Below are 57,671 nucleotides of genomic sequence, written 5' to 3'. Positions count from 1 at the left end.
TCCCGCGCCGCCGGACCCGTGGAAGGGCCTGCGCGGGGTGATGGCGGGCACGCTGGTCCTCGAGGCCATCGTCGTGCTGCTCGCCCTGCCCGTGGTCGCCGACGTCGGCGGTGGCGTCAGCTGGCTGTCGGGCACCTATCTGGTGACCCTGGCCGTGGTGATGATCCTCGGCGCCGGCCTGCAACGCCGCCCCTGGGCCGTCCCGTTCAACCTCGCCCTCCAGGTCTTGGTGATCGCCGGCGCCTTCATCCACATCTCCATCGGCGTCATCGGCATCCTGTTCGCCATCGTCTGGGCCTTCATCCTCATCCTCCGCAACGACGTCAAACGCCGCATGGACCTCGGCGTCCTGCCCAGCCAGCGCATCCAGCGCACCGACTGACCCGCGCGCGAAATACTGTGGCCGGGCACGGCGCCCATTGCTAAGGTGGGCGCCGTACCGTCCCCCTGGCGGATTCCGATGCATCCCATCGAGCGTCCTGGAGATTCGCCATGCCCACGTACGTCATCCGCCCCTTCCGCCGCGACGATCGCGACCAGCTGACCCGGCTGGCCAACACCCACATCGCCGCGGTCGTGCCCGGGGTATCGATCTCGGTCAACACCATGCTGAGCACCCTCGAACGGCGTCCCGAAGAGGTCATCCTCGATCCCTGGGTAACCGAACGGGTCACCCTCGTCGCCGAACAGGATCGCGAACTCGTCGCCGCCGCGCACCTGTTGCGGTACGACAGCGCCGCACACGTCACCGACAGCTTCCGCAACGCCGGGACGGTCGAATGGTTCCTCGCCTGGAATCGCTCGACCCTCGGTGACGACGGCAGCCCGCGCCCGATCGACGCCGCCGCCGACGCGTTGATGACCGGCTGCCTGGCTCAGCTCGCGCGCTGGGGCGTCGAGTCCCGATACTTCAGCGGCAGCCTGCCCACCTTCGCCGCCTACGGCCTGTCCGAGCAATGGCCGCACATCCGGGCGATCCTCGAACGCAACGGTTGGGCGCAGACCGACGAGTCGAGCGTCGAATTGCTCCTGCTCGCCGAGACCGACAGGATCCCTCGCCCGCAGCGCACCGACCTCTCGGTGCGCCGCGTCATGGGTGAGCTCGGCACCCGATTCATCGCCCACCGCGGCGGCCGCGATCTCGGTCATCTCGAGGTCGACACCAACCTGACGCAACCCGAACGGATATCGCGGCTGGGCGGCTGGGCCGACGTCTGCCGCGAGGACGGGGAACCCGAGGTGCGGCGCTGGCTGTACGGACAGGTCGCCGACTGGTTGCGGCTCGGCGGGGTGGACCGGCTGCTCACCTACCGCGAGCCGGGAGATCCGGACCTGGAGCTGCTGTCTCGGTGCGGGTTCGTGGAACTGACCCGGACCGACCGGTCATGGGCGCATGCGGGATGACCGCGGGTTGGGAGACAGGGATAGCCGACCGTTACGCTGTCGCCCGTGACTGAGCAGACATTGATCCTCATCAAGCCGGACGGTGTGGCCCGTGGCCTCGTCGGTGAGGTGCTGAACCGGATCGAGCGCAAGGGGCTCAAGATTGCCGCGCTCGAGCTGAAGCAGGTGTCCGATGAGCTGGCGGGCGAGCATTACGCCGAACATGCGGGCAAGCCGTTCTACGGCTCGCTGATCGAATTCATCACTTCCGGGCCGGTCGTCGCGGCCGTGCTCGAGGGTCCGCGGGCGATCGCGGCGTTCCGGCAGATCGCCGGCGGCACCGACCCCGTGGAAAAGGCGGCCACCGGCAGCATCCGGGGCGATTTCGCCCTGGAAACCCAGGAGAACCTGGTGCACGGATCCGACTCGCCCGAGTCGGCCAAGCGGGAAATCGCCCTCTGGTTTCCCGAGTTCCCGGCCTGAATTTATCTCCATTCCGTCGCATCCGACGTCACGCTGTTGCGCCGATGGCGAACCCTCGGCGCACGGTGTGGGATACTGGCAACTGGTTGCCACCGATAACGGCGGTAACCGGATGACACCCCGAGGTTCGATGCCGATCATCGCTGCCGCGGCGCGGTAACTCGTTCGCGTCGGCACGCTGGATGAACGCTCACACCACGGAGTTCAGCCATACAGCCAGGCGCCGCGTGACCAGTTAGCCCGAACGACGATCGATATGGAGATAACCGGGCACGCGGGGCGAGACCATTGACCTCGTGCCAACCGCGCGAGGCGTACGGAAACAGCGCCCCCGCGTCGGCCGCGTCACTCCCTTCGGGGAGGAACGCGCCCGGGGGCCCGAGGAGACTTCGTGGCCGATCAAGAGCCGCTGGACACAACATCACAGGATGCCGATCAATTGCCGGAGCGAATCCGAGTTCATGCGCTGGCCAAACGTCTGGGAGTAACGAGCAAGCGCATCCTGGCCAAGCTGGGTGAGCTCGGCTCCGACGCGCGCAGCCCCCAATCGAACGTCGAGCGCGCGGTCGCGGAGTCGGTGCGCGACGCGCTCGCCACCCCGGAGACCGAGCAGGCCGCTGCCGAACCCCCGGCGGCGGACAGCCGGCAAACCGCCGAAGCGCCGGCCGAGCAGGCGGTCAGCGCCGCTGCCGAGCCGGACCAGCCCGTCACGGCCGAAACCCAGGCGACTCCGGCCGCCGACCTGTTCTCCACGGCGCCCGCGTTCAGCCCGCCCGGCGGCCTGTTCGCCAGCCCGGTCCAGGAAGAACCGCCGGTCGTGGAGCCGGTCGTGTTCGAATCCGCGGTCGTCGCCGCGCCGCTGTTCCTGTCCCCGGATGCCGCCGCCGCCGAAGAGCTACGCAAGAAGCGGCGCCGCGTCGAACCCGAGGCCCCGCGCGCCGACGAGGCGCCCGCCCAGGCCGAGGACGTCGAGGACGAGACCACCGACGAGCAGGACGGCACCGAGCAGTCCGAGTCCGACGATCAGCCCCGCCGCCGCCGTCGTGGCCGCCGCGGCCGTGGTCGTGGCCGCGGCGAACAGCACGCCGACTCCGATGACGAGCCCGACACCGACGAACGCGCCGCCCGTGACAAGGACGGCGCCCGCGACAAGGATGAGGCGCCCGCCCAGGACGCGAGCCCCGCGGACGAGTCCGAGTCCGAGGACACCAAACAGGCCGGGTCCGACGCAGCCGAATCCGCCGACGACGGCGAGGACGGCGCGGAGGGCTCGACCCGCCGCAGGCGCAGGCGCAGGCGCCGCAAGGTCGCGGGCGAGGGCGGCGGCGAGAACGAACCCGCCGACGACGACCCGCCCAACACCGTCGTGCACGAGCGCGAGCCGCGGAACAAGAGCCGTGCCCGCGCCGTCGTCGACGAGGTGCAGGGCATCACCGGGTCCACCCGGCTCGAGGCCAAGCGTCAGCGTCGCCGCGACGGGCGCGAGGCAGGCCGGCGCCGTCCGCCGATCCTGACCGAGTCGGAGTTCCTGGCCCGCCGCGAATCCGTCGACCGGGTCATGGTGGTGCGGGAAAAGGAGATCCCCGGCCACCCCACCGCCACCCAGGTCGCGGTGCTCGAGGACAACATCCTGGTCGAGCACTTCGTCACCAGCACCGGCCAGGCGTCCATGGTCGGCAACGTCTACCTCGGCAAGGTGCAGAACGTGCTGCCGAGCATGGAGGCGGCGTTCGTCGACATCGGGCGCGGCCGCAACGGCGTGCTCTACGCCGGTGAGGTGAACTGGGAGGCCGCCGGGCTCGGCGGCAAGGAACGCAAGATCGAGCAGGCGCTCAAGCCGGGCGATCAGGTGCTGGTGCAGGTCAGCAAGGATCCGGTCGGACACAAGGGTGCCCGCCTGACCACGCAGATCAGCCTGGCCGGACGCTTCCTGGTGTACGTGCCCGGCGGCACCTCCACCGGGATCAGCCGCAAGTTGCCCGACACCGAGCGCAAGCGGCTCAAGGAGATCCTGCGCGAGATCGTGCCCGCCGACGCCGGCGTGATCATCCGCACCGCCTCCGAGGGCGTCAGCGAAGCCGAACTGGCGCGCGATGTGGAGCGGTTGCAGGCCACCTGGCGCACCATCGAGAAGGCCGCCGAACAGGATTCCGGCGCACCGAAAACGCTCTACGAAGAGCCGGACCTGCTGGTCAAGGTGATCCGCGACCTGTTCAACGAGGACTTCTCCAAGCTCGTCATCGAGGGCGAACGGTCCTGGAGCACGGTGGAGACCTACATCCGCACCGTCGCGCCGGACCTGCTGGCCCGGGTGTCGCGGCACGAGAACAACGGCGTCGACGTCTTCGAGGCCTACCGGATCGACGAACAGCTGGCCAAGGCGCTCGACCGCAAGGTGTGGCTGCCCTCGGGCGGCACGCTGGTCATCGACCGCACCGAGGCGATGACCGTCATCGACGTCAACACCGGCAAGTTCACCGGCTCGGGCAACAGCAACCTGGAAGAGACGGTCACCCGTAACAACCTGGAAGCCGCCGAGGAGATCGTGCGGCAGATGCGGTTGCGCGATATCGGCGGCATGATCGTCGTCGACTTCATCGACATGGTCCTCGAATCCAACCGTGACCTGGTGTTGCGCCGGCTCACCGAGGCGCTGGGCCGCGACCGCACCCGCCATCAGGTCTCCGAGGTGACCTCGCTCGGCCTGGTCCAGATGACCCGCAAGAAGCTGGGCACCGGCCTGGTCGAGGCGTTCTCCACCACCTGCGAGCACTGCCACGGCCGCGGCATCCTGGTGCACAGCTACCCGGTGGAGCCGAGTGCGGCCGAGGACGGGGCCGGACGCGGACGCGAAGCCGGTTCTCGCCGTCGTCGCGGCCGCGACAAGGCCGCCGCGCCGGCCGCCCCGCAGGCGCAGCCCGCGGTGGCGGAGTTGAGCGAGGAGGAGGCCGCGGTCAAGCGCGCGCATCCGGTCGCGCTTGCCATGGCCGCCCATCAGGCCGAGGACTCCGGTGCCACGGAGGCGCAGCCCGAGGCCGAGCAGCCGGAGACGGGCGTCGAACCCGCGGCCGCCGAGCAGGCGCAGGAAGCGACCAGCGAACCGGCCGCTCAGCGCGTCGTCGCCGGGCAGAACGGGACCACTCGTACCCGGTCGACGCGGCGTCGGCGGGTGGCCCGCTCGGCCGCGGCGCCGGATGCCGACGCGGTCGTCGCCGTCAGCGAGGTCGTCACCGAGGTGGGCGCGCCGGCCGAACAGGTCGAGCAGGCTGCCGTTGCCGACCAGGGTGAACCCGAGCAGGCGGCAGTCGCTGAACCGGTGTCGGCCCAGCACGTGGAACCGGTCGCATCCGTCGAAACGGTCCCGACCACTGAACAGGCGCCGACCGCCGATGTGACGGCAGTGGCCAAGCAGGTCTCTGTCGTGGAGCCGGGTCCTGCCGAATCGGCTCCGGCCGCGGTGACCACCGCCGAACCGGACACGACCGAGCCCGCGGAAGCGGTCGCGGCGCCCGCGGCCGAACCGGCGGAGCCCAAGGCCGCCGAGCCCACCGCGACCGCGGAGAACGGCACCGCGGCACGCTCGACCCGACGCCGCCGGGTGGCCCGATCCGCGGCCGCCCCGGCCTCGGACAGCACCGGCGCGGTATTCGTCCTCAGCAGCTCGGAGGAGCCCGCGACCCCGGTCGTCGACCTCACCGAGCCGGTACCGGTCCCGGTGCCCGAACGCAGGCCGCGCAGGCGCAGCGCGGGCAGGCCCGCCGGGCCGCCGCCCGCCGAATCGGCCGACGAATGACCTGGTGGTCCCCGCCCTTGTGGCGGGGGCCACTGTCGTTCGGCGGCCGGTTTGGTCGCGCACCTATGCGTCCTGTAATCTTGGACAGTCGCTGCCCGGCGACAGCGTTTTATCACGCTGTGCCCGCGAAGCTGTAGAGCAATCGCCAGTGCTGAGGCGGCGGTGACTACCAGACCAGATGTGTAGTGGATGCCCGGTGGAATTCTCCGGCCGGGTGCCACTCCAGCCGCGCTAGCAAGCGCCGCACACCTAAGAGGAAGAAGGGCAGCCGACCGATGGCAACGTACGCGATCGTCAAGACCGGCGGAAAGCAGTACAAGGTCGCGGTCGGTGACCTGGTGAAGGTCGAGAAGATCGAGGGTGCGCCGGGCACCGCTGTGGATCTGTCGCCGGTGCTCGTGGTCAACGGCGCCGAGCTGACCGCCGACGCGGACAAGCTGGCCAAGGTGTCGGTGTCCGCCGAGGTCGTCGAGCAGACCAAGGGCCCGAAGATCCGCATCCACAAGTTCAAGAACAAGACCGGCTACCACAAGCGCCAGGGTCACCGTCAGCCGCTGACGGTCCTGAAGGTCACCGGCATCAAGTAATCGGCCCGGGGGCTCACCGAGCCCTCACCTGGAGGAGTTACAGCAATGGCACATAAGAAGGGTGCATCCAGCTCCCGGAACGGTCGCGATTCCAACAGCAAGCGCCTCGGCGTGAAGCGGTTCGGTGGTCAGTCCGTCAAGGCCGGCGAGATCCTGGTGCGTCAGCGCGGCACGCACTTCCACCCCGGCGTGAACGTCGGCCGTGGCGGTGACGACACCCTGTTCGCCCTCGAGGCGGGCGCGGTCGAGTTCGGCACCAAGCGTGGACGCAAGACCGTCAACATCGTGGTTCCGGAGCCGGTCGAGGCCTGACCGGCTGACGACTCCAACACAGACGAGCGGGTCAGGGTGACATACCCCTGGCCCGCTTTTCGTTGTTTCTATCAGCAGTGACCTGCGGCGACGTTCGCCGTCCCGACCAGACCGAAGGAGGATGATTCGGCGTATGTCCAAATTCATCGACCGTGTCGTACTTCATGTGCGTGCTGGCAAGGGCGGCCACGGCTGCGCGTCGGTGCACCGGGAGAAGTTCAAGCCGCTCGGCGGCCCCGACGGCGGCAACGGCGGCAACGGCGGCGATGTGATCCTCGAGGTCGATCCCAATGTGCACACGCTGCTGGACTTCCATTTCCACCCGCACGCCAAGGCGAGCAACGGCAAGCCCGGCGAAGGCGGCAACCGTGACGGCAAGCAGGGCACCGACCTGCTGCTGAAGGTGCCCGATGGCACCGTCGTGCTCGGCTCCGACGGTGAAGTGCTGATGGATCTCGTCGGTGCCGGCAACCGGTTCATCGCCGCACGCGGCGGACGCGGCGGGCTCGGCAATGCCGCGCTGGCCTCCAAGGCGCGCAAGGCGCCCGGTTTCGCGCTGCTCGGTGAGGAGGGCGAAGAGCGCGATATCGTGCTCGAGCTCAAGTCGGTGGCCGATGTGGGGCTGGTCGGGTTCCCGTCGGCCGGTAAGTCCTCGCTGGTGTCGGTGCTGTCGGCGGCCAAACCCAAGATCGCCGACTATCCGTTCACCACGCTGGTGCCCAATCTCGGTGTGGTCGCCAGCGGCGACACCACCTTCACCGTCGCCGATGTGCCCGGACTGATCCCGGGTGCGAGCCAGGGCCGTGGGCTCGGGCTCGACTTCCTGCGTCATCTGGAGCGCTGCGCCGTGCTCGCCCACGTGGTGGACTGCGCGACGCTGGAGCCGGGCCGCGATCCCGTCTCCGATGTCGACGCCCTCGAGGCGGAATTGGCGGCCTACAAGCCCGCGCTGAGCGCCGACTCAGGCCTCGGTGATCTGGCCGACCGCCCGCGCGTGGTGATCCTGAACAAGACCGATGTGCCCGACGCCGCGGAGCTGGCCGAGATGGTCACCGACGAGTTCACCGCGCGGGGCTGGCCGGTCTTCCAGATCTCGGCGGTGAGCCGGGCGGGCCTGCGGCCGTTGACGTTCGCGCTGGCCGACATGGTGCGTCAGTATCGCGAGGAACACCCGAAGGCGGCGCCGAAGCGTCCGGTGATCCGGCCGATCGCGGTCGACGAGACCGGGTTCAGTGTCATCGCCGATCCGGAGGAGCCCGGCGGCTTCATTGTGCGCGGCACCCGCCCCGAGCGCTGGGTGCGGCAGACCCAGTTCGACAACGACGAGGCCGTCGGCTATCTGGCCGACCGGCTCGCCCGGTTGGGCGTCGAAGACGAACTGGTGCGTCTCGGGGCGGAGCCGGGCGCGCCCGTCACCATCGGTGACGTCACCTTCGAATGGGAGCCGCAGATCTCGGCGGGCGTCGACATGGTGCCCACCGGCCGCGGCACCGATATCAGGCTCGAGCAGACCGACCGGGTCAGCGCGGCCGAACGCAAACATGCCTCGCGGGTGCGTCGCGGTCTGGTGCGCGACGACGAGGACGAAGCGTAGGCACGACCTCCGTCGTGCCGCGCGTGAGAACAGTGGTGGAGATCAGCCGTGACGGAAACGCAGGTGCACTTCGGCGCCGAACTCAGTGAGGCGCGAAAGGCCATCGCCGGTGCGCGCAGTGTGGTGGTGAAGATCGGGTCCTCGGCCCTCACCAGCATGAAGGCGGGTCTGGACACCGCGCGGCTGGATCGGCTCGCCGACGCCGTCGAGGCGCGGATGCGGGCCGGGTCGGATGTGGTGGTGGTGTCCTCGGGCGCGATCGGCGCCGGTATGGCCCCGCTGGGCCTGAGTACTCGGCCACGCGATCTGGCCACCAAACAGGCCGCGGCCAGCGTCGGCCAGCTCGCGCTCGCACACGCGTGGGGCACCTCGTTCGCCCGCTACGGCCGCACCGTCGGCCAGGTGCTGCTCAGCGCCGACGACTTCTCCCGCCGCGAACATCACCGCAACGCGCAGCGCACCCTCGACCGGTTGCGCTCGCTCGGCGCGGTGGCGGTGGTGAACGAAAACGACACCGTCGCAACGGAAGAGATCCGCTTCGGTGACAACGACCGGCTCGCGGCGTTGGTCGCGCATCTGGTGGGTGCCGACGCGCTGGTGCTGCTGTCGGATGTCGAGGGCCTCTACGACGGCGATCCGCGCAAGGGTGGCGCCACCTTCATTCCCGAGGTGCGTTCCAGCGCCGATCTGGACGGGGTGATCGCGGGCACCGGCGGTGCGCTCGGCACCGGCGGCATGGCCTCGAAGCTGTCCGCGGCCCGGCTCGCCGCCGACGCGGGCGTACCCGTGTTGCTGGCCGCGGCCTCGGAAGCGGCCACCGCGTTGAGCAGCGGCACCGTCGGCACCGCGTTCGCGGCTCGGCCGGTGCGGCTGTCCGCCCGCAAATTCTGGGTGCGGCACGCCGCCGACAGCCGCGGCGCCATCCACATCGACGAGGGCGCCGTCGCCGCCGTCGCACACCGCCGCCACTCCTTGCTGGCGGCGGGCATCACCGGCGTGCGCGGTCGCTTCCACGGCGGCGACGTCGTCGACCTCATCGCCCCCGACAACCGCCTGGTGGCCCGCGGCGTCGTCGAATACGACGCCGCCGAACTGGCGACGATGCTGGGCCGCTCCACCACCGAACTCCCCGACACCATGCAGCGTCCCGTCATCCACGCCGACGACCTGGTGAAGGTGTAGGACGCACGTTGAACCTGATGCTCCTGGTCGACATCACCGAGCGTGCGGTGCCCTCATGCCTTCGCTCGTGTGGACGATCCGTGCCGGTGCAGGGGATGGATCAGTACTCGAGCTCCGACCACGGGATGCTGATCGGGAACGGGAAGTCGATATGGATTCCGTCGGCATCGGCCGGGACCCATTCGCCCGCGACCAGGTAGTTGGCCTGACGTAGCGGCCGCACGCCCTGCGGCAGCCGACCGTACTCGGTCTGCAGCGCGTACGCTCTGACGACCGCGATGGCGCTTTCCGTGCGAGCCAGGATCACTTCCCAGTACCAAGGGATCCCGGCACTCGCATACCGTGCTTTCTTGGTCTCGACATCAGGCTGGGCGTTCGATGTCAGCACCTCGCCTACCAGGAGCGCATCTGCTGCGCGAATATCTTGGTAAGGCGACTCCAGACAGCGGTGGACCAGGAAATCCGGGGTCGAGAAGTCTGATCGTCCGCTATTGCCGAGAAAGACATCGGTCCCTGTGGTCACCCGCCAGCACTGATCCGGATTCCCGCGACCGACTGTCCGAGCGCAGCGTTCGAGGGACATCCACAACCGATTCGCGAATGTCTGGTGCTCTGCCGGACCCCGACGCACCCAGACGACGCGTCCGGTCCACAGTTCGATCTGATTCGCGATCTCTTCGGGTAGCCGTTCCAGCTCTTCCCAGGACATATGTTCAGGCAGCTCTGGGCGCTCGACGCGCGGCACAGTCATGCCGGAATGGTATGACTTTCGGTCACCGTGATCGAGCTGGTTCCGGCGGGACATCGGGAGACAGTCGGCCCCGCCGACGGCATCATCCAGCGCGGACGCAAGGTGGCGATCCTCGGCTCCTTATCGGAACGAGTCGATATCTACCCCTGCGGCGGGATGACGCCGGGCTGGTCTGTAGCCGGGGGCTGGCCTTCGGGGATCGGTCCCGTGATGCCGGGTTGCCCGCCCGGGTCCGGGAGGGGGACAGGTGGGGTCTCCGGGGCCGGGATCGGGGGTGGGGGCGGTGCTTGCGGCAGCGGGGGAGGTTCGACCGGCGGTTGAGCCGGTGGCGGCACGGGAGCCGGCGGCGGTGCGGGTGCCGCCGGTGGTGGTGGGGCGGGAGGTGCTGCCGGTGGGGGAACGGGGACGGAGGGCTCGGCCGGTGGCTGCACCGGTGTGGTCTCGGTGGCGGGCGGAGTTGGTACCGGCGGCTCGGGCGAGGCCGTCGGCGCGGGGGCGTCGGCCGGGGGTGGTGCGGGGGTCGGCACGGGAACGTCCGCTGACGGTGGCGCCGGCGTGGGCGCCTGCGTGGGAGGCGGAACCGGCACGGGCGGTTCGGCAGGGGGCGGGACGGGCAGCGGGGGAGCCTGCTGAGTGGGTGGCGACGGCGGTGTGCGGTCCTGTGGATGCTCGGTGGGCGGCGGGGTGCCTTCGGAGCCAGGCTGCGGAGGCACCTCAGCACGCGGTTGCGGTGCGGGAGTCCCGGCGTCCGGCGGTGTGGCCGGGCCCGGTGACGGCGAGCCCGGATCATCTTGGGTCCGTGGGGGATTCGCCCCGTTAGGTGGCGCGGCCTGTTGGTCGTCGCGCAATTGATTCTGCGGGGGCGGTGCCAGCGGTGCCGGGGTGCCCGGAGCCGCGGGCGGGTCGGGCAGCGCCGGAACGCCGGTGCCTGCCAGCTTGTACGCCGGTTTGTAGATCATGTTCATCGCCAGCACCGCTTCTTGACGCAAGGCCTCTTGCGCCATCTGTGCGTCGATGACGTTGGCGGCCTCGAGCAGCCGGGCGATGGCGCCGATGGGCCCCGATCCGCCGGGCGGCACGACGGCGAGTTTCACCGCCTCCGCGGCGGCGGCGACCGCGCCGATGCGGGCGCCGACCTGGCCCAGGACCGCGGCCAGTTCGTCGACCGAGGCGGCGAAGCTGCGTGCGCTCGCGTGTGCGGCATCGGCGGCCGCGCCTTCCCATTCCATCGCGTCCATCACCCGGTCGACGCTGTCGCGGGTGAGTGGGAACGAGGTGGACAGGCCGGCGGCCGCCTCCAGCCATGCGGCGGAGGTCTGCACGATCGCGGCGGCGTCGATTTCCTGGGTTTTCGCGTAGATCTCTTCGTGCCGCATGGACTCGAAGTGCTCCATCGCGCTGATGTAATCGGGGTCCGTGCCGCTCATCGGGGCAGCCTCGCGGCGACGGCCCGCACGGCGGCGGCATTGGCGGCGTCGGCTTCCTCGTAGAGCCCGCCGCTGATCAGGAACGCCTCTTTCATCCGGTAGGCGGCCTCGATGTAGTGGTCGAGCAGGGCGGCGGCGTCGCGGGCCTTGTGCCCGAATCCGGCCTGCAACTGCTGGGCCGAGACGAATCCGCCGAAACCGTGCGGTTCGGCCACCGATTCCAGCCGCTGTTGCAGGTGTAGGAGGCGATCGACCTGGTGGTCGTAGATTTCGGCGCAGCGCCGGGCCGCGGCCGGATCGAACTTGACAGTGCCCGCGTGTGCCGCTTGCCGAAACCGGGCGATTTCGGCTCGGCTGCTCTCGATCGTCATCGCTGTCCCCTCCTCGGTCCGATTCAGCGTAGCCGCAAACGAGGCCGCCGGTCAGTGGGTGAACAGATCAGGCGGGCACCCGCTTTTGCAGTTGCGCGGCCAGTTGTTCGCTGCTCGCGGGCACGATGTGCACGGTGTCACCGGCTTTGATGAGATAGCGGCCGTCGCCCTCGACATCGATCCAGGTGTAGTGCACCGGGGCGGGTGGCGTCGGCCGATCCAGACGGGCCTCGATGCGGATATGGCCTTCGGCGGTGTGCGGTCGTAGCAGCAGGCGCCGGATCGGCAGCGCCGCACGCTCGGTGGCGATAACCGTTTCCTCGTCGCGGATCGCCTCCACCGCGGCGGCACGGGCCGGTTCGCGTCCCGCGGGCGTCTTGGGGAGCAGTGCGGCGATGCGGGCGCCGAGTTTGGCGCTGTGGCCGATGGATATGCGGATCTGGCCACCGAAGTCCGGTGTCCGCCCGGGTTCCTGGACCGCGAGCACTCCGCGATCGAAGACGGCCGCGGCCAGCAGCCGGATCTCGCTGCCCGCGGTGTGCCCGCCGCCGACGGCGACGATCCTGGTGTGCGGGGCGGCGAGTATGCGCAGGCAGGCCGACAGATCGGGGTCGGCGCCCAGCGGCAGCCGGGTGGCGAGTTCGGCGCGCAGCGCGTCGGCTTCGCGTTCGGTGCGCGGGGTTTCCAGGATGCGCAAGGGGTATGGATGACGGTCCTGGTCGGTTTCGCGCCAGATATGGGCGAACTCGTCCGGGGTGAACGTCCAACTCACGACCCGATCACATCCTCACCGCACCCACCGACGCTGCCCGACAGCTTAGTGGCCGCCACCGGTGTGATGGCCGCCCATGCCGTACGAAACGGTGTGGCACTGCCGGGGGACCCGAGGATTGTGAGCTAACACCATGGTCAATTCTCGGATATACAGACAATGCTCGGATTTACTCGGTCGCGGGCCCACCGTGCGCGCGGTGGGCCCGAGAATATGAGCTGCCCGGTATCGACCGGGAGCGATGGGAGGAAGCGTGCAGCTGCTCGGACCGTGGACCGACTCGGGGGCCATCTCGGCCTCGGCAGGCGGTAAGGCCCGCGGATTGCACATCCTGCACAACAGTGGCTTCGCGGTACCGGAGTGGGCGGTGCTCGGCACCGACGTCTTCGACGCGTTCGCCGCCGGTGCGGGTCTGGACGAGCAGATCGCGGAGTTCGCCGCCGCCGGCACGCCCGAGGCGGCCTCGGCTGCCGGCGTGGCGTTGCGGTCGGCGATCGAGTCCGCCGAGCTGCCCGCGGACGTCGCCGAGCTGATCGGTGACGGATACCGCCGGCTCGGTGGTGGCGCCGTCGCGGTGCGTTCCTCGGTCGCCGCCGAGGACGGTCCGGCGCATTCCTATGCCGGTCAGTTCGATTCGTTTCTCAATGTCGACGGCGAGGACGCGGTGCGGCGCCAGGTGCGCGCCTGCTGGGCGTCGGCGTTCTCGCAGCGTTCGATCGAGTATGCGTTCGCCCATGATCAGCCAAGGGTCGCGGCCGTCGCGGTGGTGTTGCAGCGGTTGGTGCCTGCGCGGGTCAGCGGGGTGATGTTCACCGCCAATCCGGCGAGCGGTTCGCCCGATGAGCTGGTGATCAGCGCAGTGTACGGCCTTGGGGAGGGGCTGGTGTCCGGCGCGGTCGACGCCGATTCGGTGGTCGTGGACCGCACCGGCGCGGTTGTGGAGACGGTCATCGGTGACAAGGACAGCGCGTTCGTGCCCGATGCCGTCGGTGGCTCGACGACCAGCGAGGTCGACGCCGAGCGCCGTGCCCGCCTGGCGCTGTCCGAGACCGAGATCGCCGCCCTCGCCGAGCTGGGCCGCAAACTCGAGGCCGAGCTCGGCGCACCACAGGACATCGAATGGGCCATCGACGACGACGGCATCTGGTTCTTGCAGGCCCGCCCCATCACCACCACCCTGACACCGGCAGCGGATCGGGCGGTGGCCGAGACCGCGCTGATCCGCGGCGCCGGTGAGGCCGTGCCCGACGGCGAGACCCGGATCTGGGACAACTCCAACATCATCGAAAGCTTCAGCGGCCTCACCTCGCCGCTGACCTACACCACCGCCGCGGATATCTACGGCCGCGTCTACCGCGGTTACGCCGAATCGCTGAAGGTGCCCGCCGAGCAGTTGCGTCAGACCGACGATTGGACGCCGGTGCTGCTGGGCTACTTCCACGGGCGGGTCTACTACAACCTGCTGCACTGGTATCGCATGGTCGGTATCGCGCCCGGCTATCCGCTCAACCGCAAGGTGCTGGAGGCGGCGCTCGGGGTGGACGAACCGCTGCCCGACGAGATCGCGAAAACTTTGCGGCCCTACACCTTCGGCTCGGCAGCCGAAAAGATCCGGTCGCGCACGGTCACCACCGTCACCTACTTGCGCCGGCTGTTCGGCATCGACGCGATGGTCGAGCAGTTCCTCACCGAGTTCTACCGCGTCTACGACGAATACGAGGCCCTCGACTACACCACGCTCACCGGTGAGCAGGCCTACGCCGCCTACCGCAGGGTCGACGCCGACCTGGTGCGGCGCTGGGGTCCGCTGATGGTGCTCGACGCCATCCTGCTCACCTGCACCGGCGCGATGTACCTGCTCACCAAGCTGTTCCTGCCCAAGGCGCCGGAGTGGTTCTTGTACGCGGTCGTCGGGCCGGGTGCGGATGTGGAGTCGGCGGAACCGGCGCGTGCGCTGACGGCGATGGCCGAGACGGTGCACGCCGACCCGGAACTGACCGCGCTCATCAATTCGACCGAACCGCAACAGGTCTACCGTCAGCTGCACGCGAGCGAGAACTATGCCGCGTTTCGCGCCGAGGTCGACGCCTATATCGACCGCTACGGCTACCGCAGCCTGGACGAGCTGAAATTGGAGACCCCGGATCTGCGTGAGGATCCGGCGAGCCTGTTCGTCATGCTGCGCAGCGCGCTGGGCCGGGTGGGGCAGGCGGGGCAGCAGCCCGATCGCGCCGCCGAAGCCGACGCCTACCTCGACGCGCATCTGACCGGTGTGCGCCGGCGGATCTATGAACGCCTGCGCGCCAAGGTATCTCGCTGCGCGGCGCACCGTGAGCGGTTGCGGTTCTGCCGGACCAGGGCTTTCGGCATGGTGAAGCGGATGATCCGGGTGATGGGCCGCGATCTGGCCGCGCGCGGGGTTATCGACGAGTTCTCCGATGTCTTCTACCTCACCGTGCAGGAGCTGCGCGGTAGCTATGAGGACGCCGATACGAGCACCTACCGTGATCTGGTGGCGGCGCGAAAGGTGCAGCGCGCCAAGGACGCCGAGCTCGTGGCGCCCGCGCGGTTCAGCACGGTCGGGTCCGGATTCGGCAGGCAGGAGTTGGCTTCCCAGGGCTGGGTTCCCGTCACCGATACTCCGCCCGCGACCCCGGGTACCGTCCTGGCAGGCACGCCGTCATCATCCGGTGTGGTCGAGGGCGGCGCGGTTGTGGTAGATGAGCCCCGTGACGTCGCCGGAGGCATCCTGATCGCCTACCGCACCGACCCCGGATGGGTGGCGGCGCTGCCGTCCGCGTCGGCGTTGGTGATCGAGCGGGGCAGCCCCCTCACCCACGTCGCGATCGTGGCGCGCGAGCTCGGCGTGCCGACGGTCGTGCAGGTCAAGGACATCACCAAGCGGATACGGACGGGAATGCGGATACGGGTGGACGGAACCACGGGGACTGTGACGGTGCTGTCCGGAGCGGAGTCCGGCGATGCGTGAGACCGATCATGTGGCGACGGTGCGGCAGTGGCTGGTCGAGCCGGACGCCGCCACCGGCATCCATTTCGCCGACGAGGCCGACGGCTGGGATTACCGCAGTTATGCCGAGCTGGCCGACCTCACCTGGGCGATCGCGCAGGTGATGCGTGAGCACGGCATGGGCAGCGGCGACGGCGCCTGCGTCGTCATGCCGACCGGATTTCCCTGTACGGCAGCGTTTTACGCGGTGTGGGCGTGTGGCGGGGTGTTCACGCCGGTGGCCCCGCCGATGTTCGGCGATCTCGACCAGTACATCAGCCATGTGGCCGCGATCCTGGCGCAGGCGCAGCCGCGGGTGGTGGTGACCTCGGTCGAGTTCGAGCAGCTGGCCCGGCGCGCCATGGTCGAGGCGGGCCGCACCGATGAGCCGGTCGTCATCGATCCGGCGACCTTGCCGCCTGCCCCGGCCGAGCGGGTTTTCGGCGCGCCGGATCCGTGCGCGCTGCTCCAGTTCACCTCCGGGTCCACCGGCACGCCGCGCGGAGTGCGGGTGAGCTGGCACAACCTGGCCAACAACATCGACATGATCTCGCGGCTGATCGACTGGCGCCCGGGTGAGGCGATGGTGTCGTGGCTGCCGCTGTATCACGATATGGGGCTGGTCGGCGCGTTCCTGACCACCGTCACCAACCAGGGTGAGCTGTATCTGATGCGGCCCGACCAGTTCGTGCGCGACCCGGTCCGCTGGCTGCGGGCGATGACCAGGGCTCAGCATTCGCCCTCGCCGTCGTTCGCGCTCGGCTATGTGGCGCACCGGGTACGGCCCGAGGACATCGCCGACCTGGACCTGTCCGGGTGGCGGACGCTGGCGGTCGGATCGGAGCCGGTCGAGGTGGCCGATCTGCAATCGTTCGCCGAACTGACCGGCCACCAGGGCTTTTCGATGAACGCCTACACCCTCGCCTATGGCCTGGCCGAGGCGACGCTGATGGTGACGTCCTCGGCGCGCGGCCGCCCGGTGACGGCGCTGCGGCTGGACAATGCCGCCCTGCGGTTCGGCGCGCCGGTCTCGGTGCTCGACGAACAACCCCTCGACGACACCCACCGGGTGGAGGGCGCGGGATGGATCACCGGCCTCGGTTACTCCACCCCCGAATCGACCGTGCGGGTGGTCGACGAGGAAGGCAACGACCTGCCCGACGGCACCCTCGGCGAAATGGTGGTGGTGGGCGATTCGGTCGCCCTCGGCTACTCCGGGCCGCCGAGCCCGGGATCGTCGACCCGCATCGAGGACGGCGTGCTCTACACCGGTGACGCCGGATTCCTGCACCGCGGTGAGGTTTTCGTGCTCGGCCGGATGGGTTCGAGCCTGAAGGTGCGCGGCCGGTCGGTGTTCATGGAGGACATCGAATCGCGGGTCGCGCAGGAAACCGGCATCACCAAGGGCAAACTGGCCGCGGTGGCGATCACCGAGGCCGGTGCGCAGGGCATCGCGCTGTTCGCCGAATCGGCGCCGGGGGAGTGGATCACCGAGGCGCGCAAGATCATTCGCGGTGAGCTCGGGCCGGCGCAGACGGTCACCGTCGTCACCGGGCCGCGGGGGCTGATCCGGCGTACCTCCAGTGGTAAGCCGCGACGCCGTCACATGTGGCAGTTGTTCGCCGACGGTGTGCTGGACGGGGCGGTGGTGCACGAGGCCGACGGCACGGCGTCCACCGGTGGCAGCGGCACGGCCTCCGTCGAGGCCGGCATGCCCACGCCGACTCTGCCCAGCGACCGCACGAAGGAACTGCTCGACGCCGCCCTCGCCGAGGTGTCCATCCCGGCGGATTCGGCGGTGCTGTTCGAGGGCTCGCTGGCCGAGGGCTTCGGCAACGAAGGCTCCGATGTGGACTTCCTGGTCGTCGCACCCGGCGACGAGGAGCTGCCGACCCTGCCGACGGTGCTGTTCATCGACGGCCGCCGCGTCGAGGTGCGGACGCGTTCGCAAGCCCAGCTGCGGCGTCAGCTGGACACCGTGGCGCAGGCCGCCGATCCCACCGTCTTGGACGAGGACCTGCTCAACCGCTGCCAGCGATTCCTGCGCGCCACCCTGGTGCGCGCGGGCGCCCCCGATATCGACGAGCTGCGCGCCACACTGCCGCACGGCGAGTTCGCGGCCGTGCTGGCCGACTGGTGGGCCGCGCGCGCACGTCAGGCGCTGCGGTACGCGGTGGCGCTGCGCACCCTCGGCGCGGACGCCGAAGCTCGTGAGTGGGCGCAGGACGGACTGCGGCAGGCGATGAAGGCCTGGGCGGCGGGGGTGAACGAGACCTATCTCGAAACCAAATGGCTGCCCCAGCAGTTGGCTCGCATCGGCGCCGATGAGCGGATCACCAGATTCCACGATCTGCTCGCCGCCGACCGTGCCACGATCGCCTGCGCCACCGGCGAGCAGGTCGGGGGAGATCGTCAGGAGGCGAATTCCGCTCGACCACAAGGAATCCTGGGCGCGGGCACCGAGCGGGCCCTCGAACAGCGGCTGTGGTGGGAGCAGTTGCTCGCCCTGGCCGCCGACCTCGGCGTCACCGGTGTCGCCGACGACGCGGACCAGATCCTGTTCGCCCGCGTCCCCCGCGTCACCACCTGGAAGATCGGCGAGCGCATCCACGTCATCCGCGGCGACCGCGACGTGTTCGTGCTCTCCGAACGCGGCGGCCGCGCCTGGCGGTCGGTGGTGTTCCGGCATTCGCTGGCCGCGGTGCTCGGCCGCGCGAGCAGCGATATTCGCGCCGAACTGGCCGAGTTCCTGCGCCTGGGCCTGGTCGGATTGGACTGGCGCGGTGACGGGCCCATCGAACCCGCGCTCGCCATGTGCAAACCGCTGCGGCCCTACACGCCCGTCCCGTCCTGGGCCGCGCCGACGCTGGGCGTCACCGGTGCGGTGAGCACCGATCCGGTCGCTACCCTCTCACCACTGCCCGCACCACGGTTCACCGAATGCGCGATGAACCTGGTGTGGTCGAACATCGTGCTGGAGAACGCCCGCGAGGACCTTGCGGGAGCGGTGAAGAACGCGCAGGGCGCGGTCGCCGATATCGCCGCCCACCGGATGATCGCGATGGCGGTGCGGGTGCTGCTGTCGGCCTTCGGGATTCATCCATTGCCTGCCGATGTGGCGTCCGTCGAAACGGTGCGCCGATTGCTGCCGCCGCACGCCGGGCGCCGTGGTGAACTGCTGGACGCACTGGAAACGGCACAGGCGGTGCGCTTCTCGACGGCCATCGCCTCGGGCTCGGACATGATGGCAGGATTCGCCGCGATCGATGATTTCGTCGTCCTGGTGCGCGCGGTCGCCGGTGGTGCCGACTTCCCGGCCTCCTTCGATTCGCGCGAACAGTGGCGGCGCACCCTCGCCATCGGCTATGACTGGCTGCGCATCGCCGGTTATCTCGACACCGACCTGCCGCTGGACGAGGCCCGCGATCTGCTGAGCACCGGCGGCCGGCAACCCCATCTACGCGAAAGCGAGTCCGCATGAGTGCCATCGACACCGCCGTCGCCGACCGGGTCCGCGCCCTCATCCGCGCCATGGCGCCGGATCAGGACGCGGCCATGGCCGACGACCAGCGGCTCATGGAGGACCTCGGGTTCGATTCGCTGCGGCTGATGGAGCTGACCGTGGTGCTCGAACGCGCCTTCGAGCTGCCGAGATACAAGCCAGAACAGCTGGCCGGGGTGCGCCGGGTCGGTGAGGTCATCACCCTGATCACCGGCAGTCTGGACGGCCGGTCATGAGCGATCGCGACACCGCCCTCGTCACCGGCGCGACCGGCCTGGTCGGCGCCGAAGTGGTGGCCAGGCTGGCCGCGGCCGGTCGCCCTGTCGCCGCGGTGCTGCACAGCAAGGGTGAGATCACCCGCAACGACGGCACCCTGCTGGAACCGGGAAGCGCGGTCACCGGTGATATCCGGGCGACGGGCTTCGGGCTGAGCGATCGCGACGCCGACGACCTCTCCGAGCGGGTCGGGGTGATCGTGCACTGCGCGGCCACCACCGCCTTCGACGCCTCCGACACCGACTACGAGCAGCTCAATATCGCCGGCACGGCCAACGCCATCGACCTCGCGCAGCGCTGGCAGGTGCCGCTGGTGCATGTGAGCACCGCGTATGTGTGCGGGATGCGCGGCGGCACCATCCGGGAGGACGAACTCGAGACCGGACACGAGTTCGGCAACGGCTACGAGGCCAGCAAGTTCCGGGCCGAACAGCTCGTGCACGCCGCGGGCGGGCGCGGTCTGCGCTGGGCGATCGTGCGGCCCGGCATCGTCACCGGCGCGAGCGATACCGGCGTCATCCGCGAGTACAAGAACCTCTACACCGTGGTGAAGCTGATGGTGGAGGGCAAACTGCGCTCGCTGCCGGGCCGCTACGACGCCACGCTGTCGCTGGCTCCCGTCGACCATGTGGCCGATGTGGTGGCCGCGGCGGTGCTCGACTTCGATTCGGCGGCGGGGCGCACCATGCACGCGCTGGGCCGGGACACGCTGTCGTTGCGCGAGGTCTCCGACGTGCTGGCCGAATACCCGTCCTTCGAGGTGGCGACCTTCGTTCCGGAGAGCAGTTTCGCCGAATCCGATCTCGCGCCCATCGAACGCGAGTACTACCGGCGCATCGGCTCGCTCTACACCAGCTACTTCCGGCGTCGACTGGTCTTCGACACCGAGCACGCCGACGCGCTGCTCGGCAGGCCGTCCCCGGCCACCGGTAAGGACTATCTGCGCGCACTGCTCGACTATTGCCTGGAATCCGGGTATCTCGGTGTGCCGCTGCCCTCGATCGAGGACGTCCTGGCGGGCAACGGCGTCGGCGGGGTGCGCCGATGAGCGATGCGCTGCGCGAACTGTTGGGCGCGCTGACCACTCAGCCGGAGAAGGTGCGCGCCTACGCGGGTGACACCTATGTGCAGGAAAGCGTCGATCAACTCGACCGCGCGGGCGTCGACGCGGCGAAATTCGCCCGAGAACATTCGCTGCTGCTGCTCAAACCCGATGCCATCGTGGGGCGCGCCGTGGAGCCGACGCTGGGATGGCTGGCGGACAACGGTTTCCGGGTGGTCGACGCCGGCCGCGTCACCGGTGACCGGCTGCTGGCCCGCGCCCTGTGGTACTACTCGTGGAACATCGCCTCCACCGAACGCCGTCGCCTGGCCGACCTGCTGGTCGGCATCTGCGATGTGCTGGTGCTCGTGGTGGCCGGAGCCGACGCCGAACTGCCTGTCCCGGTCCGGCTGACCGACGCCAAAGGGCCCACCGATCCGCGCAAGCGACGCCCGGGCGAACTGCGTCATCTGCTCGGGCAGCACAGCTACCTGCTGAATCTGGTGCATTCGCCCGACGACCCCGCCGACGTCCTGCGCGAACTGGCCATCCTGTTCGACGAGCCGCGCCGCGCCGAGCTGATCAGCCGCGCCGCCGCGGGCGCCGACCGGTCCGCCGAGGCCGGGCAGCTGGCCGCCGAGCTCTACGCGAGCACCCCGGCCCGCGATTTCGACCGGGCCGCCGCCGCCCGCCGCCTGATCGCCGAGGCCGAAGACGCGGGGATCACGCTGCCCGACGGCGTCGATCCCGAATCCGACCCCGACTGTGCGCGACTGCTGGCCACGGCCTGGGATCAGGGCGTCGAGCTCGATCCGTGGTCGGTGATCGTGCTCGGGTCCTACGTACTGCCCATGCGGGTGGGGACGCAACCGCAGACGTTGCGCCCGGTCACCGCATCCGACTGGTTGGAGGCCCGGCCGTGAGTGTCGAGACAGTGAATGCCGACAACACCGCGTCGCATACCCGCACCATCTCCCGCGAGCTGGCGCACCGCTGCGCGGTTTCCGAGGTGTTCGTCACCTCCCTCGACAGCCTCGGCGAGGACCGGTTCGTCGCCGGCGCGCAGCTACCGCGCATGCACTCCTACTACGGCGACCACGCGGGCAGCCTGGCCCTGCGCCACGATCCACTGGTGGTGATGGAGGCCGCCAGGCAGGCCGCGATCGCGTTGACCCACGAGTTCTACGCCGTCCCCACCGACCGGGCGTTCCTGGTGCGCACCTTCAACGGCACCGGCTCCGACACCGCCGCCTGGGATGTCGGGTTCGCGCCCGCGGATCTGGTGATGGCGGTGCGGGTTCCGCGCAAACATCACGACGGCACCGATATGCACGGCGTCGACATGGTGCTCGACATCTCCTGCGGCGGCGTTCCCATGATGACCGTCGACGGGTCGTTCTCCTGGACCACCGGCCGCCGCTGGGAGCGGATGCGCAGCGGCTTCCGCGACAGCCTTGGCCTCGGCCCGTTCGTCGGCGCCTCCGCATTGACCGAACGCGCCGAACCGGCGGCGGTGGGCCGGGAGAACTGGCGCAATGTGGTGGTGGGCCCGGTCTGTCGCGAAGGCGGCACCGCGATCGCGACGCTGGTGCCCGATATCGGGCACCCCTTCCTGTTCGACCACCCGCTCGACCATGTCCCCGGCAGCCTGCTGATCGAGGCGTGCAGGCAGACCGCGCTGGCCATGGTGCTCGAGCAAGCACCCAGGCTGCTCGGCGTCTCGAGCACCTTCGACCGGTTCGTCGAGCTTGACAGCCCCGCCGAATGCCGCGCCGAGATCATCGGCCGCACCGGTGACCGCACGGTGGTGCGCTGCGAGATCCAGCAGGCCGGCGCCGTCGCGGCCCGGGTGGATGCCGAGTTCACCGACGACGTCGTCGTCGATTCGGCCGGCGGGACGGGCCGGTGATGGGTGGCGCCGAACTGCTCACCACGACGCGCGCCTTCCGGCGCAGGCTGGATTTGACCCGCCCGGTCGAACGCCGCGAGCTCCTGGAATGCCTCGATATCGCGGTGCAGGCGCCGAGCGGCACCAACCGGCAGCCGTGGCGGTTCCTCGTCGTCGAGGACCCCGATACCAAACAGCAGATCGCCGAGTACTACCGCAAGGGCTTCGCCGCCTATCTCTCCGCGCGCACACCCCGTCCGGATCAGCTGGGCGACCTGGCGTCCGGGCAGTACCTGGCCGCGCATCTGCACGAGGTGCCCGCGCTGGTGGTGGTGTGCTCGCTGGGCCGTCCACCGGCCGAGGCGTCCTCGCGGCTGCTGGCCAGTTTCTACGGATCCATCTACCCGGCGGTGTGGAATCTTCAATTGGCCCTGCATGTTCGAGGTCTGGGTTCCTGCCTGACGACCGCGCATCTTGCTTACGAACGCGAGATCGCCGACCTGCTCGGCATCCCGTTCGAGGAGGTGACGCAGGTGGCGATGCTGCCGGTGGGGCATCTGCTTCCGGGAAACGCGCGACCCGCCAAGCGGGCGCCTGCGGCCGAGGTGACCATGTGGGATCGCTGGGGTGCCCAGTGAGCGAGGGCGGCGTGCATACCGGCGAACGAGCGTCCGGGCAGGCAGGCGGTGCACCGGCCGGTGCGGGTCCGGTCGCCTCGCTCGTGCGCATCGCCCGCTTCACCGCGGTGATGTACAAGCCGCACTACCTGCTCTACGGCATTCTGTGGGTGCTGGCGCTCGAAGGCACCGCCGCGCTGGTCACCGACCCGGAAGCGAGCTGGCGGCCGAGCTGGGCGACGGCCCTGCGGATCGTCGTCGTCGCGTTCGTGCTGCTGTATCTGCGAATGGTCGACGAGCAGAAGGACCTCGACTACGACCGGGTGCACAATCCGGACCGGCCACTGGTGACGGGCGCGGTCACCGCCGGGGATTTGCGGGCAGCGATGGCCGTCATCGCGGTCGGTGCCATCGCCGCGAGCCTGCTGCTGTCGATCGGTTCGGCCGTGGCCATCGCCGCGGTGCTCGCCTACGGGCTCGCGCTGTGGGGGCTGGAGCGGATTTCCGCACCGATCCGCCGCAACATCCTGCTGAATCTGCTGGTCACGTATCCGGTGCAGTTGCTGGTCACCGCGTATGTCGTGATCTCGGCCATCGACACCGGCGACGTCGAGCCCGGCTGGCAGGCAGGTGCCGCGGCGGTGATCTTCGCCGGGGCCTTTCTCCAGTTCGAATTCGCGCGCAAGACGTCACGGATATCGCGGCCGGGGCAGATGTACTACTCCAACGCGCTCGGCACGACCGGGTCGATGTTCGCGGCGCTGGGTTGCGCGGTGCTGGCCGTAGCGGCCGATATCGCGCTGGTGCGGCCGTGGGAACACGACGGCGCTCGCGCGGTCATCGGCTGGATTCCGCTGGCGCTGCTGCTGATTCCGTTCCTCGGTGGGTTGCGTTTTCAGCGCTCGGCCGACGAGGACTACCCGGTGATCCCGGCGGTGCTGTTCATTCTCACGCTGTACCTGGCGCTCATCGCGCAGGCCGTCGTCCCGGGATAGTGGTGTGCCCGGGCGGTTCTCGGACCGGGTGCGACGTGCTCAGCCCGCCGGCACCGCCTCGAGCACATTCTCCGGGGACAACGTCGGCGTCACCGAGGTGAGTGTGAAACCGCATTCGGCCAGCAGCGCACGATATTCGGCCTCGGTGCGTTCCCGGCCGCCGGTATTGACCAGCATCTCCAGATCGATGTACTTGCCCGGATGCGGGCGATCGTCGTCGGGCAGGACCAGTTCGATCAGCAACAGCCGTGCCCGCGGTGTCATGGCATTGCGCACCGTGCGCAGAATCCGGGTGGCCTGCTCGTGCGGCCAATCATGGATGACGTGTTTGAGCAGATAGGCGTCGCCGCCTTCCGGCACGGTGTCGAAGAACGATCCGGCCACCACCGCACATCGATCGGCCACGCCGAGCTCGGTCAGCCGTTCCCGCGCCTCACCCACCACCTCCGGCAGGTCGAACAGGATGCCGCGCGACTGCGGTGCCCGCTGCAAGATCTCGGTCAGCAAGGCGCCCTGCCCGCCGCCCACATCCACGAGCGTGCGATAGCGGGTGAAATCGTAGGCCGACAGCAGCGGTTCCCGGCCGAGGGTGTCGATGCTCGACATCGCGCGATCGAACATCGCGCCGAACTCGCGGTCGGTGCGCAGATAGTCGAACAGCGGAACGCCGTCGACGGTATTGCCCACCGCGTCACCGGTGCGCACCACCTGCACCAGCTGGGTCCAGTTGTCCCGGTGGATCTTCGAACCGAAGAACAGGGTCGCGTCGCGCAATGAGACGTGGGCGTCGGCGCGCAGCGCCTGCGCCATCGGCGTGAGCGCGTAGCGGCCGTCGCGGCGGCGGGTGAAGATGCCGTGACTGATCAGCAGCCGCATCAGCCTGCGCAACGCGTCCTCGTCGGCGCCGACCGCCTTGGCCAGGTCGGTGCTGTCACGCGGCCCGTCGGCCAGCGCGTCGGCGACCCCGAGTTCCGCCGCGGCGTGGATGGCCTGGGTCAACCAGCCGGCCGCGATCATCTCCAGCAACGCGACATGGCCGGGCACCATCCGCCGGTGCGCGGTCGCCATGACGTTGCGCACCCGTTCCACCACCCGCACCAGGCCCTGCGGGGGCAGCTTCGCTCGATCGGAGGTCATGACGACTCCATTCGTCGGCAAACGCTTGCCAAGCAGAGTACGGCCCGAACCGTGTCCCGGGCGTGAATCGCGCGTCGTGGCCGTCGCTAGCGGGTCGATTCGCCGTTGGCGGTGGCGCGGTTGCGTTCACGTTGGGCGGCGGTTTCCAGGTATTCACCGAGCTCGCGGCGCAGCGTGGTATCCAGCGAGCGGGCCAGCGTGCTGTGCACCGACGCGACCCCGAGTTCGCGCATCTTGTTGAGCATCGCCGTGGTCTCGGCGATCTCTTCGCTGGTTTCCGGCAGCCAGCCGGGACCGTGCTCGTCGACGATGTGGCGGCGCGCGGCGGTGATCATGATCTTGGTGATGTCGTCGATGCGCGCGGCGACCTGGGCGTGCACGCTGATCAGGGTGCGCAGGTCGAAGCCGTATTCGTCGAGTTCGGAGAAGGTGCTCAGGAGTTGGGTGTCGGTGAACACGACCGTGTCGTTCTCGACGCGGACCAGGCCGAGGTCGCGCAGCTGGCCTACCAGATCGTCGGTGTCGGAGCCGAGGATGGATTCGATCAGCTCCCGTGAGACCTCGAACGGCTCCTCCTCGGCCCAGGTCGCCGTCACGGCGTGCTGGAGGCCGAGCACCTCGGTGAGGTCCTTGCCGGTTTCCCAGCTGGTGATGAAGTCGGCGATGTGCGCGGTGGTGAAACCCCGCTGGAGCAGCGCGTCGATCAGGCGCAACCGCTCCAGATGCGAGTCGTCGTAGATGCTGGCGCGGCCGTCCTTGCCGACCGGTGGCGGCAGCAGCCCACGTTCCTGATAGGCGCGGACATTGCGGCTGGTGGTCCCGGCGGCGCGTGCGAGGTCATCGATCCGGTAGTTCGGCATCGCTGCACCTCCTCATATCCCCACCTGTGCCGGACCGGCATGCGCCCGGCCGTCGACTGTCCGAGTTTAACGCCCGCGCTGTCACCCGACCTCAGTACCCGCGGTCCGGTTCGATCGGCGCCAGCAACGACGCGCCGTCGGCGAAGCGGAGTACGTTCGCCCGCACGTGTTCGGCGAACGCCGCCATCCGCAACTGCGGCGGGTTCGAATCATGCGGGGTGACAATGGCATTGGGCAGTGACCAGAGCGGATGCCCGTCGGGTAGCGGTTCGGGATCGGTCACGTCGAGTCCGGCGCCGCCGATCGTCCCGGCGCGAAGGGCCTCGACCAGCGCGTCCGTATCGACGAGGCTGCCGCGCGCCACATTGATCACCCACGACGACGGCTTCAACTGCGCCAGCTCTTTGGCGCCGACCAGATGCCGGGTCTCGGCCGTGGCCGGCGCCGCGATCACCACATGGTCGGTGCGCGACCAGACCCCGGCCAGCTCGTCGGCGCGCACCGTTTCCACCGCGTCCGGAATACCGGGCCCGGCGACCGGCCGACCGGACCGGTTGACCGCGATGACCTGCGCACCCAGCGGCGTCAGCATGGGAATCAGCGCCCGCCCGATCCCACCCGCACCCACGATGGCGACAGTGGCTCCGCGCAGCGAGCCGACATGCGGAAAGAACTCCTGCTGCCGCCAGCTCTCGGCGCGCAGATGCTCCGGCAGATACCGCACACCCGCCAGCAACAGCATCAGCGTGTGCTCGGCCACGCTCGCTGCGTAAGCGCCTGCCGCAGAAGTGAATCGGACCCGCGCAAAGCGTTCGAACACACCGGCGTCGAACCAGTCCTCCACCCCGGCCGCATTCAACTGCACCCACTCGATACCGTCCGGAAGCCGCTCCGGAAACCGCGTCGGCGGACCATTCCAGACGAGCGCCCGCGCCTCGTCGAGCCCGGCAACCCACGCCCCCGCCTCCGTCACCGCCTGCTCGAGCACCGGCTGTTCCCCGGGGCCGACCGCAACCGCCATCCGGCTCATCCTCGGACCTCCTTCGCTCACCATCCGCCGGTGCTCGCGCGCCCGGCCGTCCTCGAACCCGAACGTACCGCCGAACGCGGGGAGGGTGGGTGCGGGGCATCGCCGGTCGATTGCCGGCACCGCCCGATCCATCCGGTGGCGTGTGCGGTCCGATCACATCGGTTCAGGCGAATGCGGCCGTGATCGATCGGGTGGTCAGTCCTCGTCGTCCAGCTCGACCTTGTCCCTATCGGCCCACTCGATCAGGCGGTCCAGTTCGAACACGGCGTCGTCGATGCCGGCGTGCAGGTCACCGAGCTTCTGGTAGCGGGCGGGGACGGTGGCCATGGTGAAGTCGCGCGGGTCGATGTCGGGGATCTCTTCCCAGCTCACGGGTGTGGACACGGTGGCCTCGGGCACGCCGCGCACCGAATACGCGGCGGCGATGGTGTGGTCGCGGGCGTTCTGGTTGTAGTCGACGAACAGCATCCGCGGGTCGCGGTCCTTGCGCCACCACGTGGTGGTGACGTCCTCCGGTGCGCGCCGCTCGATCTCGCGGGCGAAAGCCAGCGCGGCGCGACGCACATCCTTGAATCCCCACTGGGGCGCGATCCGCACATAGATGTGCAGCCCATGCCCGCCGGAGGTCTTCGGCCAGCCCACGGCGCCGATCTCGTCGAGCACCTCGCGCACCACGCCGGCCACCCGCTGCACCCGCGACCACGGGCAGTCGGGCATCGGGTCCAGGTCGATGCGCCATTCGTCGGGGCGTTCGGTATCGAAGCGGCGGGAGTTCCACGGATGGAACTCCACCGTCGACATCTGCACCGCCCAGATCACGTCCGCCAGCTCGGAGACGCACAATTCGTCGGCATGCCTGCCGTAGCGCGGGAAGAACACCCGCACCGTCGGCACCCAGTCCGGCGCGCCCGCGGGCAACCGTTTCTGATGCACCTTGTCACCGGCGAGGCCCTTCGGGAACCGGTGCAGCATGCACGGCCGATCCCGCAGCGCGTTGACGATGCCGTCCCCGACGCTCAGGTAGTACTGCACCAGATCGAGCTTGGTGGCACCGGTGTCCGGAAAATAGACCCGGTCCGGATTGGAGACACGAACCAGCCGGTCCCCGACCTCGAGCTCGATCGCCGCCCCGTTGCCACTGGCCACGTCCCGACCATAACCCGCACCGGGCAGATCGTCCGGCCGAACCACGCGGCCGACTCAGGTCGGGGTGGCCAGCGCGAACGGCAGGACCGCCGGTGCGCCGGCCGTGCGGAGCTGATGCGCGGCGGCGGTGAAGGTCCAGCCGGTATCGGTGAGGGCGTCGACCAGCAGGATCGGACCGTCCAGCGGGCCCAGGTCGGGTAGTTCCCATAGGTCGTGCAATGCGGCCACCCGGTGCGCGGAGTTCACTGCCGACACCGGCGGCCGGTCCGGGCGCACCCGCATGGTGCCGAGATCGCGGAGCTTGCCGATCTCGGCCAGCCGCGCGGCGACGCTCGCCGTCAGCACCGGATGCGTGGGAGATTCCAGGGCCAGCACGGAGGTGGGGCGGGTCTCCCAGTCCCAGTCGCGCAGCACCGCGATGCAGGCCTGGATCACCGCGTCCGGGACCGGCCCGTCCGGGCCGTCGAGCAGGGTTCGCAACCGCTGCCCCCAGCCGAGCGCGCTGAGCCTGCCGAGTACCCGGCCGGTCTCCGCCCCCTCGGAGATCTTGCCCGACAACGGGATTCCGAGCTTCGCCATGCCGGTCGGCCACATCTTGCGTGGCGCCAGGTCGATGCCGGGCCGGTCCAGCCGGGCCCGCGTGGCCGCGACCGCGTCGGCGTCGAGCGCGGTGTCCGGCCGGACGCCGGTGCAGTTGTCGCAGCGGCCGCAGTCGGCGCTGCCGGGGTCCGCCGCGTGCAGGCCGGGGTCGTCGAGCTGGCCGCGCAGGAACACCATGCGGCAGCCGGTGGTCGTCTGATAGTCGAGCATGGCCTGCTGTTCGGCCGATCTGGCCGCCTCCAGCCGCTCGTAGCGCTCGCTGTCGTACACCCAATCCTGGCCGGTGGACAGCCAGCCGCCGCGGACCCGGCGCACCGCGCCGTCGACGTCGAGCACCTTCAGCACCATCTCCAGGCGCGACCGGTTCAGCTCCACCAGCGGCTCCAACGCCGCCGTCGACTGCGGACGTTCGGTATCCAGCGCCGCGAGCACCGAACGCACGATGTGCTCGCGGGGAAAGGCGACGGAGGCGAAATAGCTCCAGATGCGCGCGTCCTCAGGGCCGGGGAGCAGCACCACCTCCGCGCGCTCGGTCCCGCGCCCGGCGCGACCGACCTGCTGGTAGTAGGAGATCGGCGAGGACGGCGCGCCCACGTGCACCACGAAACCGAGATCCGGTTTGTCGAAACCCATGCCGAGCGCGGAGGTGGCGATCAGTGCCTTGACCTCGTTGTTCAGCAGCGCGGCCTCGAGCATCTCGCGTTCGGCGGGATCGGTCTGGCCCGTGTAGGCGGCGACCGTGTGGCCATGGGAGTTCAGGACGTCGGCCAGGTCCTGTGCCGCGGCGACGGTCAGCGTGTAGATGATGCCGGAGCCGGGCAGCTCACCCAGATGGCTGCTGAGCCAGGCCGTGCGCTCGACGGCGTCGTCGAACCGCACCACCGACAGGTGCAGCGATTCGCGGTCGAGAGTGCCGCGCAGCACCAGCGTGTCGGTGCCGATCTGGGTCGCCACATCGGTGACCACGCGATCGTTGGCGGTGGCGGTGGTGGCCAGCACCGGCACATCGGATCCGAGGTCGGCGATCAGGGTGCGGATGCGCCGGTAGTCCGGCCGGAAATCGTGGCCCCAGTCGGACACGCAGTGCGCCTCGTCGATCACCACCAGGCCCGCGTCGGCGGCGAGCTTCGGCAGTACCTGGTCGCGGAAGTCCGGATTGTTCAGTCGCTCCGGGCTCACCAGCAGCACGTCGACCTCACCGGCCGCGACCTGGGCGTGGATGTCGTCCCATTCGGTGACATTGCCGGAATTGATGGTCGCGGCGATCACCCCGGCGCGTTCGGCGGCCGCCACCTGGTTACGCATCAGCGCCAGCAGCGGCGACACGATCACCGTCGGCCCGCGCCCTTCCGCCCGGAGCAGTTTCGCCGCGATGAAGTACACCGCCGATTTACCCCACCCGGTGCGCTGCACCACCAGCGCGCGACGCCGGTGCACCACCAGCGCCTCGATGGCGGTCCACTGGTCCTCGCGTAGCCGCGCCCCGCCCCCGGCCAGCTCCCGCAACAGGCCCTCGGCCCGCTCCCGCAGCCCGCCAACGTCGATACCCGCCGTTGTCGTCCCCTCAGCTGTGTCCATGGAGGCCATGGTGCCCTACACCACCGACAAGTCGTCGGTCCCGTCACGAATCCGGCCGTGACGACTGATTTCGCATCGTTGTGGGTAACTCGTCGGGTACGGGTTACCTGTTCGACCCGATACCGCCGGTTGCCGACGCTACGGTCTACCCACCTGAGTACGGCCACGAATCGCGGAGCGGCGGGGCAGAGGGGGCGCCGGGCGCCGTGACCTGGTAGGAGGATGTTGTGCCGGAAAGTTTCCAGTCGCCCGTGGGGTGGTCGCCGCCAGGAGCGCAGTTTCAGAATCGCGGCGCGCTTGGCCGCACCCTGATCGGAACCGCCGTTGCCCTGGTGGTGACGCCGATCGGAATCGGTATCGCGGCGCACGGCTCGCTGGCCACCAGCCGCTGGTGGGATTCGGTGGATCGGTGGAGCGCACCGGGTCAGTCGGTGCTCGGCGCGGTTCTGCTCCTACTGGTGGCGGTGCTGGCGGCATACTCACCGGCAGCGACCATGATCGCGGGCCTGATCTGGGGCATCCTGCCCGGAATCATCCAGATCTTCTTCCCCGAGGACACCTTCCGCCTGATCGGCGACATCCCCGGTCTCGCCGCCGAGCTGCACGTCGCCCTGCACGCATGGCTGGTCAGCGGCATGGTGCTCATCGTCGGAACGTTGCTCTTCGGCGCGGGTGTGGTCGCGACGCTGAGGCGGCGTTGAGGTTCCCGCTGGATGAGTTGTCCCGGCCGGGCCATGGCGTGGCCCGGCCGGAATCGGTCAACCCTTGACGCACAGCACCTGACGCAGCGTTGCCACCACATCGACCAGGTCCCGCTGGGCGGCGATGACCTGATCGATGTCCTTGTACGCGGCCGGAATCTCGTCCACGACACCGGCGTCCTTGCGGGACTCGACGCCTTCGGTCTGAGCGATCAGATCCGCGACGCTGTACCGCTTCTTCGCCGCGGTGCGGCTCATGCGCCGACCGGCGCCATGCGAGGCCGACTGGAACGAGTCGGGATTTCCCTTGCCCCGCACCACATACGAGCGGGTGCCCATCGAGCCGGGGATCAGCGCCAGGTCACCCTTGCCCGCACGTACCGCGCCCTTTCGGGTCACCAGCATCGGCATGCCGTCGATCATCTCCTCTGCCACATAGTTGTGGTGGCACGAGATCGGTGCATCGAAATGCACCGGACGGTCGGCGAATTCGTCGCGGACCGCACTGCAGGCCAGGGCGAGCATGACAGCGCGATTTCGCGCCGCGTACTCCTGTGCCCAGGTCAGATCGCGACGGTAGGCGTCCATTTCCGGCGTGCCGGAAAGGAATACCGCGAGGTCGCGATCCGGCAGGTCCGCGTTATGCGGAAGCGTACGAGCGACAGCCATATGGCGTTCCGCCAGTTCCTTGCCGATATTCCGGCTGCCGGAATGCAGCAGAATCCATACCGAGTCGTCCTGGTCGAGGCACAATTCTAGGAAGTGATTTCCCCCGCCTAGGGTCCCCATCTGCTTATGCGCCTTGGATTCCCGGTTGCGGACACTCTTGTCGAGGTCGTCGAACGACCCCCAGAACCGATCCCACCCCGAACGCAACGTCGCCGTGCTCGCACCGAGCCCCGACACCTCGGCCCCGAGACGCCGCACGTCCACCGGGTCGTCGTGGGCATGGAATCCCACCGGTATCGCGGCCTCGATGCGGCTGCGCAGGGAATGCAGATTGTCGGGCAGGTCGGCAGCGGTCAGGTTGGTCTTGACGCTTTCCATACCGCAGCCGATATCCACGCCGACCGCCGCCGGGGCGACCGCGTCCTTCATGGCGATGACCGAGCCGACTGTCGCGCCCTTGCCGAGGTGCACATCCGGCATGACGCGCACGCCGTGGACCCATTTCAGTTGCGCGATATTCCGCAGCTGCCGCAGCGCGGCCTGTTCGATATCGTGCTCGGAGGCCCACATCAACGTCCGCGCCCGGGTGCCGGGCAGCTCGACGGGAAACATTGTCTCGATCCTTTCGATACCGGCGAATTCGCTTCGCCTTCCACAATCAACGGTAGGCACGGCAGCGTTCCGGCGCACCTGAATTTCGGTGTGGAAAGGGCAGCGATGGGTGCCGCTGATTCGTCAGGTGAGCACCGCTTCGATCTCTTCGCGCGTCGGAATCGAGGCGCTGGCCCCGAGCCGGGTGGTCGCGAGCGCACCCGCCGCGCAGGCCCACCGCACGGCCTCGGCCGGGCCGCGATGCCACGCCACCGCGAGCGCGCCGGTGAAGGTGTCGCCCGCGCCCGTGGTGTCGACGACCTCCACCGGGAGCCCGGGCACTCGGAACTCGTCACCATCGGGCCCGCGGTAGCGCGCGCCGTCTCCGCCGAGGGTCACCACCAGGTGGGGGACCGGATCGAGGTCGGCGCCGAGCTCGGTGAACTCGCCGGAGTTGACCACAGCGACGTCGACCTCGGCCCACAGCTCGGCCGGCAGCTCCTGGGCAGGGGACGGGTTGAGGACCACGATCGTCCCGTTCGCCTTCCCGTGCCGGGCGGCGGTAAGGACGGTCCGGATCGGAATCTCCAACTGGCACAGCAGAATGTCCGCGCCGGCGATCACCTCCCGATCCTCGTCGGAGAGGTCGATCATCGCGGCATTGGCCCCACCCACCACGATGATGCTGTTCTCCCCGCTCGTGTCCACCACGATGGCGGCGATCCCGCTCGGCCCGTCGACCGTCCGCAGCCGCGCCGTCCCCACCCCGGACGCACGCAGCACCGCCCGAAGTTCATCGGCGAACACATCGTCACCGACCGCCCCGATGAACTCGACCCGCCCACCGGCCCGCCCCGCCGCAATCGCCTGATTCGCGCCCTTGCCCCCCGGCACCATCGCGAACCCGCTGCCGAGCACCGTCTCACCGGGTTGCGGCCGCCGCTCGGTCGTGGTGACCAGATCCATATTGATGCTGCCCAGCACCGCGATCTCAGGCGCGTGTTCGTCGGTCATACCGGGCACGGTAACCGCAGGCGGCCGACGTCGACCGGCTATGCGACGGGAATCGCGGAGTTGGGGTCGACACCGGCGAACGCGAGCCCGATGGTGAACCCGGCGACTTCCTCCAGCTGACGTGCCCGCGCCAGCGGACCCAGCACGGCCGGCCGCGCACCCGTCGCACGGACGAGTTCGCCGGCGACCTCCAGTGCGGCCGGATCGTCTCCGCACATCGCTACGGTCACCGGATCATCAGCCGGCGACCGCCACTGCTGCGCGGGAAACAGATGGAAGGCCTTGACCACTTGGGCGTCCGGAACCATAGCCGCGATGTGCTCGGCCTGCGATTCACCCGGTTTCGTGAGCAGGACTCCGACGCCGTGTTCCACGGCGTTGGTCGGATCGATCAGCGTCGCGCCGCGCAAGGCCTCGGCGCCGGCCGCGCGCAGCATGTCGTCGACGGCGTGCCAGGTCACCGCGAGCAGGACGGCCGCGCGCCCGGCCACCGCCTTGTGCGGGTGAGCGGCTGTGGTCCCGCGCCCGACTCGCGCCGCCAGAGCACGCGCCTTGTCCAGATCGCGCCCGCCGATCACCACCTCATGGCCCGCCCGCGCCCAGGCGGTGGCCAGTGATTCCGCCAAGATTCCCGTCCCCAGGATCGCTACCCGCATCGTGTACTCCTTATGTCGCTTCCCTAGCCGGACCGACGCGACCATAGGAGTTCCGGCACGCACCATTCGGTGCGAATCAGCCGGTCATACTGGGGCGATGGCCGAGCATTACGAGCGGATCGTCGATTGCAGGCTCCGGGCGGCGACCGAGCTGTTCACCCATGCGTGGGACCCGCTGGTTCTGGCCGCGCTGCGGGCAGGCCCGCTGCGGCGACGGGAGTTGCGCCTGGCCATCGGCGGCGTCAGCGACAAGATGCTCACCGAGACATTCAATCGGCTGATGGATATCGGCTTGGTCCAGCGGCGTGCCTACCGGCAGGCGCCGCCGCGCGTGGACTACGGCCTCACCCCGGTGGGCGCGAGCTTCGTGGCGGGTCCGCTGTCGGCGTTGGCCGAATGGATCACCGAGCACGGCGACGACCTGGTGCGGGCGGTCGAACGCGCGGATTCCGCCGGGCGCAGCGGCTGAGCCGCTCACCAGCGCACGATGATTCCCGCCTCCCGCGCCAGGCTTGCGGCGAGGCCGAGGAGGTCGCCGCCGTCGACGGTCGCCCCGCGTAGGCCGGCTACGCCGTCGATGTCGGTGAGGGTGCAGTCGGTGAAGCGGAGGTTGTGGCGGGGTGCGGTGCCGGTGAAGCGGGCGCCGGTGAGGTTGCAGTGTTCGAAGACGACGTTGCGGAATTCGACGCCTTCGAAATCGGCTTGGCGCAGATCGCAGTCGCGGAAGACGACGGTGCGCAGTTTGGAGTACCGGAACGAGGTCAGGTCGGCCCTGGTGCCTTCGAGCAGGACGTCGCGCCAGCTGCCCGCGGTCCACGACATTCCGGTGAGCCTGCTGGTGCTGATCGCGCATTCGGCCATCGAGCATTCGTCGGCCAGCAGGTTGGCCATGTCGCAGACCGACAGCTCGGACTCGTAGATGGTGACTCCGCGCATGACTCCGCCGAACCGGCAGTTGTCGAACCGGCAGCCCTCCAGACCGAGGGCGTGGGTTTCGGCGCGGGTGAGGTCGGCGCCGGAGTATTCGATCTCGGCGATGGTGGTGTCGTCGTCGAAATCGTCGCGCGGTGATTCGGCCGGGCGGCGTGGCCGCGAACGGGGCGCGCTCGGCACCACGGGGACGTTGCTGTTGCGAGAGGCTGCCACCCTTGCTCCGCTCTGTGTCGAGGTCGAACCGTCTCCGGCAAGCTACGGGACACCACCGACAGGCACGCCGTGACCGAGGCGGACCAGTGCCTGCGCGGCCCGAAGCACAGTGATTCGGTGTCGTAGCGGGTGCGTAGTCTGTAACCCATGACGGTAGGAACGACAGCCGAGCTCGATACCCGCGAGGCCGTGCACGACGCCGCGCGCAAGGCACGGGTCGCCGCACGTGCGCTCGCCCAGTTGACCACCGCCCAGAAGAACGAGGCGCTGCACGCCGCCGCCGACGCGCTGCTCGCCGCCGCCGACCGGGTGCTGGCCGCCAATGCCGAGGACATCGCGACCGCGCAGGCCACGGGCACCGAGGAATCGCTGCTCGACCGGCTGCGGCTGACGAAGCCCCGCATCGACGGCATCGCCTCCGGACTGCGTCAGGTGGCGGGCCTGCCGGACCCGGTGGGTGTGGTGGTGCGCGGTTCGACCCTGCCCAACGGGCTCGAGATCCGCCAGGTGCGGGTACCGCTCGGCGTGGTCGGCATGGTGTACGAGGCCCGGCCGAATGTCACCGTCGACGCGTTCGGCCTGGCCCTGAAGTCCGGTAACGCGGCGTTGCTTCGTGGCTCGTCGTCGGCGGCGCGGTCCAATGCCGCGCTGGTCGAGGTGCTGCGGGAATCGCTTGTCGCGCAGGGCATCCCGGCCGACGCCGTGCAGCTGCTGCCCAGCGAGGACCGTTCCAGCGTCACCCATCTGATCCAGGCCCGCGGTCTGGTCGACGTCGTGATCCCGCGCGGTGGCGCCGGTCTGATCAACGCGGTCGTGCGTGACGCGAAGGTGCCGACCATCGAGACCGGCACCGGCAACTGCCACGTCTACGTGCACGCGGGCGCCGACCTGGACATGGCCGAACAGATCCTGATCAACGCCAAGACCCGCAGGCCGAGTGTCTGCAATGCCGCCGAGACGGTGCTCATCGACGCCGCCATCGCCGAGACGGCCGTACCGCGGCTCACCAAGGCGCTCGAGGACAACGGCGTCACCATCCACGGTGATCTGCCCGGCCAGGTGCCCGCCACCGACGCCGACTGGGGCGAGGAGTACCTGACCCTCGACATCGCGTTGAAGGTGGTCGACGGCCTGGACGCCGCGGTCGAGCACATCAACACCTGGGGTACCGGCCACACCGAGGCCATCGTCACCTCGGAGCTGGCCGCCGCCCGCGAGTTCACCAGCCGGGTCGACGCCGCGGCGGTCATGGTGAACGCTTCCACTGCCTTCACCGACGGCGAGCAGTTCGGCTTCGGCGCGGAGATCGGTATCTCCACTCAGAAGCTGCACGCCCGCGGCCCGATGGCGCTGCCGGAACTGACCTCCACCAAGTGGATCGTGTGGGGCGAGGGGCAGGTCCGCCCGGTCTGAGCCGGAGCGCGGTTCCGCCGTCCCGTAGCGTGGGGCTGGTAAGTCGCAGGAAAGGGACGCGTGGTGGTGGATCGCTCGAATTCGGATCAGGTCGCGGTTCAGGAGCCGATCTTCGCCTCGGTCGACGAGGTGATCGATCGGCTCGCCGAGACCGGTTATCTGGCCGACAAGGCCACCGCCACCTCGGTGTTCCTGGCCGATCGGCTGGGTAAGCCGCTGCTGATCGAGGGCCCGGCCGGTGTCGGCAAGACCGAGCTCTCGCGCGCGGTCGCGCAGACCGCGGGCGCCGAGCTGGTGCGGTTGCAGTGCTACGAGGGCGTCGACGAGGCCCGTGCCCTCTACGAGTGGAACCACGCCAAGCAGATCCTGCGCATCCAGGCCTCCAGCGAGAACGACTGGGAAGAGACCAAGGCCGACGTCTTCACCGAGGAGTTCCTGCTGGCGCGGCCGCTGCTGACCGCGATCCGGCGCACCGAACCGACGGTGCTGCTCATCGACGAGACCGATAAGGCCGACGTCGAGATCGAGGGCCTGCTGCTCGAGGTGCTCAGCGATTTCGCGGTCACGGTGCCGGAGCTGGGCACCATCACCGCCCAGCACAAGCCGTTCGTGGTGCTCACCTCCAACGCCACCAGGGAACTGTCGGAGGCGCTCAAGCGCCGCTGCCTCTACCTGCACCTGGACTTCCCGGACGCCGACCTGGAACGCCGCATTCTGGCCAGCCGGGTACCGGAGCTGCCGGAGGCGGTCGCGGCGCAGCTGGTGCGGATCGTGCATGTGTTGCGCGGTATGCCGTTGAAGAAGCTGCCGTCGGTGGCCGAATCCATCGACTGGGGCCGCACCCTGCTGGCTCTCGGCATGCAGGATCTCGACGATACGACCGTGCGCGCCACCCTCGGCGTGGTGCTCAAGCATCGCAGCGACCACGAGCGGGCGCTGGCCGAGCTGAAACTGGCCTGAGCCGATGTCCGCGCGTTCGGGTCCCGCGCAAGCGCCGGATTTCCGTGCGCCGCATGGGTTCGCGGGTCATCTCGTCGATTTCGTGGAGGCGTTGCGGGCGCGCGGGGTTCCGGTCGGCCCGTCGGAGACGGTGGACGCCGGCCGGGTGCTGACCGTGCTCGACCTGCTGGACCGGGAAGCGGTGCGTGAAGGTCTGGCCTGTGCCTTGTTGCGGCGCACCACCCACCGCGGCACCTACGACGGCCTGTTCGATCTATGGTTCCCGGTTGCGATCGGCGCCCGCACCGATTCGGTCGACGATGTGGAGATTCCGCGCACGCCGTCGGGCGCCGTCGATATCGCGGCACTGCGTGAGCTGCTCGCGGACCTGCTGACCGAAGAAGGCTCGGCCGCCCAGCTGGAGTCGCTGGCCGGGCAGATGGTCGAGGAACTGGGGCAGTATCAGTCCGCGCGCGGCCCGTCGTTTTCGACGTATCAGGCGCTCAAAGAGGTGCAGCCGCAGACGCTGCTGGCCAAGATCCTGGCGGGCCTGGCGAGCCCGAATGCGAGTGCCTTCGAGTCCGAGGTCGCGCGCCGCGCCGCCCGTCAGCGGATCGACGCCTTCCGCGCCACGGTCGACGCCGAAACCCGCAGGCGGGTCGCCGAGCGGATCGGGCGCGAACGGGTGGCCAGTTACGGCGTCTCCCGGCAGGCCGAGGAGGTCGACTTCCTGCGCGCCTCGGAATCGGAGCTGGCCGAGCTGCGTCGCAGCAGCCAGCGGCTGGCCCGGATTCTCGCTTCACGATTGGCGGTGCGGCGCAGGCATTCCCGGCGCGGTGAGATCGATCTGCGGCGCACGCTACGCAAATCCATGTCCACCGGCGGGGTGCCGATCGATCTGGTCAGCCGCAAACCGCGGCCGGGCAGGCCGGAACTGGTGCTGCTGTGCGATGTCTCGGGATCGGTCGCCGGATTCAGCAATTTCACCTTGCTGCTGGTCAGTGCGCTGCGGGAGCAGTTCTCGCGGGTACGGATCTTCGCGTTCGTCGATCAGACCGATGAGGTCACCCGCTTCTTCGACGCGCGAACCCAATTGGACGAGGCGATGAAGCGGGTGTTCACCGAGGCCGAGGTGGCCGGCTTCGACGGGCATTCCGATTACGGCAGCGCGCTGTCCGGGTTTGCCGCGAAGTGGCCCGACGCCGTCACCAGCCGCAGTTCGCTGCTGATACTCGGTGACGCGCGCACCAACTACCGTGACCCCGACCTGGAGACCTTGCGCGAGCTGGTGCAGGTGGCCAAGCACGCGCACTGGCTCAACCCGGAACCGAGAACCCAATGGGGATCAGGGGATTCGGCTGCCGACAAATACCAGCAGGTGATCGAGATGCACGAGTGCCGCTCGGCGGCGCAGCTGACGGCGGTGGTGTCGCGGCTGCTTCCGGTGTGACGATCAGCGCTTGTTAAGCGAACCTTATGGTGTTGCCGCGACAATGCGCGAATGGTCAACACAGCTCCAGCGGACAACAATTATCAGTTCCAGGTCGATCTGCGCGGCATCGTGGATCTGCTGTCGCACCACCTGTACTCGAGTCCGCGGGTCTACCTCAGGGAGCTGTTGCAGAACGCCGTCGACGCCGTCACCGCCCGCACCGCGCTCGACCCCACCGCGCCGACCGCCATCCGGCTGCACCTGGACGGGCACGGGCTGCGCATCACCGATCCCGGTATCGGACTCACCGAGGCCGACGTGCACCGCTTCCTCGCCACCATCGGCCGCTCCTCCAAACGTGACGACATCGAAGGCGCCCGGCGCGAATTCCTCGGCCAGTTCGGCATCGGTCTGCTCGCCTGCTTCACCGTCGCCGAGTCCATCCGGGTGCGGACCCGGTCGGCCGCTGACCCCGACGCGCCGCCGGTGGAATGGATCGCCGAGGCGGACGGCACGTATTCGCTGCGCGCACTCGAGCCGGGGGAGTACCCCGATCCGGGCACCACGGTCGAACTGACGCCGCGGCCGGGTGCGCAGAGCTGGTTCACCGCCGAACGCGTCCTGGAGCTGGTCACCGATTATGGATCGCTGCTGCCCTACGAGGTGAGCGTCGAGACCGCCGACAGCGTGGTCCGGGTGACCGATCCACCACCGGTCTGGCGGCGCCGCTTCGACTCGCCCGCGCTGCGCCGTGCCGCGCTGTTCGATTACGGCGAACGAGTGCTCGGCTTCGCGCCGCTGGACGTGATCGACCTCGACGCCGAACTGGCCGGCGTCAGCGGTGTCGCGTATGTGCTGTCGCAGCCGGGCAATCCGGCCGAATCCAGTGCGCACCGCGTGTATTTGAAGGGCATGCTGCTCGGCGACGCCGTGCGCGGTGTGCTGCCCGATTGGGCGTTCTTCGTCCGCTGCGTCATCGACACCGATTCGCTGCGGCCCACCGCCTCACGCGAGGGACTGTACGAGGACGAGCGGCTGGCCATCGTCCGCGAGGCGCTCGGCGACCGGGTGCGCGAATGGCTCACCGAGATCGCGGCCGAGCAGCCCGAACGGCTGGCCGCGTTCCTGTCGGTGCACGCGCTCGGCGTGAAGGCGATGGCCAGGCATTCGACCGAGCTGCTGCGGATCATGGTGCCGCATCTGCTGTTCGAGACCACCGAAGGCCGCATCCCGCTGACCGAGTTCGTGCGCAAGCATCCGGTGGTGCGGGTCAGCGCGACGGTGGAGGAGTTCCGCCAGGTCGCGCAGACGGCCTCGGCGCAGGGCATCGGCATCGTCAACGGCGGCTACACCTATGACGCCGAACTGGTCGCGCTGCTGCCGCAGATCATGCCCGGCGTGGAGGTGGTCGAACTCGACGGCGCCGCCGTGACCGCCGCGCTCGATGCGGTGGACCCGGCCGAGGAGCTGGCCCTGGCACCGGTCCTGGCGATCGCGCGCAGCACACTCGATCCGCTGGCCTGCGATGTGCTGCTACGGGCCTTCCATCCGGTGTCGGTGCCCGCGCTCTATATCGACAGCCGCGGCGCCCGCAACGAACGCGCCAGGGCCGACACCGTCGCCGAGGCCGGCGATCTGTGGTCCGACATCCTCGGTGCGCTCGAATCCGCGACGCCACGGGCACAGCTGGTGCTCAACTTCCATAGCCCGGTGGTGCGCCGACTGGCCCGCATCGGTGACCCGGCCTTCCTGAAGACCGCTGTGGAATCGCTGTACGGGCAGGCGCTGCTGATGACCCACCGGCCGCTGCGGCCCGCTGATACCGCCTTGCTCAATCGCGCGTTCGGGGAGTTCCTGAGCTGGGCGACCGAACGTGCCGCCAGCGGCGACGAGGGGGAGAACTGAGATGGAAAGCCTCGATATCGACAGTGAACTGCGCCGCTGCCGGTCCTTGCCACACGGGCGCGCCCGCACCCAGCGGCTGGAAACGCTGGCCGCCACTGCCCGCTCCGGCACCGACCGCGCGCTCGAGGGCAGCGTGCTGCTCGAACTGGCCCGCTCCTACATGTACGCCGGCGAACGCGACCTCTCACCGATGGCCTACGGCCGGCTGCTGAGCATCTACGACGCGCATCCGGCCGAGCTCGGCCATCTGAGCTACTCGGTGCACTGGCAGCTGAAATGGATGACGTGGGATCTGATCGGCAACCCGGCCGTCCCGTTGCCGACCGTGCATCGCTGGCTCGACGAGATGGACAACCGCTACCGTCAGCGCGGGTACAGCGCCCGGCCGGTGCTGAGCCTGCGCGCCGATCTGGCCAGCGCGATCGGTGACCACGACAGTGCTATCGCGCTGCGTGACGCCGCACTGGCCAAGCCGCGCGATCAGATGGCCGACTGCGATGCCTGTGAACGCAACGGCTGGGGCGTGATCAGCGCGGCCGCGGGGGACGACGAGGCGGCGCTCGAACAGTGGCGCCCGGTGATCGACGGCGAACGCAGCTGCGCCGAGGAACCACACCGGACGCTGGCCAAAGCACTGGTCCCGATGCTGCTGACCGGCCGCACCGCCGCGGCCCGCAGCGCGCATCTGACCGGATATCCGCTGGTCCGGCACAATATCGAGCTGCGCGCGTCGGTGGGGGAGCACATCGAGTTCTGCGCGCTGACCGGCAACGAGGCGCGCGGGCTGGAGATCCTGGCCGAACACAGCGGCTGGATCACCGAACAGGCGGCCGATATCGGCAGCCGGCTGTCGTTCATCACCGGTGTGAGCGTGCTGCTGCGGCGGTTGGCCGCGCTGGACATGGCGGAGCTGCCGGTGGGCGGCGGGACGGTGTCGTCGGTGCTGGCTCTGCTCGAAGCCGAGATCGAGGAGGTGGTGTGCCGCTATGACAGCAGGAACGGTAGCGACGAGTACCGCAAGCGCGTCACCGAAAGGTTGACCAGGCAGCCGCTGGTCGAGCTGCTGCCACTGGGTCTGCGCACGCGCTCCCTGGTGGCGCTGCCGGTAGCCGGCGCGGCGGGCTCGGTAGCTCCCGGGCCGGGCTCGGTAGGCACCGCGACTGCATCAGGTGCGTCCGCGACGAGCTCGAGGTCCACCACTGTGCCGTCGGGTACGTCCGCGACGGCCTCGGGATCTACCGCGGAGGCGTCGGGTGCGCCGGCCACGACCTCGGGGTCCACCACTGTGCCAGCGGGAGCGCCCGCCTCGGCCTCGGTATCCGCCGACACTGGCTCGGGAGTTACCGCATCAGAATCGGGAGCTGCTGTCACAAGCACGGGAGTCACCGCCACAGGCTCGGCAGCTGGTACCCCGCTCGTTCCAGGGACCGGCACGGCGGTCGGTGATGCTGCGAGCGCGCCCCGGGCGTCGGCCTCGGCGAGCGCCGAACCGGCCGATAATGCCGCGGTCGACCGAGCGGCCGAGGCGACCAGGCTGATCGAAGCGGCCACCGCGCGCCTGCACACCGACCCGGCCGCCGCCGAAACCCAGCTCCGGCGCGCCTTGGCACTCGCCGCCGGCGTCCTGACCCGCGAGGATCTGGCCCGGCTGAACTCGCTGCTCGTCTCGGCCCTGGCCGGGCAGCCGGGCCGCGAAGCCGACCTGGCCGACGCCGCCCTGTACGCGGCCGCGCGCTGGTCGGGATTGTCGGAGGCCGACGCCGCGCACCACAGCTGTGTCGCGGCCCGCGCCTTCCACCGCGCGGGCCAGCACGGTCCGGCGGCCGCGTTGTTCGAGCAGGTCGTCGGCGATCCCGACCTCGGGTACCCGGCCACGGAGCTCGCCGTCATCGGTGCGCAGTACGGGGCCTCGCTGTCGGCGCTGGGCAGGCCGGGCGACGCCGCACGACAATACGTATCGGCCGCGAAGCTGATCGAGCACGTGCCCGGCCACGACCGGCTCCGCGCCGAACTCGCCCAGGCGGCGGCCGAGGCCCTGTCGCGAGCAGGCCGCAGCGCCGAGGCGCGGGCGGCCTTCTTGCGGGCCGCGCAGCTGTGGGACGGGCTCGGCCGCATCGGCGCGCGCGCCGAATGCCTGCGCCGCGTCGCCTGGATGCAGACCTGGGACACCGACGCCGACTCCGAGTCACCGGCATGGCTGGCCACCATCGACGCTCTGATCGCGGAACTGAGCGCCGAGCTCGACCGGGAGCCCTCGCCGGAGCTGGCCGCCGAGCTGTCCGCCGAGCTGGAGACCGCCCGCGAGCAGCGGACGCAGATGCGTGCGGAGATCACCGGCGAGGACGGCGACGACCGATAGCCGCCATCACGCCCACGGTGTGGCGACACCCACCCGTTAAGCTCGGCACTCATGCACACGACAGGCCGGCCTCGACGCAAGCTCGGGGTGATGGGCGGAACATTCGATCCCATCCACCACGGCCACCTGGTCGCCGCCAGCGAGGTCGCCAACCGCTTCGACCTCGACGAAGTCGTCTTCGTGCCCACCGGGCAGCCGTGGCAGAAGGCGGGCAAACAGGTCAGCCCGGCCGAGGACCGCTACCTGATGACCGTCATCGCGACGGCGTCCAACCCGCGGTTCTCGGTCAGCCGGGCCGACATCGACCGGGGCGGGGTCACCTACACCGTCGACACCCTGCGCGACCTGCGTGCCCAGCATCCGGACGCCGAGCTGTACTTCATCACCGGAGCGGACGCGCTGGCCAATATCCTCACGTGGCAGGATTGGGCGGAACTGTTCGAACTGGCGAGGTTCGTCGGGGTGAGCCGTCCGGGTTACGAACTGCACACCGATCATCTGGAGGAACACCTGCGTGACCTCCCGGCCGATGCGGTGACCATGATCGAGATCCCGGCGCTGGCGATCTCGTCGAGCGAATGCCGTCGCCGCGCCGCGGAGAACCGGCCGGTCTGGTACCTCGTGCCCGACGGTGTCGTGCAGTACATATCGAAGCGGCACCTGTATGTGCCGGCAGGAGCGGAAGGTAGCTGAGCGTGAGCGAGCGCAGCGAGGTGCGGGCATGACGGCCTCTGTCGAAGCGGTGGAGATGGCGCAGGTCGCCGCACGGGCAGCCGATGAGAAGCTGGCTTCCGATGTGGTTGTGCTGGATGTATCCGAGCAGTTGGTGATCACCGACTGCTTTGTGATCGCGTCCGCGCCGAACGAACGTCAGGTCAACGCGATCGTCGACAATGTCGAGGAGAAACTGCGCGCCGCCGGGCACAAGCCGGTCCGTCGCGAAGGCACTCGCGAGGGCCGGTGGGCGCTGCTGGACTACGTCGACGTGGTGGTGCACATCCAGCACAACGACGAGCGCAACTTCTATGCGCTGGAACGCTTGTGGAAGGACTGCCCGGTGGTACCGGTCGACGGCCTCGCCGGCCCGGCGGCCACCGAAGCGGCGACTTCCGAGGACGGCGAGTGACCTCGAAGTACAGTCATGTGCGCAAGCTGATCCTGTTGCGCCACGGGCAGACCGAATGGAATGCCATCGACCGGATGCAGGGCCAGATCGACACCGACCTCACCGAGCTCGGCCGCCGTCAGGCCAAGGAGGCGGCACGAGAGCTGGTGACCCACAACGCGATCGCCATCATCTCCTCCGATCTCAAGCGGGCCTACGAGACCGCGGTGGCGCTGGCCGACCACACCGGGATCGAAGTGGTCCGCGATCCGCGCCTGCGCGAAACCAACCTCGGAGACTGGGAAGGGCTCACCCATATCGAGGTCGACGCGGGTTACCCCGGTGCCCGGGTGGCATGGCGGCTGGACGCGAGCTTCACCCCGCCCAACGGCGAGAGCAAACTCGAGGTCGGCGCGCGAGCGCTTCCGGTGGTACAGGAACTGTTCGCCGAACGGCAGGATTGGCCCGGCGGGACTATCATCCTGGTGGCGCACGGCGGGCTGATCGCCGCCCTCACGGCCGCGCTGCTCGACCTGCCACCCCGCAGCTGGCCCGCCCTCGGTGGTCTGGCCAACACCAGCTGGGTGCAGTTGACCAGCCACGGCCCGAGCATCGACCAGCCCGGCTGGCGCCTCGATGTGTGGAACGCAGCGGCGAAGGTAGCTCCCGATGTCCTCTGAAGAGCCCCTCCGGCAGGTGCCGGACGAACTGTTCCGGAAGGTGTCCGCCCGACCGGAACGTGCCCTCCCGGATGCCCTGTTCGGGCCGCCACCGACCCCGCCGGCAGCGCGCACGCCGGAAACCGTTCCGGCCGGCGACCGGTCCGGCGCGGCCGAGGACGTCGTGCCCGAACCGCCCACCGAACCTCCGGATGCGGATGGCGGTGTGAAATCGGTGGCTCCGGAAGGTGATCCGGAGCCGGTTGCGACCGCGGACGCCACTTCTGATGAGGCCGTCGAATCGTCGGCTGGGCCGGTTCGTTCTTCGGTCGAGTCGGGCGAGACTTCGGCTGGGCCGGTCGGATCTGCCGCCGATTCTGTTGCCTCGTCGGCTGAGACGGTCGGATCCGCGGCCGAGTCGGTCGAGTCCCAGGCTGTGCCGCCGGAATCTTCGTCCGAGCCGGAAAGCCGGTCGGCTGAGCCGTCCGAATCGTCCGAGGATGCGGGACGAGTCGGTCCGCGTGCCGACGAGTCGGCGAGGTTCGCGGCGAGTTCGGTTGTCCCGGAATCCGATCGGAGCGTCTCCGTCGAATCGGGTGAGCTCGACAGGTCTGCGGACTCGGTCGTGACCGGAGCCGAACCCGTGAGCGGTGGTGATCTCGCGGTCACCGAGCCGGACGTCTCCGCAGACACGCCGGTCGCGGCCGCGTCGCAGGAAGCGGTGCCGTCGGCTCCGCAGCAGCGTCCGGTCCTGCTGGTGATCGCGGACTCGCTCGCCTACTTCGGCCCCGAGGGCGGGCTGCCCGCCGACCATCCCCGTATCTGGCCGAATCTGGTCGGCGCGGAACTGGATTGGGATGTGGAGCTGGTCGCCCGGATCGGCTGGACCTGCCGCGACGGCTACTGGGCGCTGATCGGTGATCCGCGGGTATGGGCAGCGGTGCCGCGCGCGGGCGCGGTGGTGTTCGCCGTCGGCGGTATGGACAGTCTGCCCTCGCCGCTGCCGACCGCGTTGCGTGAGTTGATCCGCTACGTGCGTCCGCCGGCCGTGCGGCGCGGGGTGCGCGCGACCTATCAGTGGTTGCAGCCGAAACTGTCGAAACTCGGCAGGCCCGTGGCGCTTCCGCCGAAGGTCAGCGTCAGCTACCTCGAGCAATCGCGGGAGGCGCTGGCGCAGCTGCGCCCGGACCTGCCGGTGGTCGCGGTGCTGCCCTCGGTGCACAACTGCGCGGCCTACGGACGCGTCCATCGCGGTCGTGAGCGCGCCGTGCGAGCATTGCGCGCCTGGTCGGAGCGGACCTCGGTGCCTCTGGTCGACCTCGGAGAAGCGGTGCGCGAGAACATCTTCTCCGACGCCGCCAACCCCGACGGCATTCACTGGGGCTGGGACGGGCACACCGCCGTCGCGAACGCCATGGTGAAGACCTTGCAGGAGGTTCGGTAGTCCGTGTCCGTCGTGGTCGTCACCGATTCGTCGGCGAGCCTGCCCGCCGAGCTCGTCGGCGAACTGGGCATCGGTGTTGTGCCGCTGCATGTCCTGGTCGGCGACCGGGCAGTCCGTGAGGGCGTCGACGACCTCGACATCGACTACACCAGCGACACCGTGACCACCTCGGCGCCGTCGCCGGGGGAGCTGCGCGAAGTCTACGAGTCGGCACTCGATCGCAGCGAGGGTGACGGCGTGGTGGCGGTGCATCTGTCGCGTCAACTCTCGGGCACCTGGGAAGCGGGCAGACAGGCCGTGCGCGATATGGATGCGGCCGACCGGGTGCGCCTGGTCGATTCGCTGGGAGCCGGATTGGCGACCGGGCTGCCGGTGTTGGCGGCTGCCCGGCGCGCGTGCGCCGGCGCGGGGCTGGACGCGGTGTACGAGGCTGCCGTCGCGGCGGCGGCCCGGGCCAGGACCTTCATTCTGGTCAACCGCACCGAGCAGTTGCGCCGGGGCGGCCGGCTCAGTTCCGCCGCATCGTTTTTCGGCAGTGAGCTCGTCACCAAGCCGCTGTTGCAGATCGTCGGTGGCCGGCTGGAACTCCGGGAGAAGGTCCGCACTCGCTCCAAGGCCTACGCGAAGCTGGTCGCCGCCGCGGTGGACGCCGCGGGCCAGGACGGTGCGGCGGTGGCGGTGCAGCACTTGGGTGCGCCAGATGCCGCGGACAGCCTCGCTGCCCAGTTGCGGGAGCGGGTCCCGGGCGTGGACGAAATCATCACCGCCGAGTTCGGGCCGGCGCTGGCCGTCCATCTCGGCGTCGGTGCGGTGGGTGTGCTGGTCTTGCCCGGTGGGTGCTGACACCGTCGAATAGTCGCATCCGATAACCGGGCTGAGGCCGGCACCGGACCGCCGCATCGGCGTGTCCGAGCGAGTTGTCCACAGGCCCCCAGTTATCCACAGGCTTGGCGAAATACCTGGTCGGCGCCGACCGCGGGCTTGCGTTCAGCCATAGCGTTGCCGCCATGTCACGACACGAGGAGCGCGAGCGGATCCGGGAACGACTCGGCGTGCTGACCGCACGGGTCGGCGCGGCGAGGGCAGTCGCGGGGTCGGCCACATCGATGAGATCGGGGATAGTCGCGCGATCGGCCGCGGCTTCCCGGCCGGGGGCGGAGGGGAATCCCGGGCGGGACACACCATGGCCGATCCGACCGCCGGCGGATGCCGACGAGGTGTCCGAGCGGCGACGACCGGAGGCCGGTCGAGATCCGGAAACCGCAGGGGGTTTTCCGGATTCGTCCGCGACCGTCGACCCCGGGCACTGGAACCTGAACGACCTGCCGCCCGATGACCCACCACGAGGTCCCGACGAGCCCGGAGATGTCGGTGAGGTCGGCGCCCCCGGCTGGTTGGACGAGCCGGGCCGGGTAGGTACCCGGTGGCGAGACCGGCTGGTGCCGGCGCGCTTTCGCCAGGCGCGGATGGACCCCGGACGGCGCGGCGTGGTGACGATGGCCGGGGTCGGCCTGGTCGCTGCCTTGGTCGCGGTCGGTGTCGTGCTGTGGGAACGTCCCGTCGCAGAACAGGTTCCGCCGGTGGCCGCCGTGTACACCGCAGCGCCCGCGCCACGCGCGCCGTCGGCCGAGGCCGGGCCGGCCGCCGCGCTCAGTGGAGCTGTGCCCACACCCGACGGTGCCACCGCGGAGCTGGTGGTGAGCGTGGTCGGTCTGGTACACAAAACCGGCCTGGTGCGCCTGCCGCCCGGATCCAGGGTCGCCGATGCGGTGGCGGCCGCGGGCGGGGCCCGCGACGGCGCCGACCTGGCCGGAATCAACCTCGCCCAGCGCCTGTCCGACGGCGACCAGGTGATCGTCGGCACGGCAGGCGGCGAACCCGGCGTACCCAGACTCGGCAGCACCACCATCGGCTCATCCGGCCGCTCGCCGGGCGCGGTGAGTTCGAGCGCACCGGGACCGACCGCAGGTGCCGCGGAGCCGGGCACCCGCGTGAATCTCAACTCCGCCACCGAATCCGACCTGGACGCCCTCCCGGGCATCGGTCCCGTCACCGCCCGCGCCATCATCGCCTGGCGCACCACCAACGGCCGATTCACTGATGTCGAGCAACTCGGTGACGTCGACGGCATCGGCCCGGCCCGCCTCGCCCGGCTGCGCGAGCTGGTGACGATATGAGTCGGCAGTGCCGGGCAGGGACCGGGGTGGCCCGGGTGCCTGCCCGATTCACCGATACTCGGGCACTAGAACAGAGCGGTGCGAGCATGAGCAGTAGCCGCAGAAGTTCGATATCCGCCCGCCGCGCGCACGGGAATTTCCGAGTCGGCAGGGGTGGTTCGGAACCGCGGAAGTCAACGCCTGGCTATTACGCAACCAGGCTCGGCCGATCTGCTACCGGCGGTCTCTCTGCACGGCCACCTGCCGCACCCGGACCGGTCGGATTCGGGGGAAACGATCGAACCACACGCGCGCTGAATGACAGTTCGGGCGGTGGATGGCGGTGCGCAGGGGAGTTCGGCCGTGGGGCGAGCGCGTGGGTGGGGGCCGGCTGTGACCGGTAGCCGGGAGGGGGTCGGGGTGGCGGAGGGGCATGCGCAGGCTCGGGGGGATCGGAGGGCAGCGGTTGTCGAGCACGGCGAGCGCAACGCCGATGACGACGGTTCTGTGGATGTCCGGCTCGATGGGCGGCTGCTGCCTGCCGCGGTGTGCTGCTGGGCGGTGACGGTGCTGATACTCGGGGTCGGCTGGCGAGTCGGGGTGATGGTCGCGGTGGGGGCGACAGTGGCGGCTATCGGGTTGTGGGTGGGGTTGATGTGGGCGGTGGCGCATCGACGGGAGCGGTGGCGGGCCGTCGCGGTGGTCGCGTTGGGCGCGGTCGTGCTCGGCGCCGGCTTCGCGGTGGCGGCGGCCTGGCGGGAGCATCGGGTGCAGACCCATCCGCTGCGGGCGGTCTCGGCGGGGATGTCGGTACGGGTGATGGTGTCGCCGGACGATGATCCGAAACCCGTGCGCGGTGCGACATTCGGTGGTGAGCGGACGTGGCTGGTGCGGGCGAGCCTGCGGGAGTACCAGCGCGGTTCGACCATCGTGCGGAGCGGGGGAGCGGTCGTCATTCTGGCGACCGGCTCGTCGTGGGCGAAGCTGCCTCCCGGGCAGCCCGTCGAGTTCCGTGCCCGGGTGTCTGCGCCGCGCTTTCGCGATCTGACTGTGGCGACCTTGCACGCCCTCGGTGACCCGGCTACCGCAGGGCCACTGCCGTGGTGGCAGCGGCTCGCGGGTTCGGTACGCGCGGACCTGGTCGCCGCGTCGGGCGCGGCGCTACCGGCCGGCGCCGCCGGGTCGCTGCCCGCACTCGTCGTGGGTGACACCTCGGCGTTGTCCGATGATGTTCGACGAGACTTCGAAACAGCCGGGCTCACCCACTTGACAGTGGTCAGCGGGGCGAACTTCACGATTCTGTTGACTGTCGTGCTGTTTCTCACCCGGCTGCTCACGCTCGGTCCACGGATGACCGCCGGGGTCGCGGCAGGAGCGCTGGTGATGTTCGTCGTCATCGCCAGGCCGGATCCGAGTGTCCTGCGGGCGGCGGCCATGGGTGCGGTGACATTGCTGGCGCTGCTGACCGGCCGGCGACGGCAAGCCCTGCCCGCCCTGTGTGCCGCCGTGATCGGGCTGCTCGCGCTGTGGCCGGAGTTGGCGATGTCGGCGGGCTTCGCCCTCTCGGTGCTGGCGACGGGCGCGTTGATCCTGCTGGCACCCAGTTGGACGGATTGGTTGCGGGCCAAGGGCATGTGGCGATTGCCCGCCGAGATACTCGCGGTCTCGGCGGCGGCGTTCGTCGTGACCACGCCGATAGTGGTGGCGCTGACGGGAAAGATCAGCCTGGTCGCTGTCGTGGCGAATGTTCTTGTCGCGCCGGTCATCGCCCCGATTACGGTGATCGGGGCGGCCGGTGCGGTGCTCGCATCGGCATGGATGCCGTTGGCCGAGCTCGCGTTGCGCTGCGCGGCGCCGCCGATGTGGTGGTTGTTGTCGGTGGCCGAGTATTTCGCCGCGATTCCCGGTGCGACGGTGACAGTGCCGGGCGGTTCGAGTGGCGGTTTGATCGCCTGTGCGGTTGTCGCAGCGGCGATCTGGCTGCTGCGATCTGCCCTCGTGCGCCGTCTCGCGGCGGCGGTGCTGATCAGCGCTGCCGCAGTGCTGATCCCGGTGCGGCTGTGGTTTCCCGGCTGGCCTCCCGACGGCTGGATCCTCGCCGCCTGCGATGTCGGGCAGGGTGACGGCCTGGTCCTGGCCGCAGGCCCCGGAAGCGCCGTCGTCATCGACGTCGGCCCGGATCCCCGCACGATCCGAAGCTGTCTGGACCGTCTCGATATCACCCGCATACCGCTGCTGATCCTCAGTCACCCGCACGCCGACCACATCGCGGGCCTCGATGGAGCATTGAAAGGTCGCGAAGTAGATGCGGTCGTGGTCGGCCCCGGCGAATTGCCCATGTACCGCGGCGATCCCGCATCGGTCCGGGCAAGCCAGGTTCCCGGCGGTCGACACCAGCCGACGCCCACCCGATGCGGTCCCACGTCCGGCGCCGCCGCAGTCGAGCGCCCGGAGGATGTTCGAAGGCCCACCGGTGCGGGCGTGGTGGGGCAGAGCATGTTCGGTGGGGCCGACGAGGGCCGTGGCGCGCGGGACGACGGTGTTCATGATCGTGACGACGGCGCCCCGGGCAAGGGACACGAAGACCACCACGATCGCGCCGACGCAGGCCCCGCTGAGGCAGCGCAGACTCTGCACCGCGCGGGCATCCCGGTGCTGGAGCTCACCGCAGGCTGCCGGCTGACCGTCGGCGACCTCGTGCTCGACGTACTCGCCCCGGCGGCGCCGCGCTCACCGCGCAGGGCTCCGCTGGATCTCGATACCGCCAACGACCGCTCGATCGTGCTCGCCGCACACACGGCAGCGGGCCGCATCCTGTTCACCGGCGATATCGAAGCCGCAACTCAGCGGTCCCTGCTGGTCTCCGGCGCGCCGATCCGCGCCGACGTCCTCAAGGTCCCGCATCACGGTTCCCGTACCACCACACCCGAATTCCTCCGTGCCGTCCACCCGCGCCTGGCCATCATCAGCGCAGGCGCAGACAACACCTTCGGCCACCCGCATCCCGGCATCCTGTCCGACCTGCAATCCCTGGGAACCACCATCGCCCGCACCGACCGCGACGGCGCCATCGCCATCACTTCCGCCGATGCCCACCTGCGAATCCACGTCGCAGGCCGCGGTCGCGAGCGGCGCTGCCCTGCTGTGGACAGGGGCCGTCGCCGGTCGGGTCGGTTCCGATCGGCGACGGCGGTACACGGCGCGTCTACAGAAGCGCGGGGTCGAGAGCCTCGGCCATCCTTCGGTACCCGGCATCGTTGGGATGCAGGTGGTCGCCGGAATCGTAGGCGGCGAGCAGCACCGCCGGATTCGCCGGATCGGCAAGTGCCCGTTCGAAATCGACCACGGCGTCGAACTCTCCCGACGTGCGGATCCAGTCGTTCAGCGCCTGCCGCTTGGCCTCCGACCTCGCACTGTCATGCGTGGAACCCCCGAAGGGCAGGAGAGTCGCCCCGATCATCCGGATACCGTGCTCGTGCGCCAGATCGATCAGGGTGCGGTAGCCGGCGATGATCTGCTCCACCGGCACATCCGGGTTCGGCTCGTAGGTGGGCTGGTCGGATTCGCTGAAACCGATGTCGTTGACGCCCTGCAAGAGCACGACGGTGCGCACACCCGGCTTGTCGAGCACGTCGCGCTGGAAGCGTGTCGTGGCACGGTCGCCGTACCAGGCGGTGTCGTTGGCCACCAGGTTTCCACCGATACCCAGGTTGAGCACCGCACGCTGCTGACCCATGGCAGCCAGCCGGTCGGCGAGTGCATCTGGCCAGCGGTGATTCGCGCCCGGTGTGGAACCGAAGCCGTCGGTGATCGAATCACCGAAAGCGACCACGGTATCGCGCCGCTCGACCGCGTCTGCCACCTCCACATCGACGAGGTAGTACCAGGAGCTGGTGCGTTCGGTGAAGGCCATGCCGTCGGCATCGCTCCGGTGATCACCGGCGGCGCGGTAGGAGTCGGTCCATGCCTGTGAATGGAAGGTGGCCGGACCGGTGGTGTCCCGCAAGTAGAGCGTCACGGTGACCGAATCCATCGGGGCGACCGGCAATGACGCGGCGTCGCTGGATATTTCACCGCCCGCCGCGATCTCCGCTGTCGCCGTGCCGTCGAAGGTCAACGGCCGTAAGGTCTCCGGCCGCACGGCTGCGCCATCGGCGGTGGCGGCTACGGTCGCCCCGGCGATCCGCAGCGGCGCCGCACCGAAACGGTTGGACAGGCGGATGCGGATCCGGTCGCCGCCGTTGGAGACGCGGACTACTTGCCGCAGCGTCTCGTCCGAGAACCCCGCTTCCGACCAATTCGGCCCGAACCCGGTGCTCGGCCGCTGCGCCGCAGCCGACCAGCCGGCCGACCACCCCGGAGCGTCCTTCGCCGCGATGTCGATGCCGCAGGCCGCGGTGAGCAACATCAACGCCGTGAGTATGGCGACGCCCAGTCGCCGCGCCCAGAACCTCATGACCCATGCCTCATTTCGTCTGCACTACCGAGCGATCGCCCGGCACGTCGATAGCTAACGGAACTGTAGTCCCGTTAATTCCCGGATTGGTGCTGGTCGCATTCGGTCCGGGCATGACCGCGCCGAGGAACGTCCGTGATCGGTGGATTTGCCTGCGGCGACGACCGCCGGGGTGGCAGGGGCGGCCGGTGTGTCGGACCACGACCGTAGGATCGGGGCGTGAGCGAACGGCCTGCGGCGGTCCACCTGGTGCTCGGGGACGAGGAGTTGTTGATCGAGCGTGCCATCGCGAGCGTGGTCGCGCAGGTCAGAGCGGGGGCGCCGGATCCGGACGGCGTGCCGGTGGACCGGCTGCGGGCGGGGGAGGCGAGTACCGCCGAGCTGGCCGAGCTGTTGAGTCCATCGCTGTTCGCCGAGGACCGGGTGATCATCCTGGAATCCGCGGCCGAGGCCGGTAAGGACGCGGTCGCGGTGATCACCGAGGCGGCGGCCGAACCACCCGACGGCGTGGTGCTCATGGTGGTGCACTCCGGCGGCGGTCGGGCCAAGGCGCTCGCCCCCGCGCTGCAAAAAGCCGGAGCGGTGGTGCACAACTGCGCCAAGCTCGCCAAGGCGTCCGAACGGGCCGAGTTCGTCCGCGCCGAGTTCCGTGCCGCGGGTGCGCGGGTCTCCGGTGACGTCGTGCAGGCCGTGATCGAGGCCGTGGGCTCGGACCTGCGCGAACTTGCCGCCGCCAGTTCCCAGCTGGCCGCCGACACCGGCGGGAAGATCGACGTCGCTGCGGTGCGGCGCTACTACTCCGGCAAGGCCGAGGTGACCGGATTCGATGTCGCCGAACTGGCCGTCACCGGTGACCGTTCCGGCGCCATGGAGGCCTTGCGGTGGGCCAACGACCGGGGCGTGCCGCATGTGCTGCTGGCCGACGCGCTGGCCGATTCGGTGCACACCATCGCCAAGGTCGGTTCGGCGGGCCGCGGCGATCCGTTCACATTGGCAGGCCCGCTCGGTATGCCGCCGTGGAAGGTGAAGAAGGCCCAGGCGCAATCCCGCGGCTGGACCTCCGCCACCATCGGTTCCGCCCTACAGGTCGTCGCGACCCTGAACGCCGACGTCAAGGGCGGCGCGGCCGATTCGGCCTTCGCGCTCGAACACGCGCTGATGCAGATCCTCGACCTGCACGGCCGCTGACACCCCCGATAACTACCTGTGCGCCGAGGCTCTACGCCGCCCGCACCACCAGCATCGTGATCCGCCGCACGACCGGCAACACCAGCAGCAGCGTCGGATACGCGATCGGCCACGACACCGCCCACGACCGCAGCCAGAGCCCGACGGCGAGCCCGTCGCTCATCAGGGTGCTGATCAACGAGACGATGCAGGTCATCAGCAACGACAGCAGCAGCGGCAACACGAAAGACGCGGCCCGGGCGGGCAGCTTGGCGCGCTCGAAGACACTGCGGGAAGAGGGATTCGCGGAATTCATCGATACTCCGTAAACGATCGTCGGCAACGACCACGCCGGAGGGCGCGGCCGGTGCGTTGATTGACGTGAACGCTTACGGCGACCGGATGTCGCGGCGCCGAGCTTAATCAGGCCCAGCCCCGCCGCGCAACCATCGAGCTCAGGCCGCGCCTTCGACCGTCAGATCGCCGAAGGTGACGGCCCGCGTCATCGGCCGAGACAAGAAGTCGTGTGGAAAGCCCAGCTCCACCGCGCTGGCCTGCTCGAGCCGGGCCAACTGGGCGGCGTCGAACGCGACCTCCAGCGCGCCGAGATTGTCCTCCAGCTGGGCGGCGGTGCGCGCCCCGATGATCGGCGCGGCCACACCGGGATTGCGTAGTGTCCACGCGATGGCGACCTGGGCAGGCGAGCGACCGAGCTCGCGGGCCACCGAACCCACCACATCGGCGATCGCCAGCCCCCGCTCGGTCAGCGCACCGCTGGCCGCGGCGACATTCTTGCGCGTACCGCTGGGCGAGGCGGAGGTCTCACCGACCAGATCAGCGCGGGTGTATTTGCCGGTGAGCACCCCGCTGCCCAGCGGCGACCACGGAATGACACCGAGCCCGAGCTCGCGAGCCATCGGGATCAGATCGCGTTCGACGGTGCGTTCGATGAGGCTGTACTCGATCTGCAACGCGATCAACGGCGACCATCCGCGCAGGTCGGCCATGGTCTGCATGCGTGCGACCTGCCAGGCGGGCGTATCGGAAATTCCCACGTACAGCACCTTGCCGGCTCGCACCAGATCGTCCATCGCCCGCAGGATCTCCTCGACCGGGGTGAGGAAATCCCAGGCGTGCAGGTAGAGCAGGTCGATGTAGTCGGTGTTCAATCGGCGCAGACTCGCCTCGACCGAGGCGACCATGCTCTTGCGGTGATTGCCGCCGGAGTTCGGATCGCCGGGGCGGCGCAGCATGGTGTATTTCGTTGCCAGCACCAGCGATTCCCGGTTGGCGGCGGTGAATTCGCCGAGCAGCTGTTCGGAGCTGCCGTCGGTGTACTGACTGGCGGTGTCGATGAAATTGCCGCCGTGGTCGATGTAGGTGTCGAAGATCTTGCGCGCCTCGTCCTTGTCGGCGCCCCAGCCCCAGTCCGCGCCGAAGGTCATGGTGCCCAGCGACAGCGGCGATACCCGCAGGCCCGAACGGCCGAGGGTCCGGTAGGTGTCGAGGGTGGTGCTCATGAGAACTCCTGTCGTCTGCGTCATGCGTCGACAGCGAGTCTGTGACGATCGCGCCCGGTCGGTAAGGGAAGGTTCTTCCTGGGAAAACCGGTCCTACCCTGGCCTCGCCGTAAGATCGGTGCCGATGACCGGGACGATCAACGCGACGCAGGAACTCGGCGCCTTCCTCCGCGCCCGCCGGGAACGGTTGCGGCCCGCCGATCTCGGACTGGCGATGCGCAAACAGACGCGCCGCACGCCCGGCCTGCGCCGCGAGGAGGTCGCGGAACTGGCCGGGGTGAGCACCGACTACATCGTCCGGCTCGAGCAGGGACGCGGACTGCGTCCGTCCGCGGAGGTGCTCGAGGCGCTGGCACGGGCGTTGCGGTTGAACCTCGACGAAACGGCCTACCTGTTCGATTTGGCGCAGCAGCGGCTGCCGTACTGCGACAAGTCGAGCACCGTCGCGTCCCCGACGCTGGTCATGCTGGTCGAGGATCTGGCCCCGCTGCCGGCGATGCTGGTCGATCACCGCTACGACATCCTGGCGTGGAATCGGGAGATGAGCCGGCTGCTGCTCGATCTCGACAGGTTGGCTCCCGGGCACCGCAACACGATGTGGTTGTGCCTGATGCACCCGGGTATGCGCGATTACTACCTCGATCGGGACCAGATCATCCGCGAAGGAGTCGCCGATCTGCGGGCGGCGTGGGCGGCGCATCCCGAGGATCGGGCGCTGGCCGACATGGTGGCCGATTTCGCCGCGCACAGCCCGGAGTTCGCCCGGGCCTGGGCCGAACACGACGTGCGAGTGCGCGGCCGCGGCCGTAAGCGGCTGAACCACCCGGCGGCGGGCTTGATCACGGTCGATTTCGAGGTGCTGATGCCGCTGCAGGAGACCGATCAGCGGTTGATCATCTACCGGGCCGCCGACGCCGCCGCACAGCAGGGCCTCGATCGCTTGGCCGCCCTCGACGACGCGCGGCCGGTCACCGAACGCAGCGCCTGAGGACGACGGTCGGCCCGCCGCGCGGGGCAGCGGGCCGAGGGAACGGGTCCGGGGAAGCTCAGTCGACGGCCGTGAGCTCGGCCGGTTCTTCGTCGTCGGATTCCTCGTAGCGGCCGTCCCACTCCTCGTAGGCGGGCGCTTCCTCGTCGCGGGTGACGATCCATTCCATCGAGTAGGTGTCGTCGCCGAGCGGGACGGCCACGTTCTCGATCTTCACCCCGATATTGAGCACCTCGGCGGCGCGGATCACCTCCGGCAGATCCTCGGCACGCACCACGGTTTGATTCGCATACAGGGTCACCATGCGCCGAATCGTACGGCAGCCGGGTGACAGCAGGCCGGGCAGACAGCGAAAGCCGCCGCGGTCGTCGTGGCCGCGGCGGCTGAGCGTCGAGACGGTACCGAGCGGCACCGGGTGGATCAGAGCTTGTTGAAGGCCAGCGAGAGCGCCGACTTCTTGTTGGCGGCCTGGTTGGCGTGGATGACGCCCTTCGAGGCGGCCTTGTCGAGCTTGCGGCTCACGAAGCGCAGGCGCTCGGCGGCGGCGTCCTTGTCGCCGGCGGCGGCGGCTTCGCGGAAGCTACGGATGGCGGTGCGCAGCGCGGACTTCACCGACTGGTTGCGCTGACGCGCTTCCTCGTTGGTCCGGATCCGCTTCATCTGGGACTTGATGTTGGCCACGCCTGTATCCTCTGGTTTCCTTTGTCGCTGATGGCTGTCTCTGCAAAGTCTGGTAGCGCGCATCGCGCCCTGCGGTAAACGCCGGGTATCGGTAACGCTGCGCCGAAGATCGAGGGTACCAGCACGCTCGCGGCACACGAAATCGGTCCGGCGCTGCCACACCACCTCGCCGAAGCGCGCTGCCGCGAAGGCCGCCGTCCGGCGACGCGGCGGTCCGCGAAATCGTTGTGGCGGTCACACGCTTGGCGTAACCTTCGGTTTCACTTCGGCCGTACCAATTTTTCCAGCAGGACCCAGGACTACCCGGTGTTCTCCGCCGAGGCGGGGACGATCCTCT

At 69.5% G+C, this 57,671-nt stretch carries 49 protein-coding genes and 1 pseudogene (1 of these 50 only partly in view); 32 read left to right on the top strand and 18 right to left on the bottom strand.

The annotated features are described in order from the left end of the window. The 8 genes from FEK34_RS24880 to proB all read left to right on the top strand — a co-directional run. Window positions 1-382, top strand: the 3' portion of a protein-coding gene (locus FEK34_RS24880) for a DUF4233 domain-containing protein (protein ID WP_138451574.1). It extends 65 nt beyond the left edge of the window; 382 of the gene's 447 nt are visible here — the last part of the coding sequence; its start codon lies off the left edge, out of view; its stop codon occupies window positions 380-382. Between the two features lie 110 nt (window positions 383-492). Beyond that, complete coding sequence (locus tag FEK34_RS24875; RefSeq protein ID WP_138451573.1) at window positions 493-1,404, top strand: N-acetyltransferase; 912 nt, start codon at window positions 493-495, stop codon at window positions 1,402-1,404. Window positions 1,405-1,449: 45 nt separating this feature from the next. Beyond that, a complete protein-coding gene (ndk, locus tag FEK34_RS24870; protein ID WP_036534584.1) occupies window positions 1,450-1,866 on the top strand; it encodes a nucleoside-diphosphate kinase in 417 nt (138 codons plus the stop codon). Between the two features lie 391 nt (window positions 1,867-2,257). Beyond that, the gene (locus FEK34_RS24865; RefSeq protein WP_138451571.1) at window positions 2,258-5,659 is read left to right on the top strand and encodes a translation initiation factor IF-2 N-terminal domain-containing protein; all 3,402 of its coding nucleotides are present in this window, start codon (window positions 2,258-2,260) and stop codon (window positions 5,657-5,659) included. A gap of 275 nt (window positions 5,660-5,934) precedes the next feature. Continuing rightward, window positions 5,935-6,246 (top strand): 50S ribosomal protein L21, encoded by a 312-nt coding sequence (gene rplU, locus FEK34_RS24860; protein ID WP_014349679.1) that lies wholly within the window; start codon window positions 5,935-5,937, stop codon window positions 6,244-6,246. A gap of 45 nt (window positions 6,247-6,291) precedes the next feature. After that, on the top strand, window positions 6,292-6,558 hold the full coding sequence (gene rpmA, locus FEK34_RS24855; RefSeq protein WP_130919232.1) for a 50S ribosomal protein L27: 267 nt from the start codon (window positions 6,292-6,294) through the stop codon (window positions 6,556-6,558). Between the two features lie 133 nt (window positions 6,559-6,691). Beyond that, window positions 6,692-8,152 carry a GTPase ObgE gene (gene obgE / locus FEK34_RS24850; protein ID WP_138451569.1) on the top strand — a complete coding sequence of 487 codons (1,461 nt, stop codon included), beginning with the start codon at window positions 6,692-6,694 and terminating at the stop codon, window positions 8,150-8,152. A 48-nt stretch (window positions 8,153-8,200) separates the two neighbouring features. After that, complete coding sequence (proB, locus tag FEK34_RS24845; RefSeq protein ID WP_249359580.1) at window positions 8,201-9,334, top strand: glutamate 5-kinase; 1,134 nt, start codon at window positions 8,201-8,203, stop codon at window positions 9,332-9,334. Between the two features lie 100 nt (window positions 9,335-9,434). Here proB and FEK34_RS24840 read toward each other — a convergent pair whose 3' ends face one another. From FEK34_RS24840 to FEK34_RS24825, 4 genes are all read right to left on the bottom strand, one after another. Beyond that, window positions 9,435-10,085 (bottom strand): Uma2 family endonuclease, encoded by a 651-nt coding sequence (locus FEK34_RS24840; RefSeq protein WP_138451567.1) that lies wholly within the window; start codon window positions 10,083-10,085, stop codon window positions 9,435-9,437. Between the two features lie 140 nt (window positions 10,086-10,225). Continuing rightward, window positions 10,226-11,512, bottom strand: a complete 1,287-nt coding sequence (locus tag FEK34_RS24835) for a hypothetical protein (protein WP_138451565.1) — start codon at window positions 11,510-11,512, stop codon at window positions 10,226-10,228. Next, window positions 11,509-11,883 (bottom strand): hypothetical protein, encoded by a 375-nt coding sequence (locus FEK34_RS24830; RefSeq protein ID WP_138451563.1) that lies wholly within the window; start codon window positions 11,881-11,883, stop codon window positions 11,509-11,511. The genes FEK34_RS24835 and FEK34_RS24830 overlap by 4 nt, the downstream gene beginning before the upstream one ends. Window positions 11,884-11,950: 67 nt before the next feature. Further along, the gene (locus tag FEK34_RS24825) at window positions 11,951-12,655 is read right to left on the bottom strand and encodes an ESX secretion-associated protein EspG (RefSeq protein ID WP_138451561.1); all 705 of its coding nucleotides are present in this window, start codon (window positions 12,653-12,655) and stop codon (window positions 11,951-11,953) included. 253 nt (window positions 12,656-12,908) lie between these two features. Here FEK34_RS24825 and FEK34_RS24820 point away from each other — a divergent pair, with 253 nt between their 5' ends. From FEK34_RS24820 to FEK34_RS24785, 8 genes are read left to right on the top strand one after another with little or no spacing between them, the layout of a single operon-like run. After that, window positions 12,909-15,644 (top strand): phosphoenolpyruvate synthase, encoded by a 2,736-nt coding sequence (locus FEK34_RS24820; protein ID WP_138451559.1) that lies wholly within the window; start codon window positions 12,909-12,911, stop codon window positions 15,642-15,644. Continuing rightward, complete coding sequence (locus FEK34_RS24815; protein ID WP_138451558.1) at window positions 15,637-19,143, top strand: AMP-binding protein; 3,507 nt, start codon at window positions 15,637-15,639, stop codon at window positions 19,141-19,143. The genes FEK34_RS24820 and FEK34_RS24815 overlap by 8 nt, the downstream gene beginning before the upstream one ends. Beyond that, the gene (locus tag FEK34_RS24810) at window positions 19,140-19,400 is read left to right on the top strand and encodes an acyl carrier protein (RefSeq protein ID WP_138451556.1); all 261 of its coding nucleotides are present in this window, start codon (window positions 19,140-19,142) and stop codon (window positions 19,398-19,400) included. The genes FEK34_RS24815 and FEK34_RS24810 overlap by 4 nt, the downstream gene beginning before the upstream one ends. After that, window positions 19,397-20,488 carry an SDR family oxidoreductase gene (locus FEK34_RS24805; protein ID WP_138451554.1) on the top strand — a complete coding sequence of 364 codons (1,092 nt, stop codon included), beginning with the start codon at window positions 19,397-19,399 and terminating at the stop codon, window positions 20,486-20,488. The genes FEK34_RS24810 and FEK34_RS24805 overlap by 4 nt, the downstream gene beginning before the upstream one ends. Beyond that, window positions 20,485-21,405, top strand: coding sequence for a nucleoside-diphosphate kinase (locus FEK34_RS24800; protein WP_138451552.1), 921 nt, complete (start codon window positions 20,485-20,487; stop codon window positions 21,403-21,405). Before FEK34_RS24805 ends, FEK34_RS24800 begins: the two co-directional genes overlap by 4 nt. Continuing rightward, window positions 21,402-22,391 (top strand): ScbA/BarX family gamma-butyrolactone biosynthesis protein, encoded by a 990-nt coding sequence (locus FEK34_RS24795; protein ID WP_138451550.1) that lies wholly within the window; start codon window positions 21,402-21,404, stop codon window positions 22,389-22,391. Before FEK34_RS24800 ends, FEK34_RS24795 begins: the two co-directional genes overlap by 4 nt. Then, entirely contained in the window at window positions 22,391-23,008 is a 618-nt protein-coding gene (locus FEK34_RS24790) for a nitroreductase family protein (protein WP_171048374.1), read from the top strand. Before FEK34_RS24795 ends, FEK34_RS24790 begins: the two co-directional genes overlap by 1 nt. Then, window positions 22,984-23,982 carry a hypothetical protein gene (locus tag FEK34_RS24785; RefSeq protein ID WP_249359578.1) on the top strand — a complete coding sequence of 333 codons (999 nt, stop codon included), beginning with the start codon at window positions 22,984-22,986 and terminating at the stop codon, window positions 23,980-23,982. Before FEK34_RS24790 ends, FEK34_RS24785 begins: the two co-directional genes overlap by 25 nt. A gap of 39 nt (window positions 23,983-24,021) precedes the next feature. On the opposite strand, the gene FEK34_RS24780 is transcribed toward FEK34_RS24785, so the two are convergent. From FEK34_RS24780 to FEK34_RS24760, 5 genes are all read right to left on the bottom strand, one after another. Next, window positions 24,022-25,119 carry a methyltransferase gene (locus FEK34_RS24780; protein WP_138451546.1) on the bottom strand — a complete coding sequence of 366 codons (1,098 nt, stop codon included), beginning with the start codon at window positions 25,117-25,119 and terminating at the stop codon, window positions 24,022-24,024. An 86-nt stretch (window positions 25,120-25,205) separates the two neighbouring features. Next, window positions 25,206-25,979 (bottom strand): MerR family transcriptional regulator, encoded by a 774-nt coding sequence (locus tag FEK34_RS24775; protein WP_138451544.1) that lies wholly within the window; start codon window positions 25,977-25,979, stop codon window positions 25,206-25,208. A gap of 91 nt (window positions 25,980-26,070) precedes the next feature. Continuing rightward, on the bottom strand, window positions 26,071-27,033 hold the full coding sequence (locus tag FEK34_RS24770) for a D-isomer specific 2-hydroxyacid dehydrogenase family protein (RefSeq protein ID WP_432760988.1): 963 nt from the start codon (window positions 27,031-27,033) through the stop codon (window positions 26,071-26,073). Between the two features lie 171 nt (window positions 27,034-27,204). Beyond that, complete coding sequence (gene ligD, locus FEK34_RS24765; RefSeq protein WP_138451540.1) at window positions 27,205-28,155, bottom strand: non-homologous end-joining DNA ligase; 951 nt, start codon at window positions 28,153-28,155, stop codon at window positions 27,205-27,207. Between the two features lie 54 nt (window positions 28,156-28,209). Then, the gene (locus FEK34_RS24760; RefSeq protein WP_138451538.1) at window positions 28,210-30,333 is read right to left on the bottom strand and encodes a RecQ family ATP-dependent DNA helicase; all 2,124 of its coding nucleotides are present in this window, start codon (window positions 30,331-30,333) and stop codon (window positions 28,210-28,212) included. Window positions 30,334-30,560: 227 nt separating this feature from the next. Here FEK34_RS24760 and FEK34_RS24755 point away from each other — a divergent pair, with 227 nt between their 5' ends. Beyond that, on the top strand, window positions 30,561-31,034 hold the full coding sequence (locus FEK34_RS24755) for a hypothetical protein (protein ID WP_138451536.1): 474 nt from the start codon (window positions 30,561-30,563) through the stop codon (window positions 31,032-31,034). A 57-nt stretch (window positions 31,035-31,091) separates the two neighbouring features. Here FEK34_RS24755 and FEK34_RS24750 read toward each other — a convergent pair whose 3' ends face one another. From FEK34_RS24750 to FEK34_RS24740, 3 genes are all read right to left on the bottom strand, one after another. Next, window positions 31,092-32,315, bottom strand: coding sequence for an RtcB family protein (locus FEK34_RS24750; protein WP_138451534.1), 1,224 nt, complete (start codon window positions 32,313-32,315; stop codon window positions 31,092-31,094). Between the two features lie 123 nt (window positions 32,316-32,438). Beyond that, window positions 32,439-33,308 carry a ribokinase gene (locus FEK34_RS24745; RefSeq protein WP_138451532.1) on the bottom strand — a complete coding sequence of 290 codons (870 nt, stop codon included), beginning with the start codon at window positions 33,306-33,308 and terminating at the stop codon, window positions 32,439-32,441. 38 nt (window positions 33,309-33,346) lie between these two features. Continuing rightward, window positions 33,347-33,964 carry an NADPH-dependent F420 reductase gene (locus tag FEK34_RS24740; protein ID WP_138451530.1) on the bottom strand — a complete coding sequence of 206 codons (618 nt, stop codon included), beginning with the start codon at window positions 33,962-33,964 and terminating at the stop codon, window positions 33,347-33,349. 97 nt (window positions 33,965-34,061) lie between these two features. Here FEK34_RS24740 and FEK34_RS24735 point away from each other — a divergent pair, with 97 nt between their 5' ends. Continuing rightward, a complete protein-coding gene (locus FEK34_RS24735; protein ID WP_138451527.1) occupies window positions 34,062-34,433 on the top strand; it encodes a winged helix-turn-helix transcriptional regulator in 372 nt (123 codons plus the stop codon). Window positions 34,434-34,438: 5 nt separating this feature from the next. Here FEK34_RS24735 and FEK34_RS24730 read toward each other — a convergent pair whose 3' ends face one another. Further along, entirely contained in the window at window positions 34,439-35,110 is a 672-nt protein-coding gene (locus FEK34_RS24730) for a pentapeptide repeat-containing protein (protein WP_249359576.1), read from the bottom strand. Between the two features lie 147 nt (window positions 35,111-35,257). Here FEK34_RS24730 and FEK34_RS24725 point away from each other — a divergent pair, with 147 nt between their 5' ends. The 12 genes and pseudogenes from FEK34_RS24725 to FEK34_RS30990 form a co-directional block, all read left to right on the top strand. Further along, a complete protein-coding gene (locus FEK34_RS24725) occupies window positions 35,258-36,523 on the top strand; it encodes a glutamate-5-semialdehyde dehydrogenase (RefSeq protein ID WP_138451525.1) in 1,266 nt (421 codons plus the stop codon). Window positions 36,524-36,586: 63 nt separating this feature from the next. After that, complete coding sequence (locus tag FEK34_RS24720) at window positions 36,587-37,483, top strand: AAA family ATPase (RefSeq protein WP_171048397.1); 897 nt, start codon at window positions 36,587-36,589, stop codon at window positions 37,481-37,483. A 4-nt stretch (window positions 37,484-37,487) separates the two neighbouring features. Continuing rightward, the gene (locus FEK34_RS24715; protein WP_138451523.1) at window positions 37,488-38,912 is read left to right on the top strand and encodes a vWA domain-containing protein; all 1,425 of its coding nucleotides are present in this window, start codon (window positions 37,488-37,490) and stop codon (window positions 38,910-38,912) included. A 51-nt stretch (window positions 38,913-38,963) separates the two neighbouring features. Continuing rightward, window positions 38,964-40,799, top strand: coding sequence for an HSP90 family protein (locus FEK34_RS24710; protein ID WP_138451521.1), 1,836 nt, complete (start codon window positions 38,964-38,966; stop codon window positions 40,797-40,799). 1 nt (window position 40,800) lies between these two features. Further along, complete coding sequence (locus FEK34_RS24705) at window positions 40,801-43,158, top strand: hypothetical protein (RefSeq protein ID WP_212748821.1); 2,358 nt, start codon at window positions 40,801-40,803, stop codon at window positions 43,156-43,158. Between the two features lie 51 nt (window positions 43,159-43,209). Continuing rightward, on the top strand, window positions 43,210-43,851 hold the full coding sequence (gene nadD / locus FEK34_RS24700; RefSeq protein WP_081597211.1) for a nicotinate-nucleotide adenylyltransferase: 642 nt from the start codon (window positions 43,210-43,212) through the stop codon (window positions 43,849-43,851). Between the two features lie 28 nt (window positions 43,852-43,879). Continuing rightward, window positions 43,880-44,284, top strand: coding sequence for a ribosome silencing factor (rsfS, locus tag FEK34_RS24695; protein ID WP_036534670.1), 405 nt, complete (start codon window positions 43,880-43,882; stop codon window positions 44,282-44,284). Continuing rightward, window positions 44,281-44,943, top strand: coding sequence for a histidine phosphatase family protein (locus FEK34_RS24690; RefSeq protein WP_138451519.1), 663 nt, complete (start codon window positions 44,281-44,283; stop codon window positions 44,941-44,943). Before rsfS ends, FEK34_RS24690 begins: the two co-directional genes overlap by 4 nt. 700 nt (window positions 44,944-45,643) lie before the next feature. Further along, window positions 45,644-46,366 (top strand): diglucosylglycerate octanoyltransferase, encoded by a 723-nt coding sequence (gene octT / locus FEK34_RS24685; protein WP_138451826.1) that lies wholly within the window; start codon window positions 45,644-45,646, stop codon window positions 46,364-46,366. 3 nt (window positions 46,367-46,369) lie between these two features. Further along, window positions 46,370-47,209 (top strand): DegV family protein, encoded by an 840-nt coding sequence (locus FEK34_RS24680; protein WP_138451517.1) that lies wholly within the window; start codon window positions 46,370-46,372, stop codon window positions 47,207-47,209. 470 nt (window positions 47,210-47,679) lie between these two features. After that, a complete protein-coding gene (locus FEK34_RS24675) occupies window positions 47,680-48,543 on the top strand; it encodes a ComEA family DNA-binding protein (protein WP_432760987.1) in 864 nt (287 codons plus the stop codon). A gap of 297 nt (window positions 48,544-48,840) precedes the next feature. Next, window positions 48,841-50,973 (top strand): annotated as a pseudogene (locus tag FEK34_RS30990) (ComEC/Rec2 family competence protein); the annotation flags it as partial. 754 nt (window positions 50,974-51,727) lie between these two features. On the opposite strand, the gene FEK34_RS30985 reads toward FEK34_RS30990, so the two are convergent. Then, window positions 51,728-52,978 (bottom strand): SGNH/GDSL hydrolase family protein, encoded by a 1,251-nt coding sequence (locus tag FEK34_RS30985; protein WP_138451515.1) that lies wholly within the window; start codon window positions 52,976-52,978, stop codon window positions 51,728-51,730. Window positions 52,979-53,197: 219 nt separating this feature from the next. Between FEK34_RS30985 and holA the strand changes: the two genes are divergently transcribed. Next, a complete protein-coding gene (gene holA, locus FEK34_RS24660) occupies window positions 53,198-54,166 on the top strand; it encodes a DNA polymerase III subunit delta (RefSeq protein WP_138451513.1) in 969 nt (322 codons plus the stop codon). 31 nt (window positions 54,167-54,197) lie between these two features. Here holA and FEK34_RS24655 read toward each other — a convergent pair whose 3' ends face one another. Together FEK34_RS24655 and FEK34_RS24650 are read right to left on the bottom strand one after the other, a co-directional pair. Then, the gene (locus FEK34_RS24655) at window positions 54,198-54,461 is read right to left on the bottom strand and encodes a DUF2798 domain-containing protein (protein ID WP_138451511.1); all 264 of its coding nucleotides are present in this window, start codon (window positions 54,459-54,461) and stop codon (window positions 54,198-54,200) included. Window positions 54,462-54,600: 139 nt separating this feature from the next. After that, complete coding sequence (locus FEK34_RS24650) at window positions 54,601-55,665, bottom strand: aldo/keto reductase (RefSeq protein ID WP_138451509.1); 1,065 nt, start codon at window positions 55,663-55,665, stop codon at window positions 54,601-54,603. Between the two features lie 124 nt (window positions 55,666-55,789). On the opposite strand from FEK34_RS24650, the gene FEK34_RS24645 reads away from it, so the two are divergent. Beyond that, complete coding sequence (locus tag FEK34_RS24645; protein ID WP_138451507.1) at window positions 55,790-56,653, top strand: helix-turn-helix domain-containing protein; 864 nt, start codon at window positions 55,790-55,792, stop codon at window positions 56,651-56,653. A 58-nt stretch (window positions 56,654-56,711) separates the two neighbouring features. Here the strand turns inward: FEK34_RS24645 and FEK34_RS24640 are convergent, their stop codons facing one another. Beyond that, the gene (locus FEK34_RS24640; protein WP_036534678.1) at window positions 56,712-56,957 is read right to left on the bottom strand and encodes a hypothetical protein; all 246 of its coding nucleotides are present in this window, start codon (window positions 56,955-56,957) and stop codon (window positions 56,712-56,714) included. 116 nt (window positions 56,958-57,073) lie between these two features. Continuing rightward, the gene (rpsT, locus tag FEK34_RS24635; RefSeq protein ID WP_014349721.1) at window positions 57,074-57,334 is read right to left on the bottom strand and encodes a 30S ribosomal protein S20; all 261 of its coding nucleotides are present in this window, start codon (window positions 57,332-57,334) and stop codon (window positions 57,074-57,076) included. Window positions 57,335-57,671 lie beyond the last annotated feature (337 nt).

It is taken from the genome of Nocardia cyriacigeorgica (genome assembly GCF_005863245.1).
Classification (GTDB): domain Bacteria; phylum Actinomycetota; class Actinomycetes; order Mycobacteriales; family Mycobacteriaceae; genus Nocardia; species Nocardia cyriacigeorgica_C.
The sequence above is the reverse complement of the archived record's forward strand: the minus strand, read 5'-3'. Positions and strand labels throughout refer to the sequence as shown.

What these genes read in the sequence shown, in the direction of transcription:
- FEK34_RS24650 (WP_138451509.1), bottom strand. Translation starts at nt 55,665, where the DNA reads ATGAGCACCACCCTCGACACCTACCGGACCCTCGGCCGTTCGGGCCTG.
- rsfS (WP_036534670.1), top strand. Translation starts at nt 43,880, where the DNA reads ATGACGGCCTCTGTCGAAGCGGTGGAGATGGCGCAGGTCGCCGCACGG.
- FEK34_RS24770 (WP_432760988.1), bottom strand. Translation starts at nt 27,033, where the DNA reads ATGGTGAGCGAAGGAGGTCCGAGGATGAGCCGGATGGCGGTTGCGGTC.
- FEK34_RS24760 (WP_138451538.1), bottom strand. Translation starts at nt 30,333, where the DNA reads ATGGACACAGCTGAGGGGACGACAACGGCGGGTATCGACGTTGGCGGG.
- FEK34_RS24790 (WP_171048374.1), top strand. Translation starts at nt 22,391, where the DNA reads ATGGGTGGCGCCGAACTGCTCACCACGACGCGCGCCTTCCGGCGCAGG.
- FEK34_RS24725 (WP_138451525.1), top strand. Translation starts at nt 35,258, where the DNA reads ATGACGGTAGGAACGACAGCCGAGCTCGATACCCGCGAGGCCGTGCAC.
- FEK34_RS24640 (WP_036534678.1), bottom strand. Translation starts at nt 56,957, where the DNA reads ATGGTGACCCTGTATGCGAATCAAACCGTGGTGCGTGCCGAGGATCTG.
- FEK34_RS24735 (WP_138451527.1), top strand. Translation starts at nt 34,062, where the DNA reads ATGGCCGAGCATTACGAGCGGATCGTCGATTGCAGGCTCCGGGCGGCG.
- obgE (WP_138451569.1), top strand. Translation starts at nt 6,692, where the DNA reads ATGTCCAAATTCATCGACCGTGTCGTACTTCATGTGCGTGCTGGCAAG.
- FEK34_RS24655 (WP_138451511.1), bottom strand. Translation starts at nt 54,461, where the DNA reads ATGAATTCCGCGAATCCCTCTTCCCGCAGTGTCTTCGAGCGCGCCAAG.
- FEK34_RS24740 (WP_138451530.1), bottom strand. Translation starts at nt 33,964, where the DNA reads ATGCGGGTAGCGATCCTGGGGACGGGAATCTTGGCGGAATCACTGGCC.
- FEK34_RS24875 (WP_138451573.1), top strand. Translation starts at nt 493, where the DNA reads ATGCCCACGTACGTCATCCGCCCCTTCCGCCGCGACGATCGCGACCAG.
- FEK34_RS24745 (WP_138451532.1), bottom strand. Translation starts at nt 33,308, where the DNA reads ATGACCGACGAACACGCGCCTGAGATCGCGGTGCTGGGCAGCATCAAT.
- FEK34_RS24835 (WP_138451565.1), bottom strand. Translation starts at nt 11,512, where the DNA reads ATGAGCGGCACGGACCCCGATTACATCAGCGCGATGGAGCACTTCGAG.
- FEK34_RS24810 (WP_138451556.1), top strand. Translation starts at nt 19,140, where the DNA reads ATGAGTGCCATCGACACCGCCGTCGCCGACCGGGTCCGCGCCCTCATC.
- FEK34_RS24645 (WP_138451507.1), top strand. Translation starts at nt 55,790, where the DNA reads ATGACCGGGACGATCAACGCGACGCAGGAACTCGGCGCCTTCCTCCGC.
- FEK34_RS24800 (WP_138451552.1), top strand. Translation starts at nt 20,485, where the DNA reads ATGAGCGATGCGCTGCGCGAACTGTTGGGCGCGCTGACCACTCAGCCG.
- rpmA (WP_130919232.1), top strand. Translation starts at nt 6,292, where the DNA reads ATGGCACATAAGAAGGGTGCATCCAGCTCCCGGAACGGTCGCGATTCC.
- FEK34_RS24840 (WP_138451567.1), bottom strand. Translation starts at nt 10,085, where the DNA reads ATGACTGTGCCGCGCGTCGAGCGCCCAGAGCTGCCTGAACATATGTCC.
- nadD (WP_081597211.1), top strand. Translation starts at nt 43,210, where the DNA reads ATGCACACGACAGGCCGGCCTCGACGCAAGCTCGGGGTGATGGGCGGA.
- FEK34_RS24815 (WP_138451558.1), top strand. Translation starts at nt 15,637, where the DNA reads ATGCGTGAGACCGATCATGTGGCGACGGTGCGGCAGTGGCTGGTCGAG.
- FEK34_RS30985 (WP_138451515.1), bottom strand. Translation starts at nt 52,978, where the DNA reads ATGAGGTTCTGGGCGCGGCGACTGGGCGTCGCCATACTCACGGCGTTG.
- FEK34_RS24805 (WP_138451554.1), top strand. Translation starts at nt 19,397, where the DNA reads ATGAGCGATCGCGACACCGCCCTCGTCACCGGCGCGACCGGCCTGGTC.
- FEK34_RS24705 (WP_212748821.1), top strand. Translation starts at nt 40,801, where the DNA reads ATGGAAAGCCTCGATATCGACAGTGAACTGCGCCGCTGCCGGTCCTTG.
- FEK34_RS24775 (WP_138451544.1), bottom strand. Translation starts at nt 25,979, where the DNA reads ATGCCGAACTACCGGATCGATGACCTCGCACGCGCCGCCGGGACCACC.
- FEK34_RS24710 (WP_138451521.1), top strand. Translation starts at nt 38,964, where the DNA reads ATGGTCAACACAGCTCCAGCGGACAACAATTATCAGTTCCAGGTCGAT.
- FEK34_RS24750 (WP_138451534.1), bottom strand. Translation starts at nt 32,315, where the DNA reads ATGTTTCCCGTCGAGCTGCCCGGCACCCGGGCGCGGACGTTGATGTGG.
- FEK34_RS24715 (WP_138451523.1), top strand. Translation starts at nt 37,488, where the DNA reads ATGTCCGCGCGTTCGGGTCCCGCGCAAGCGCCGGATTTCCGTGCGCCG.
- FEK34_RS24830 (WP_138451563.1), bottom strand. Translation starts at nt 11,883, where the DNA reads ATGACGATCGAGAGCAGCCGAGCCGAAATCGCCCGGTTTCGGCAAGCG.
- rplU (WP_014349679.1), top strand. Translation starts at nt 5,935, where the DNA reads ATGGCAACGTACGCGATCGTCAAGACCGGCGGAAAGCAGTACAAGGTC.
- FEK34_RS24780 (WP_138451546.1), bottom strand. Translation starts at nt 25,119, where the DNA reads ATGACCTCCGATCGAGCGAAGCTGCCCCCGCAGGGCCTGGTGCGGGTG.